The sequence below is a fragment of the Mammaliicoccus fleurettii genome, from assembly GCF_003970575.1.
GTDB lineage: Bacteria > Bacillota > Bacilli > Staphylococcales > Staphylococcaceae > Mammaliicoccus > Mammaliicoccus fleurettii.
In genome coordinates, this window is sequence record NZ_RXWZ01000024.1 from 1 (window position 1) to 41988 (window position 41988).

The following is a 41988-nucleotide window of genomic DNA, read 5'->3' on the forward strand; positions in this document are numbered from 1 at the left end:
TTTATTATTTTTAAAAAAATTCGACAATCTAAACACCTCTTAATCTTCAAATGTCTAAATAACAATGATATTACTATTTTAGCTTACAGTTCACTTTAAATAAAGTGAGAGACAGTCGAAATTAAAAATTAATATGAAGTTTTTGGTAATAATTTTATATCTGAGTTCATTTCACTTAAATCATTAATTAAATCTTGCTCAGTTTGATACACATACATTTTCGATTCACCAAACTTATACAAAATATACTCAGTACCACGTTGACCAGCTACATAATCGTCATCGTAACCCATACGCTCTAATCCCGAAACATCCATAAATTCGCTTTTATTTATCCATTTAAATGCATGCTTTGTTTGACTTAAAGGAACATTTTGTAACAATGGATTGTCTTCTACTTCATATGTAGCATTTGCTCGTTGTGGCGCAATTTCTTCAGTTTCTTGATTATCACTATTTTCAAATGGATTCAAATCGCTAATAGCAGGAACATTTCTGTACACAATTACGACTATAATTACAATTGCCAATAATGCTAATAAATTTCTAATTAACCTAAATAACCATCTCAATATTATAGACACCTCTCATTCATATATATTATACAAAAATATAATATAAATCATCATCGGGCTTTGGACTGAACTCTATAATCATTCTGTAGTCTGATGTATTTTTATCAATTCTCATATATAATCTCATTAAGAGGTGAAAATAATGGAATTAATATATATATTCTTAGCTATCTTGTTTTTAATTATCTTTTTCCGATTTTTTGTTGGGTTACTAAGAGTTCTCATAAAATTAGCTATTATTGCTTTAGTAATTTACTTCATATATCAAGGTGTTCTTTACTTTATGTGACCCTTAATGAATATCACTTGATTTTTATTAAAGAAGAAGCCGAGACAATAATTTGTCTCGGCTTCTTCTTTTTATTTATTTAGTAATTTTTTTAACAAGAATAAAGTAAGTGATACTAAAATACCCCACACTATGCCTGCACCAATTGATCCAAGAATAACACTAAATGAAAGTGATGATTCACTATTTGTTAATGTAAGTAATATTGATGAAAGAAATACACCTATAACACCTAATGCCATTATAATTCCATAGTCTTTTTTTACAATCGCTCTTTTCTTTCGTTGAAAAATAGATATTATGAATAACAATGGTAAAACAACTAAAATAAATGTAATGATTTGCAAATCAAAAACTCCTGACTCATTTTTATTTATATTATACCATTGTATCATTCATAAACATCATTAATTTCTATGTCTTCACGCATAATATAATCATTTTCAAAAATACTTATAAATTCTCCATCCCCAATAATGATATGATCAAGTAAATCTATTCCCATTAATTCACAGCAATATAGAATTCGTTTAGTCGTTTTAATGTCTTCTATAGATGGTGTTGGATCTCCGCTCGGATGATTATGAGCTATTACAATGGATGCCGCCGAATGTTTGATTGCCTCTCTTAATAAATCTCTCGGGTGTACTACTGCCATATTCAAAGAACCTATAAATATAGATTGTTCATGTATAATTTGATTTTTAGTGTTTAATAGCAACGCAACAAAGTGTTCTTGCTTTAAATATCTTAGTTTCTCCATCAAGTAATTTGCTACATCTTGTGGCTCATTTATTTCAAATTTATCCAATACTGTATTACTATGCATTCTTTTCGCTAATTCAATGACAGCTAAAATAGTAATGGCTTTAGATTCTCCTATTCCATTTACTGTTAATAATTCAGGCAAAGTAAGGTGCCTTAATTCTCTAGTGTTCTCTACTAAATTTAACACTTTATTTGCACATTCTAAACTCGAATATTGTTTACTACCAGAATTGATGATTATTGCCAATAACTCTCTATTAGTTAGTTTATCCGGACCATAAGATTTTAATCTTTCTCTCGGTTTATCTTCGTGTTGTAAATCTTTAATTTTAATGACCATGTAAGCCTCCTAAAAAATAATAATTAAGTTGATGATTAAAAATCAAAACAAATAGTGTAGAAACTGTGATAAAAGGAACTAAAGGAACTTTCTTCATAAGATTTTTACAAGCACAAGAATAAAGTAAGACGAAAATTCCTGCAATAATGAACGTGAACATAAACATTAATAAAAATTGAGAATTGGATAGTATAATACTTAATAAAGAAAATAGTTTTATATCACCGTATCCTATACTTTTATTAGAAATAAAATAAACACAATGAAGTAAAAACAGAATAAGAATTGATAATAAAAAACCTTTCAACGACATATCAAAAAGCACTAAAGCTGTTATAAACATTATAATTAATACATGGTTAGGAATAATATAGTGCTTCATATCATAAATAGATAAAGGGATTAAAAATATGACTAAGAAATAATATAATAGAGGATCAAACGGTGTATTGCATATTAGAGGTATTAAAAAAAGTGTTCCTAGTATAAGTTCACATAAAAATAAATCTAGAGATATCCTACTCTTGCAAAATCTACATTTACCTTTTAAACATAAGTAACTGATAATTGGAATAAGATCTCTAAACAAAATATTTTTACAACAATTCTCACACTTAGAACGACTATGAAACATATTATAATTTATGTTTGTTGTACTTGTGAGTTGATACATATAACTAGCTAAAATTGCCCCCAACAAAAAGAGTAAAGCCATTATTTCATTCTCCTTTTTTGATATATATAAATATACCAAAACAACTCGTTAAACGTATAACTACAGTTTTTGAACTTATGAGTATGCCATTATAAACATTAAAATATTATTCATAAAAAAACTTGAAAAACTCTATGTAATAACATGAGTTTTTCAAGTTTTGTAATATTTATAAAAGTTAAAAACCTAATCCTAAAGCAACGAATATTCCAGCCATACATATAACAACCCATAGTACTAATAACTTCCATATAAATTTCACCCATTTAGTATAAGAAATTCCGGCAACAGCCAATCCACCCATTAAAGAGGCGGAAGTTGGGAATATACTATTACTCACTGCGTCTCCATATTGGAAGGCAAGTACTGCCATCTGTCTATTAATACTTAATAAATCTGAAATCGGGACCATAAGTGGCATAGTTGTCATTGCTTGGCCCGATCCTGATGGTATAAAGAAGTTTAAAATCATTTGAATAACGAACATCATACCAACCGTAATACTAGCTGGTAAATCTTGAATGGTGTTTGTTAAATAATACACTATAGTATCTATAATTTTACCATTTTCTAATACGACAACAATTGCTTTAGCAAATCCTACAATTAAAGCACCGAACAAAATAGATTTCATTCCTTCTACTAAAGCATCAAAAGTTCCATTAAACCCTAGACCACCGATAAACCCTGCTAATAAACCTGCTAATAAGAAATTAGCACTCATTTCATTAAAGGACCATCCGAATGTAAAAATACCAAATACGTTAAAACAAATTGCAGCGACTAGCAAAATTAAACAAAATGATTGTCGTTTTGTAAATCTGCCAATCTTAGGTTGGTCAGCAATATTATGTTGTTCTTCTTGTTCTAATTCATATACTAAACTTTTCTTTGGATTTTTCTTAACTTTTCGAGCATATAACATTACATAAATGATGCCAACAATCAATACACATATATAAATGATCGTTCTAAATTGCCAGCCTGAAAACAGAGGAATTTCAGCGATTTTTTGTGCGACTCCAACCGTAAATGGATTGAGCATGCCTCCTAGAAATCCTGCTGCTGCCCCCATTATAATCATTGCTGTACCAGTCATCGCATCATACCCAACTGCTCTTGCGATTGCTATACCTATCGGAACAAATATAATAGTTTCTTCAGCCAATCCAATAGAAAAACCGAGTAATGAGAAAATAAACATCGTTAGAGGAATCATAAATTTGCCGTTTTCCCCTAACTTGTTCATTGCAGCATTTACACCATTTGTAATAGCGCCAGTCTTATGTATAATACCAAAAGCGCCACCTACTAGAAATATGTAAAAAATAATATCCGCGCCACTAATTAAACCTTCAGGAATCGATCTAAAGATTTCTAAAAATCCAGATGGTTGACTGTCTACTAAATGATAAGTACCTGATACAACTTCTTCTCGATCATTTACAGTTTTACGTTCAAATTCACCTGAAGGTATTACATAAGTTAGCAAGCAACTTATCGCAATAATAAATAGTAAAATCGCATATGTATGAGGATTTTTGAATTTTATTTTCTGTTTATTGTTTTCTTTCATATAATCTCCCCTTTAGTAATATATATTACTCATACCCTATTTTTCAGAATATAATGAATTTTTACACAAAAAAAAGATAACGACATTTTTCATTTTGTCGTTATCTTTTAACTCATTTATTATTGAACAAACAATTTTCTTACTTCACTTATAAAATACAAACTACCGGTTATAACAAGTAATTCACCATCATATTCATCGATAAAGCTATTATAATTTTGAATCTTTTCAATGTGATCATGTTCTAAGTAATCATAAACTGCATCTATTGGTAATGCTTTTGGAAAATCAAATGTCGTTACATAGAATCTGTTCGCTACGTCTTCTAAACTGTTTAACATTTTTCCAATAGGTTTTCCTTCAATAGCTGCAAACAATACGTCAATTTTTTTATCAGAATAATACTGATTCAAAGTATTAACTAACGCATCTATACTTTCTTTATTATGAGCACCATCAATTAATATGAGAGGCTGATCTTTAACTTTTTCAATACGGCCTAACCAAGTCGTATTCTCAATGGCATCTATCATTTTATTAAAGTCTAATTGTATAATCCCTCTTTGAAACATTTCAATGAGCGTTGTAATTGCAAGTGCAGCATTTTCATGTTGATGTTGACCAATCATTTTTAGTTGAATATTTTCAAGTTCATAACTTTCATATCTGTAAGTAAATTCAGCATCATCAGAAATAACATGAATATCTCTATCTAATTCTAAACCTTTATTATAATTAGTTTCTACAACTTCACGCACAAAATGTAGCGCATCTTTAGGTTTAATTGAATAAACAAGAGGTACACTTGGTTTAATTACACCAGCTTTTTCCCTAGCAATATCCATATAAGTTTCACCTAATATATTTGTATGGTCTAAACCGATACTTGTTAATACTGTCATAATTGGTTGGAATACATTAGTTGAATCATTTAAAGCTCCTAATCCTGCTTCAACTAAAACAAAATCAACAGGGCGTATAGATCCAAAATATACAAACATAATTAATGTGATAATTTCAAATTCTGTAGCTGGTCCTAAATCAGTTTCAGTTTCAAGTCTTTCTGAAATTGGTTTAACTATTTGAACTAAGTCAACTAATTCATCGTTAGTTATCGGAACACCGTTAATGCTTATTCTTTCATTAAATGTAACGATATATGGTGAAGTAAAAGTACCAACTTCATAATTATTTGCTACAAGTGCATTTCTTAAATAACTGACTGTTGATCCTTTACCATTCGTACCTACTACATGAACTGCTTGAATATTATCTTCAGGATGGTCCAGTTTACTGAGCATCCACTTCATTCTTTTAACACCTGGTTTAATACCAAATTTAGTTCGTTCGTGTATCCAGTGTAAACTATCTAAATAATCCATTAGCTTTCCTAGCCTTTCAATTGTTCAATTCTAGCTAGTACACCATCATATTTTTCTTGATAATTAACTTTTTTATCTTTCTCTTCGTTAATAATCTTTTCAGGTGCATTAGCAACGAACTTCTCATTGCTCAATTTTTTATTAACACGATCTAATTCTTTTTGCCATTTATTAAGTTCTTGCTCAAGTCTTTCTATTTCTTTGTCCATGTCAATTAATCCTTCTAATGGTAACACCACTGTAGCACCAAATACAACTTCAGTCATCGCTTTTTCAGGTATTTCTATAGAAGTATCGATAATTAACTCACTTGGATTACAAAAACGCATTAAGTAATCTTTATTATCTAAAAGTTGCTCTTTAACTTTTTCGTCTTTTGCTTCGATATGAATTGGCACTTCTTTAGACATCGGTGTATTCACTTCACGTCTAGCTTGTCTTACAGATTTAATAATTTCAACTAACAGTTGCATTGAAACTTTACTGTTTTCATTTGATAATTCTGGTTTAACTTCTGGCCATGAAGCGTTTATGATTGTTTCTCCTTCATGAGGTAGAGCTTGCCATATATGTTCTGTTACAAATGGCATTAATGGATGTAACATTCTCATTGTTTGATCCAGTGTGTAAGCTAATACTGAACGCGTCATTTGTTTTTTAGACTCATCTTCACCGTTCATTGGTATTTTACTCATTTCAATATACCAATCACAGAACTCATCCCAAATAAAGTTATAAAGTACGCGACCAACTTCACCAAATTCATATTTATCACTTAAATCTGTAACATTTGCTATAGTTTCGTTTAATCGTGTAAGAATCCATTCATCAGCAACAGATTTTTCACCTGATAAATCTATATCTTCAAACTTAAATGATTCACCAATATTCATAATACTAAAACGAGAAGCATTCCAAATCTTGTTGATAAAGTTCCAAATAGCTTCAACTTTTTCAGTAGAATAACGTAAATCGTGTCCAGGTGATGAACCAGTAGCTAAGAAGTATCTTAAGCTATCCGCACCATATTCTTCTATAACATCCATTGGGTCAACACCATTACCTAATGACTTACTCATCTTACGGCCATCTTCAGCTCTTACTAAACCGTGTAACAAGACATCATTGAATGGTTTTTGTCCAGTAAATTCAAGCCCTTGGAAAATCATTCTCGATACCCAGAAGAAAATAATATCATAACCTGTAACTAATGTGTTAGTTGGATAATAACGTTTAAAGTCTTCATTGTTTTCGTCTGGCCATCCTAATGTAGAAAATGGCCATAATGCAGAACTAAACCATGTATCAAGAACGTCTTCATCTTGAGTCCAATTTTCAATATCTTCTGGCGCTTCTTCTCCTACATATGTTTCACCTGTCTCGTTATGATACCAGGCTGGAATTTGATGACCCCACCATAGTTGTCGAGAAATTGTCCAGTCGCGGATGTTTTCCATCCATCTATTAAATGTACCTTCAAATCTGTCTGGAACAAAATTAATACGATTTTCAGTATCTTGGTTATCTAAAGCTTGTTTAGCTAGAGGTTCCATCTTCACAAACCATTGAGTAGATAAGTAAGGCTCAACTACTGCCCCACTTCTTTCTGAATGGCCAACTGAATGCTCATGTTCTTCAACTTTAATTAACTCTCCAGTTGCTTTTAAATCTTCAATTAATTGCTTACGGCATTCAAAACGATCTAAACCATTATATTTACCAGCAAGCTCATTCATTGTACCGTCTTCATTCATAACGTTAATTTTTTCTAGTTGATGTCTTTCACCAATTTCGAAGTCATTAGGATCATGAGCAGGTGTTACTTTCATTGCTCCACTACCAAAATCAATATCAACATAATCGTCACCAATGATTGGTAATTCACGACCAATAATTGGTAAAACAACAGATTTACCTATTAAGTGTTTATATCGATCATCGTTTGGATTAACAACAATTGCAGTATCTCCAAGCATCGTTTCAGGACGTGTTGTTGCTATTTCAATAGCACCTTCTCCTTCTTTAAACGGATACTTAATATGATAGAAATGCCCTAATATATCTTCATGTATAACTTCTATATCAGAAATTGCTGTTTTAGTTTGTGGATCCCAGTTAATAATTCTTTCTCCACGATATATCAAACCTTTATTATACATATCAACAAACACTTTTTTAACTGCTTGTGATAATCCTTCGTCTAATGTAAAACGTTCACGACTATAGTCTAAACCTAAGCCTAACTTAGACCATTGTGCACGAATAAAGTCTGCATATTCTTCTTTCCATGACCAAGCATGTTCAAGGAATTTTTCTCTACCTAAGTCATGTCTAGTCAATCCTTGTTCTTTTAATTTGCCTTCAACTTTAGCTTGGGTTGCGATACCTGCATGGTCCATACCAGGTAAATACAAAGTATCATACACTTGCATTCTTTTCATTCTAGTTAAAATATCTTGTAAAGTTGTATCCCATGCATGACCTAAATGTAGCTTACCAGTTACATTTGGAGGCGGAATAACAATCGTATACGTTTCTTTGTCTTTATTTTCACTTGGTTTAAAACAATCATTTTCTAACCAATGTTGATAACGGCCTTCTTCAACCTTTTTAGGGTTATATTTAGGTTCCATTTCCATTATTTATCACTCCTTTTTAATATAAAAAAACCCGTCCTAAATGAATAGGACGGGTTAAACCGTGGTACCACCTAAATTCAATATAATTTCTTATATTGCACTTTAACGATTATCGCTCGCACACGCATTAATCTACTTAGTTTCAATTAACGTTCAAATTAAGGCTACCTTCAATCATCATTAATATGTATTCACACCAACCATACACTCTCTTCAAATAATCAATGATTTACTCTTCCTTGTTAAATATTTAATTACTTTAATAATATAAGCACTTTCAATATAAGTCAATATTGAAAGTACTAATTACCGTATTTCTTAGACCTTATGCTTAAGAAAACCTTTATTAATGGTGAAATAATTAGAAGTATAAAAAATATCCTAAAAATATGATAGCTTGAAATCATTGCGACATCTCCACCAGTTTCAAGCGCAACTACTATAATTTGTGCCATTCCCCCTGGAGCAGCACTTAAAAACAAGTCATTAATATTGTCATCAATAAAAAGATCAAAAATAAACACAAGTATAAAAGCACCAAGTATTAACGAGACATTTTGGAATGCTATTGCAAACACAGTCTTTTTAGTCAGATTATTTATTAAATCAGATATTTGAACCCCTATTCTTATTCCGAATAACACTTGAGCAATTATAATCAACTGATAATCTAAAGAGAAAACCTGTTCAGTATATAAATTCCAAGTAAGAAGAACAAAAATTGGTGCAAGTAAATGAGGAACAGGAAACTTAATCTTGTAGAATAATAAAAATAAAATAATTATTCCTACAATCAACGTAATATATCCCGTTAAATCTAAAACTGAAAATATGGAAGGTGCTGCATCAATTTGTCTAGAACTTGAACCATTACTACCATATATTGAAGAAATAATAGGAACTAAGATTACAACAAACATAATTCGTGATGTTTGAGTAAGTGTAACGATGAGTAAGTCTGCTTTTTTATTCTCTTCCGCCATAACAACCATTTGGCTTAGAGCTCCAGGGATTGCACTTAATAATGCTGTTTCAAATGAAACATTGGCTATCTTTTTAAAGACTATAGATATAATTAAAGCGAGTAATATGATAAATACTGACATTAATACAATCTGCAACCATTCATCTTTTATATCATGAAGTACATCAAGTGTAAAAGTAGAACCCATTTGAACTCCTAAAATGAGTAATCCTATATTACCTAACCAATTCGGCCATTTAATCGAGCGTTTCACCAATTTTATAACGATAATGCTAGCAAATATCGGACCAAATAACCAAGGTAAAATCATATGAATGCTTTGGAGTATAAAGCCAAGTATTATAGCTAGCAAACTTACAATTATTATGTTCTGTTTATTTCTATGCATCAATTAACACCTCATGTAAAATTATACCATTATTAAAAATATAAATTGAGGTTATAATTGTTATTTTGTAATTCTAGATAGTGCTGTATCAAATGCTTGAATTGTTTTTTCTATATCTTCTTTAGTATGAGCTGTTGATAAAAAAGTACCTTCGAATTGTGATGGTGGCAAGAATACACCTTCTTGAGCCATTTCTCTATACATATTACTAAACATTTCTAAATCTGATGAATTAGCTTCATCAAAATTAGTAACTGGACCTTTATTCAAGAAATAACCTATCATTGAACCAGCACGATTAACTGTTATTGGTACTTCATGTTTAGAAAACACATCTTTCAGACCTTTTTCAAGTAAATCTCCTAATTCATTAAAATAGCTATAACTATCTTCAGTTAGCTCACTTAAAGTTGCAAAGCCACTCGTCATAGCCAATGGATTTCCTGAAAGTGTTCCTGCTTGATAAACATTACCAACTGGCGCTATTTCTTCCATAATTTCTCTTTTACCACCGAAAGCACCTACCGGTAATCCTCCACCAATAACTTTTCCTAGACAAGTTAAGTCAGGCGTAACACCAAAATACCCTTGTGCACAATTGTATCCTACTCTAAATCCTGTCATAACTTCATCAAAGATTAATACAGAACCATATTCTTTAGTAATATCACGTAAACCTTCTAAGAAACCTTCTACTGGTGGTACTACACCCATATTACCGGCAACAGGTTCTACAATAACACCTGCGATATCATCACCAAATTGTTCAAAAGCCACTTTTACAGCATCAATATCATTATAAGGAACTGTTATTGTATTTTTCGCAGTGCCTTCAGGTACGCCTGGAGAGTCTGGTAATCCTAAAGTTGCTACCCCAGAGCCAGCTTTGATTAGTAATGAATCACTATGTCCATGATAACAACCTTCAAATTTCAATATTTTATTTCTGCCAGTATAACCTCTTGAAAGTCGTAATGCTGCTAATGTTGCTTCTGTTCCTGAAGATACCATTCTTACCATCTCAATAGATGGAACACGTTCAATTACGAGTTGTGCCATTTTATTTTCAAGCTCTGTAGAAGCACCAAATGAAGTTCCTTTATCTACCGCTGCGTGTAAAGCTGTTTTAACTTTTTCGTGAGAATGACCTAAAATTAAAGGCCCCCAACTTAATACGTAATCAATATATTCATTACCATCTACATCATATATTTTTGACCCTTTACCGTGATCCATAAATATCGGCGGTGTATCTACAGATTTAAATGCTCTAACTGGACTATTTACGCCACCAGGCATTAAATCTACTGCTTCTTTATATGCTTCAATTGATTGTTCGTATCTCATATTAATAGTCTCCTCCATCTAGATATTTACAAATATCTTTTGCGAAATAAGTAATAATCATGTCTGCTCCAGCACGTTTCATTGAAGTCATTTGTTCCATAACAATTTTCTCTTCATCTATCCAGCCATTTAGTGATGCTGCTTTTGTCATACTATATTCGCCACTTACGTTATACGCAACAATAGGTAAGTCAGAACGGTTACGCACATCTCTTATAATATCTAAATAACTTAAAGCAGGTTTAACAATCATCATGTCGCAACCTTCTTTAATGTCACTTTCTAATTCTCTAAATGCTTCTAAGCGATTGCTCGGGTCCATTTGATATGTTTTACGATCACCAAATGAAGGCGCACCTTCTGCAGCCTCTCTGAAAGGACCATAAAAACTAGATGCATATTTAATACCATAGCTCATAATCGGCATGTTAATAAATCCTGCTTGATCAAGTCCTGCTCTTATTTCAGCTACAAATCCGTCCATCATGTTACTTGGTGCAATAATGTCTGCTCCAGCTTTCGCTTGTGAAACAGCTGTTTTAACAAGTAATTCTAATGACTTATCGTTATCTACATCGCTTGTAGCTTCATCTATCACACCACAATGACCATGATCTGTGTATTCACAAAGACAAGTATCTGCCACAACTAATAAATCTGGGAACTTACTTTTAGATAAACGAGTCGCTTTTTGAATAATGCCATCATCGATAAATGCACCAGTACCACAAGCATCTTTCTCATTAGGAATTCCAAAGAACATTACACCTCGAATACCTAGGTCATATGCCTCTTTTAATTCTTCTTCTAACAGGTTTAAACTCAATTGATAAATCCCAGGCATTGATGAGATTTCATTTTTAATATTATCTTCTTCAATCACAAATATAGGATATATTAAATCAGATTTATGAACATACGTTTCTTTTACCATATTTCTCATTGATTGTGATGATCTTAATCTTCTATGTCTATCAAATTTCATAATTTTACCTCTTTCAAGATTGTATTTATCATATCTTCTAAAGTAGATTCTAAAGCTATTTTAGAAGTTTGATGATATGTATTTAATTTTTGTTGAGTGATTTCTCCAATTGCATATACTTCTACGCCATGACCAATTTCTTTGTAGGTTTCAAAATAACTTGAAACTGCTGAAGAACTTGAAAATGTTATATGCGTAACTTTATTGTTTGTAATTAGTTCATGCACCTTATGAACATTATCAGTATTTGTTACTGGCTCATATATATTCAGCCTTTGAACTTGATTACTCCATTCAGATAACTGAGTTGTTAATTTATCTCTTGCTTGTTTACTGCATGGTATCAATACTGATTGATTATAAAGTTTGTCTTTAAAATCATTTAACATGCCTTCTTGCGTAAATGTTTCCGGCATTGTATCAACAGGTATATTAAGTTTTTCAGCTATTTTTTTCGTTTTAGAACCAATTACTGCAATATGATTAACTTGTATCTTTGGTAAATATGGTTCAAAAATTTTAATAGCATTTACAGACGTAAAAATAAGCCAATCATAGTGGGGTTTTAAACAAGACTGTTCAAATTGGATAGGGACAATATCTATAAATGGATAATGTCGAATCTCTACGTCTTCACGTTGAACAGTTCTTGTACTCGTAACCACTATAATCGGCTTCATTTTAACTACTCCTTATTATTCTTCATTTAATTTCTTAATAATTTCATATGCACCTTGGGATTTTAATTCTTCAGATACTTGTTTACCGATTTCTACTGGATCGGTACCTACTTTTGTAGATTCATATCTTTCTTTACCATCAGGTGACATAATTAATCCTGTAAATGAAATTTCATTGCCATCTTTTGTTGCATAACCTGCAATTGGAACTTTACAACTTCCATCCATTTCATTTAAAAATGTTCTTTCGCATGTTACACACGTTTCCACTTTTTCATCATGCACAGATTTTAGAATATCTAATAATTCTTTGTCATCACTTCTACATTCTATACCTAATGCACCTTGACCTATTGCTGGAACCATTGTATCCTCTTGTAAATATTCAGTAACGATATCTTCGCTCCAACCCATGCGCTTTAATCCTGCAGCAGCAAGTATTATAGCATCAAAATCCTCAGTTTCTAATTTCTTCAATCGTGTATCGATGTTCCCTCTAATCCATTTGATTTCTAAGTGAGGATATTTAGCTAAAATTTGGGCACCACGTCTTAAAGAACTAGTACCAACAATACTGCCTGGCTTTAATTCTGCAAGTTTAACATGATTATTAGCAATATATGCATCAAAAGGAATTTCTCTCTCAGGAATACATCCAAGCGTTAATGCTTCCGGCAATTCGCTAGGCACATCTTTAAGTGAATGAATAGCAAAGTCTATTTCATGATCAAATAATGCTTGTTGTATTTCTTTTACGAATAAACCTTTACCACCAACTTTAGACAATTGAACATCGACGATTCTATCGCCTTTAGTTACGATTTCTTTAATTTCGATATCTAAATCTGGATGCTTTTCTTTCAATTTATCTATAAATTGCTGACTTTGTGTCATTGCTAATTTACTTTTTCTAGAACCTACAATAATTTTACGCATAACTTCCTCCATTATTGTTTAATTAAACCACTGATGAAATCCCGAAAACTTTGAGACCACCAAATAATTTATCATACACACTAAAAATATCATAATATTCGCTATTACTAACGTTTTAGTATTGATTGATTTTCTTACTCTTAAATATAAATAAACACCATAAAGTAGTAAAACAATTAAAGAACCGATCACTTTCATATCTATCCATATCTCACTACCAATTATAATTAAGCCCCATTGTATACCTAATATTAAACTAATAAGTAACACTAAAAATCCTATTAAAGAAAATCTAAAAACATTTTGCTCTAGTTGTTCAATACTACCCATTCTAAAGAACTTTTGATTGAACTTTTTCTCTTTTAGATTTTTTCTCTGGAGTAAATATAAAATTGCATGTGATGTACTCAATGCAAACAGAACATAGCTTAATATAGCTAAAGAAATATGTATTAATAGTAATTCATTCATAATATTAGATGCCGTATTTTCCGTATCATATTGCTCAGGTCTAAATGTATGAATAACTAAAAATACAAATCCAATTAAATTAATAATAAAGACTGTTAAATCCGTTGATTTAAAATAGTTTAAAACTAATGAAACTGTAATAATCATCCATGTATAAAAATAAAATCCTTCAAATATCGTCAAGATTGGAAATTGTTTTGTTGTAACAATATACATGCACAAAAAGATTGTTTGAAAAATCCAAACAATCCCCAGTGCATAATACCCAAGCTTTCTTACTTTAGAATTTTTTTGTATAAAGTCATAAAAATAGCACCCTAAACAAATCATGTAAATAACTAAGACAATTTCATGCAAACGTACCGCAATTACATCTTGCATAGCATCACCATATATTTTGATTAAGTTTCAACTGTGTTAGGAGACAATTGACTTCTTTTTATTTCTTTCTTTGTATCATTTAATCGATCTACTTCATTCGTAATATTAAAGATTTCTTGGAATAATTCTAATTTTTCTGCTGATTTTTTATCAGTTGATAATTCTTTAGCTTGAGTTATCGGATCTTTTAATAATTGATTTACGATACTTTTCATATGCTTAGATATAACTTTTCTTTCTCTTTCAGTCATATCAGGTAGTTTTCTTTCGACACTTACCATTGTTTCTTCTTGTATATGTGATGCTTTACCTCTAAGTGCTGTAATTATCGGCACAACGCCTAGCATATTCACCCATTCTTCATGCTTATCAATTTCTTTAGCAATAAGCAATTCTATTTCACGAGCTGCTTGCTCACGTTCAGCTAGATTTGCATCTACAAGGCCGTTTAAATCATCCACATCATAATTAAACATTAGTTCTAAGTCATTCACTTCAGGATCTATATCCCTTGGCACAGCAATATCAATTAATACAAGTGGTTTATTTTTTCTAAAGCGCTCAACATCTTTCATCATATCTTTAGTTAATACATAATGTTCCGCACTCGTAGAACTAATGACGATATCAGCTTCCATCAACGAACATTGTAGTTCATTCATGCTTTTAGCTACACCTTTATATTGCATAGCTAATGCTTCAGCTTTTGCAACAGTTCTATTTAAAACAGTAATGTCATTTACACCACTACCATTCAAATTAGCTACTGCTAACTCAGCCATTTCTCCTGCTCCAATGATTAATGCTTTCTTATTATCTAGTTTGCCAAGTACTTTTTTCGATAATTCCACAGCTGCATATGAAACTGATACGGCATTAGAAGCTATGTCTGTTTCGTGATGACCACGTTTAGCCAATGTTATAGCTTGTTTGAATAATCGATTAAACATAGTACCTGTTGTAACCTCAGTTTGTGCAATTTGAAACGCATCTTTCATCTGTCCTAAAATTTGCGTTTCACCTAGAACCATTGAATCTAAACCAGATGTTACTCTGAACAAATGTTCCACTGCTTCATTCTCAGTTAACACATTTGTATAAGATTTAATCGTATCTAACGATTGGTCAAACCAATCAGCTAAGAAAGACTGAATATAATATTTACCAGTGTGTATTTGATCTACAACAGCATATACTTCAGTTCTATTACATGTCGATAAAATGACACATTCTAAAATTGATTTTTTATTACTAAGTGTTACGAGTGCATTCTCAATTTCTTGATCATTAAATGATAGTTTTTCTCGCATCGCAACATCTGCAGTCTTATAGTTTACGCTTACTACAACAACATGCACTTCTAACGCCCCCATTAATTTATGTCCAATGTCTAAATTATAACATTTCTAATTTAGGAATGTGAGGATTTTGTTTAAATAAATTGTGACAATAATGCCCATATATTGTCTGTCTTATCTTTATTTAATGAAGAATAACTTATTAATTTATCCTCAGAATCAACCTCTAATGTTTCTCGTATGATTTTTAAATGTTTTTGAACTTTACCTTTTGGTATCTTATCCTCTTTAGTTGCGATAATAATTGTAGGTATTTCAAAATGTTTTAAATAATTATACATCAATACATCATCTTGAGTCGGTTTGTGTCTTATATCCACTAATTGAATGACACATTTTAACTCATTTCTAGTCGTTAAATATTGTTCTATCATCTTACCAAACTGTTCTCTTTGTTTTTTACTCACTTTTGCATATCCATATCCTGGTACATCAACAAATACAAGTTGTTCATCTATATTAAAGAAGTTTAAAGTCTGTGTCTTCCCAGGTTTAGATGACGTTCTAGCAACTTTTTTTCTTGATATTAATGTATTAATAAACGTTGACTTACCAACATTAGAACGCCCACTTAGAGCAATCTCTGGCAAACCAGTTTCAGGATATTGCTTTGGATCAACTGCACTTATAATTATATCTACGTTATTCGGATTAATTTTCATTGTTTTCTCCTACAAATTTGTTTCTTTTATTATATCTTATATTGGCTACATTTTAAATAAACCACAAAGATTAAAGGCTGAGACAATATATTGTCCCAGCCTCTAATAGATTAATAAAGTTTATGCTGATGTTTTTTCATCATTTATTAAGTTACCTTCACTATCAAATAAGTTAGGTAATTTATTATCTCTAATTGTATCTTCAGTAATCACTACTTTACTAACATCGTTGCTTGAAGGAATATCAAACATAATATCAATAAGAGCTTCTTCAATTATAGAACGTAATCCACGTGCACCAGTTTTACGTTCTATAGCTAGTTCACTAATAGCTGTTAATGCATTTTCATCAAATTGTAATTCAACGTCATCTAATTCAAGCATTTTAGTATATTGTTTTACTAATGCATTCTTAGGTTGAGTTAAGATGTTTTTCAATGCATCAACATCTAATGTTTCAAGATTAGCTACAATAGGAATTCTGCCGATAAATTCTGGAATTAAACCATAAGATTGTAAATCTTCAGGTCTAATTTGTGATAGTAATGACTCTTCATCACTAATTTCTTCACCAGAACTACTAAATCCAATGATTTTTTCACCTAATCTACGTTTAATGACTTCATCGATTCCATCAAATGCACCACCAAGAATAAATAGTATATTTGTTGTATCTATTTGAATGAATTCTTGGTTTGGATGTTTTCTACCACCTTGTGGCGGAACACTAGCTGTTGTACCTTCAAGAATTTTAAGCAATGCTTGTTGAACACCTTCACCAGAAACATCTCTTGTTATAGATGTGTTTTCAGATTTACGTGCGATTTTGTCAATCTCATCAACATATATAATACCCTTTTCAGCACTTTCAACATCAAAGTCAGCTGCTTGGATTAATCTTAAAAGTATATTTTCTACGTCTTCACCTACATAACCAGCTTCCGTTAAACTAGTTGCATCTGCTATTGCAAATGGAACGTTTAATGATTTGGCTAATGTTTGAGCAAGTAATGTTTTACCACTACCAGTTGGCCCAATTAATGCGATATTACTTTTTTGTAAATCAACACCATCTTCACTTTCTGAAGGTTGTTGAACACGTTTATAATGGTTATAGACAGCTAATGCTAATGATTTTTTAGCATTTTCTTGTCCGATAACATAGTCATTTAATTGCTCCATAATTTCTTTAGGTGTAGGAACTTCAGTAAATTGTTCTGGCTCTTGTGACTTCAATTCTTCTTCAACTATTTCAGAACAAAGCTCTATACATTCATTACATATATAGACACCACTACCAGCTACAAGTTTTTTAACTTGATCCTGCTCTTTACCACAGAAAGAACATTTTAAGTTTTCTTCACCATCGTTAAATTTAAACATTTTTACACCCCTATTCTTTTTAGACTATACTAAATGTTTTTTACTTTTTCAAATTAAACGAACTAAAAAAGAATAGTAGCAGAAAAATTCTGCTACTATAATTAATTTATACCGAATAACAATTATTCTCCAACTGATTCAGCAACTAATAAGTCGATAACTTTTTGAATTTTAAGATCGTTAACTAAAATATCGTTATTACCTAATGTTGATTTAATATCTTCAACAGATAATCCAAATTGTTCGCTCATTTTAGTCAATTCTGCTTCAACATCTGAATCAGAAACTTCAATGTTCTCAGCATCAGCGATAGCTCTTAAAGTTAAATTAGTTTTAACACGTTTTTCAGCGTCTTCTTTCATTTGTGCTTTAAGTTCTTCTTCTGATTGGCCTGAGAATTGATAGTATAATTCAAGGTTTAAACCTTGTTGTGAAATACGTTGTTCGAATTCTTGCATCATACGATCTAATTCTGTGTTAATCATAGCTTCAGGAATTTCAACTGTAGCGTTATCAGAAGCTTTAGTAATTGCTTCTTCTTTTTCAGTTGCTTCTGCTTGATTTAATTTAGCATCTGCTAAATCTTTACGTAATTTTTCTTTATATTCATCTACTGTTTTAACTGATTCGTCAAGCTCTTGAGCTAACTCATCATCTAATTCTGGAATTTCTTTAGATTTTACTTCGTTAATATCACATTTGAATGTTGCTTCTTTACCAGCTAATTCTTCAGCATGGTATTCTTCAGGGAATGTAACAACAACTTCTTTGCTATCGCTAGCTTTAAGACCAATAAGTTGTTCTTCAAATCCTGGAATGAATGATCCAGAACCAATTTCAAGATCATAACCTTCAGCTTGTCCACCTTCAAATGCTTCGCCGTCAACATAACCATCAAAGTTAATGTTTACAACGTCACCTTGAGCGATTTCGCCTTCTTTAACTGTTAATTCAGCTTGACGACTAACTGCTTCTTCTAAAGCTTTATCGAATTCTTCGTCAGTTACTTCACGATCTTGTTTTTCTATAGCTAGGCCTTTATAGTCACCTAATTCAACTTCTGGTTCAACTGTTACAGTAGCTTCAAAGATAAGTTCTTTACCTTTTTCCATTTGTGTAACGTCGATTTCCGGACGATCAACTGGGTTGATTTCTGCTTCTTCAACTGCATTACCATATGCTTCAGGTAAAATGAAATCTAATGCATCTTGGTATAATGATTCAACACCAAATCTTTGTTCAAATAATGGTCTTGGCATTTTACCTTTACGGAAACCAGGTACATTAATTTGTTTAACAACTTTTTTGAATGCTTTGTCTAAACCTTTATCTACTTCTTCTTTAGGAACCGTAACAGTTAATAAACCTTGGTTACCTTCCTTCTTTTCCCATGTTGCTGTCATGTATAAAAACCTCCGTGATTAACCTAATTTTATAAATTTTCAACTCTTTAATTATAACATAGCTTTCTGATGTTTCAACTATAGTGTTTACATTCATTATAATTTTTCAATAAAATCTATGAATTTGTCCCAATCTGCTTGATTAACACTATTGTAGCTAGCGTCTATAATAAAACGTTCTGATAAAAGTTTCAAGTAACATGCAATTAAAGTTTCATCTTCTAGCTCGCTAAAATCAATTGGATACATTACGATAGCATGTTGATTCAATAAACTTTTAGCTAATTCAATCGATGAAGGACTATCAATTTCAAGTTGATCTATTACTTTAGGTATTATATTTTTGTTTAAATTTGTTCTTTCAATGCCATCTAATTCTATAGGATTAACAGTTAAAAATTCGTTTAATTTTTCAAATTTTACTTCAGCAGACCATTCACTTAATCTTAAATACTCTAAAATCAAACTTTGTACATTTGGATGCAATGTTTCATTCTCTATAATCTGAGCTAAAGTTAAATTAAACACACCTAAATGATTATCAATTAAGTCGATTAAGAGATTAATTTGTTCTTCAAATTGCGTTTCTTTAAATGCTCTCAAAATTTCTGATGCTTTTAACTGTCTTTGATTAAGTTTGTCTTTTGCCATATCTTGAATAGGAAGTAGTGCCATCCTAGTAGAATGTTCAATATTTTCATCTTTAATTTGATTAATGATTTCAACTACTGTTTGATATTGTTCTAAATAATATAGGCTTTCTACAAAATAAATAACAATCTTATCATAATAGTCATGCCCTTGATTTAGCAATATACTTGCTTCTTCTCTCAATTCTAAATAATGACCACACGCTTTTAAAACTTCACATTTTTTTAATGATAGGTCTTCATCCATTGCAAAATGTTGTTCATATAATTCGAACACTTGATACGCTTCATCAAATTGTTCCTTTTGTATAGCAGTATTAATATTTTGTATGAGTTGGTTTTTCAGTTTTGGAAATGGAATGATTTCACTCAAGGTTACTCACCTCTTCTGTATATACCATCTATAATAAGACTACTCCATGTTTCATAGTTTTCATTATTAGATAACTCCGATTGGTTGACCCAATTAATTTTCAATGTGTCAGTTTCGATAGCTTCGACACTTTCTTTTTGGACTTTTAATTTAAACACTACGCCAATATGAACTTTACCAACTTCATTCTGATCATCATTGATAAATCCGATTAACTCCATATTTTCTACATCTTTTTTACTCAAACCAACTTCTTCTTCAAGTTCTCTTGCAGCATTTTCTCTTATCACTTCTTCAACATTAGTAGCATTAGGAACATCATTCATATGTCCACCTACACCTATTGAACTCAATCCGTGAAGTCTACCTTCTCCACCACCAGTTAACCTTTCATAAACTAACACTTCGTTATTTTCATTTTCTAAAATACAATATGAAATCAACTGTTTATATGATGGATCTTCTTCCATGTCTCCACGTCTTTTAGTTTCGTATTGATTAATTGTTTCGTAAATATATTTTGTTTCTTCATCTTGGATAGATTTAAATCCATCGAATTGATATGTTTCATTATTAAAAATTGTCTTTCTTGGTACCACTGTTATCATTTCATCAAATTTAGACATAATAATCTCCTTATTCTTATTTCTACACTATTTTATCAAAGCGTTTATAAAGCGTAAAGGAGTTGGGTCTGTTCGTTCTTTTTTTAATAACATCTTATGATATTGTTCGTGCAAGTTTTCCTTTTTTTTTATACAATCTTACGATTTTTTTCGTGCATGTTTGCCTGCCTTTTTATACAATCTTACGATTTTGTACGTGCATGCTTGTCTACTTTTTTATACAATCTTACGATTTTGTTCGTACATGCTTGCCTACTGTTTTATACAATCTTACGATTTTGATTGTGCATGCTTGCCTACCTTTTTATACAAACTCACGATTTTGTTTGTGCATGTTTACCTACCTTTTATACAATCTTACGATTTTGTTCGTGCATGCTTGCCTAGGGGTATGGTTCGAGCCTGTAGTCTCTCACGCATACTATTCCCTCAGGCGTCAGCACTTACAAAATCATCGTAATAACTAACCATATTTATATAGAAAAATGATTGCTCTAAGTGCTACTACGGATAGTGGACAAATTGAACTTGAATTTATAAGTTCAGTTTGTTTTTTTGTTTTAATAAGTAGATTTGTTGAACATAGAATCAACTCTAGGATAAATTCCACCTATACTATAAATATTTAATTAATATTTGGTATTTTTTAGAGTTGACTCCTGTGGGGTAAGCACGAGCAAAAAAAATGCCAACAAAGTCTAAGAGTAACCAAAATGATTTTTACAAAAAATAAGAGCAGAAATTCAATGAAGAATTTCTGCTCTTATATAGAATATATTATTTAGCTAATGCGTCTTTAGCTTTAGTAGCTAATTCAGCAAATGCTTTTTCATCTGAAACAGCGATTTCAGAAAGCATTTTACGGTTGATGTCAATACCAGCTAATTTAAGACCATTCATTAAACGGCTATAGCTGATGTCGTTTTGACGAGATGCTGCATTAATACGTGCAATCCATAATTTACGGAATTCACGTTTTTTCTGACGACGGTCACGGTAAGCATAGTTACCTGATTTCATTACTTGTTGTTTAGCAACTTTATATAATGTATGTTTTGATCCAAAGTAACCTTTAGATAATTTTAAAACTTTTTTACGACGAGCTCTCGTCACTGTTCCACCTTTAACACGTGGCATTATAATTCCTCCTTAAAATGGACCATTAGTCCGCTATGTTTATTATTTTACGTACGTTAACATTTGTTTAACTCGTTTAGTATCTGATTTAGAAACTAATGAAGCTTTACGTAATTTACGTTTCGCTTTAGTAGATTTGTTTGCAAATAAGTGTGAAGTAAATGATCTAGAACGTTTTAATTGACCTGAACCAGTTCTTTTAACACGTTTAGCTGCTCCACGATGAGTTTTCATTTTAGGCATTGAGATTTCCTCCTATTATTTCGGTTTATTTGTCGTTTGAAATTGGCGCTAACATTAAGAACATTGAACGCCCTTCCATTTTAGGTCTTTGTTCAACTGTTGCTATATCCTTACAAGATTCTGCAAAGCGTTCTAACACGCGTTGACCAATTTCTTTATGCGTAATCGCACGTCCTCTAAATCTAATAGATACTTTAACTTTATCTTCTTTAGATAAGAATTTTTGTGCATGTTTCAATTTAGTTTCAAAGTCATGTTCTTCGATAGTTGGACTTAATCGAATTTCTTTTACACTAACAATTTTTTGTTTCTTACGCATTTCTTTTTCTTTTTTCTGTTGTTCGAATTTATATTTACCGTAATCCATAATTCTTGCAACAGGTGGTTTAGCATTTGGCGCTACTACTACTACATCTAAATCTACTCTTTCAGCCATTTCAATGGCTTCAAATTTTGATTTAACACCAATTTGTTCCCCATCTTGGCCAATAAGGCGAAGTTCTTTCGCACGAATTTTGTCGTTTATTTGAGTCTGATCTTTAGCTATGGTTGACACCTCCTAGAATTTTACGAAGTCGTCCAAGAAAAAAAGAACGAATGCACAATGCACCCGCTCTCCTCCATAAACATTAAAGGTTTATTGTACCTGCTAACTGCTTTACGCGTCACTACAGGTGAGAAGCGGGTATGCCTCTACTTGGTCCGTTTCGTATTCAACAAAACTAATCTTACCAATTATAAACCTTTATGTCAATCTTTATTTAATATTATTTTCAAATTCTTTCATATCGATATCTTGACTTAAATCAACTTGTTTAAGTGGTATCATTTTTGTTTTATATTTCACTTTATGGAAAATAAAGAATGCTAAAAATACTGGAATACCCATATATGTGATGAAGAATCTTCTTGGTTCAAACTCACCAGTTTGTATGAAGTCAACATCTTGACCGACAATTACAATTGCACAAAGTGCAAACGCAAATAACGGACCAAATGGGAATAGCTTTGCAGTATATTTCAATTTTGATTTATCATAATTTTGTAGATCAAATGCTCTTCTAAATCTAAAGTGACTGATTGCTATACCTAGCCAAGCAATAAATCCTGTCATACCTGATGCTGCGATAATATACTCATACGCCCCACCACTTAAATGCTCTATAGCAAATATTAGAACGACAACTACTGCAGTAGCCATAAGTGCTGTATAAGGCACCCCAAATTTATTTGTTTTAGAAAATACTGGCGAAGCAAGTTTATCTTTACTCATAGAGAATAACATTCTCACAGATGCATACATACCAGAATTACCTGCTGATAATACTGAAGTTAATATTACTGCATTCATAAATGAAGCAGCAAATGCTAAACCAGCATTTTCAAATACCAATGTGAATGGTGATTTTGCTATTTCATCGCCACCCATTAAGTTTGGATTAGTATAAGGAATAATCATACCAATTACAAATATTGCTAAAACATAGAATAATATTATTCTCCAAAATACTTGTTTAATTGCTTTAGGTACTGCACGTTCTGGATTTTCAGACTCACCTGCAGTAATACCTATTAACTCTGTACCTTGGAAAGAGAATCCTGCTACTAAGAACACACCTAGAACTAGCAAGAATGTATTAACATTGGAATCTCCGAGGAACGGTGCATCTCCAGCTACAAAGTTTTCGAATCCTAAATACTCTCCACCTAGTAATCCGAATATCGTTAATAACCCAATCCCGATAAAGATTATAACTGTAGCTACTTTAATGAAAGCAAACCAATATTCACTTTCTCCATATACACGTACAGATAATGAATTCAGACCAAATATAATGGCCATAAATATGACACTCCATAACCATGATGGAATAATTTCTAACGGTTCCCAATAGCTGACAACTTGTGAAGCAATTGTAATGTCAGCAGCAACAGTAATAACCCAGTTGAACCAATAATTCCATCCTAATGCAAATCCTAATGAAGGATCTACAAATCGTGTTGCATACGTACTAAAAGATCCTGAAACTGGCAAATATGTTGCCATTTCTCCTAAAGAAGTCATAAGGAAGAACACCATTAATCCTACGACAGCATATGCTAATAATGCTCCACCTGGTCCAGCATCTCTAATCGCACCACCAGAAGTCATAAATAAACCAGTACCTATACAACCTCCAATGGCAATCATAGAAATATGTCTATCTTTAAGCTTTCTTTGAACATTGTTCGTTGATTTTTCTTGAGCCATTGTTTTTTCCCTTTCTTTATTCCACAATCGAGCCACTAAAAAAAGTCGCATATCATTAAGATATGCGACCTATATATGATCATTCCATACAAATTGGTAGCACATCACTTAGTGTGACAGTCCAGTATTTATTCAACACTGGCCCAATAAATAGTATTATGGATACTATTTATTTCGGCAACGTCCCCTTTCATCATTTCAACATACGCGCCATTACGCTTCTGAATAATTACTTTTGAACATCGCAACCTCTAACTCATTACTGAGGAATATTTAATTAAATTTCACTATTAAAACTATACCCGATGAAACGAGTAATTTCAATAGATTATTACTTTTTCAATCTAATTTCATCAACTAAGCTCCAAATAAATTCATCTTTTTCAACTGTATTAGAATCTTTAGAACCGTACTGGCGAACATTCACTTCTTGATTTTCCATTTCTTTGTCACCAACAACGAGCTGATAAGGTATTTTTTTCATTTGAGCTTCACGAATTTTATATCCCATTTTCTCATTTCGATCGTCAATATGAACACGTACACCATGAGATTTCAAATCTTCTTGAATTGTTCTAGCGTAATCATAATGTAAATCAATATTTACAGGAATGATTTCCACTTGTTTCGGTGCTAACCAAATTGGGAATACACCTTTTGTTTCTTCTATTAAGAATGCAGTAAATCTTTCCATAGTAGAAATAACGCCTCTGTGAATTACGACTGGTCGATGTTCTTCACCATCATTACCGATATAAGTTAAATCAAATTTTTGAGGTAATAAGAAATCAAGTTGAGCTGTTGATAAAGTTTCTTCTTTACCCATTGCTGTTTTTACTTGTACGTCTAATTTCGGACCATAAAAGGCCGCTTCCCCTATAGCTTCTTCATAAGGTAATTCCATTTCATCAATTACTTCTTTAAGAACAGTTTGTGCTCTATTCCACATTTCATCATCGTCAAAATACTTTTCTTTATCTTCTGGGTCACGATAACTTAATCTAAATGTATAATCTTCGAATCCAAAGTCATCGTATACATCAAGAATCATATTTACAACACGTTTAAATTCTTCTTTAATTTGATCAGGTCTTACAAAGATATGTGCATCATTTAAAGTCATACCTCTAACACGTTGTAAACCAGATACTGCACCACTTGCTTCATATCTATGCATCATTCCTAATTCTGCAATACGTATTGGTAATTCTCTGTATGAATGACGGCTATTTTTATAAATCATCATATGATGTGGACAGTTCATAGGTCTAAGAACTAATTCTTCATTTCCTAGATCCATTGTAGGGAACATGTCTTCGTGATAATGATCCCAGTGACCAGATTTTTTATAGAAATCAACGTTTGCCATAATTGGAGTATAAACATGGTCATAGCCCATTGCTACTTCTTTATCTACAATATAACGTTCTAATTCACGTCTAATAACTGCACCATTAGGCAACCATAATGGTAGTCCTGCTCCAACATCTTGGTTAGTAGTAAATAATTCTAACTCTTTACCAATTTTTCTATGGTCACGTTCTTTTCTTTCTTCTAAAACTTTCAAATACGCTTTCAATTCTTTCTTATCGAAAAATGCAGTGCCATAAATACGTTGAAGCATCTTATTATTTGAATCGCCTCTCCAATAAGCACCAGCTGTTGATAATAGTTTGAACTCTTTAATTTTTGAAGTTGATGGTACGTGAACGCCACGGCATAAATCAGTGAATTCACCTTGAGTGTATAAAGTTACATTTTCATCTTCAGGTATAGCATCTATTAATTCCAATTTATATTCATCATTTTTAAAGAAATCTTTTGCTTCGTCGCGTGTTACAACTTTACGTTCAATCTTAAAGTTTTCATTTACGATTTGCTTCATTTCTTTTTCTATAGTTTCGAAGTCGTCACTAGAAATTTTGTGTTCAGTATCTACATCATAATAGAAACCACCTTCAATAACAGGACCAACACCAAACTTTACATCACCGTATAATCTTTGTAATGCTTGAGCCATCAAATGTGCTGTAGAATGTCTTAATACTTCTAAAGCATCATCACTACCTGGTGTAACGATTTCTAGCTCCCCATCATTTTCCAAAGGTCTTGTTAAATCTACTAGTTGATTATTAAATTTACCGGCAACTGCTTTTTTTCTTAATCCTGGACTAATAGATTGAGCAATTTCTTCAGTTGTAGTGCCTTGTTCATACCCTTTCACATTACCATCTGGAAATTTAATGTTTATTTCACTCATAACGACTTCCTCCTCATTTTTTCTATTAAAGAACATAAAAAAGAGACCTCATCCAAAGGGACGAAATCTCTCGCGGTACCACCCTCATTAACGCACTCAAAAACTGAGCACGATAACTCTACATAAGATAACGGTCTTGAGCCGTATGTGGATTAACACATCATGTATGAGGGAGTAACAATTTATATTGCATTATCTCAATTCCAGCGATATGAGACTCTCTGTAAATGCTTTATAGACGTCATGTCCTCTAAATTTTTATATTCATTTAAGATAATTCAATTATACAACTCTATTATAAAATATCAAGTTAAATTTAAGCTCTATAATTTTTACCATCTAGCTCGTAATCTTCAGTTATTGTTTTGATTCTTTCCATAATACGACTCGCTTTTGTAATTTCTGCACCTTGTCTCGTCTTACTTAAATGAAACTCTAATTCATCAAAGTTAAAATTAGAACTGAAAAATGTCGGCAATTTGTGAACCATTCTATAATGTAGCAATGGTCCTAATATTTCATCTCTTACCCATGGTGTTAATTCTTCCGCACCAATATCATCCAACATCAATACTTTTGCTTCACGAGCTGATTCAAATCTATCACTAAAGGATCCATCGTTAAATCCATTTTTCAACACTCTAATAAATTCTGGTAAATAAATTATTGTAGATGGCTGTTTTTTAAATTTAAGTTGGTTAGATATCGCACCTAGAATATATGATTTACCTGTACCAAAAGGACCATGAATATAAAGACCTTTTGTATCTTCTCCAGCAACAATTTTATTGCATATTTCCATGGCTTTTTTAATAATAGTCATCCTCGACTCATTATCAACATATATATCTTTAATTGTTGCCTTTAAAGTTTCTTCTGGCATTTGGAATGACGTGACAAGATTTGATTCAAATTTACGTTCGTCATATTCAATTTTATTTGGACAAGGTAAATACCTTGTTTTTATGTGATCATTTTCAATATATAATTCTGGTACATGCCCTTTTACAAAATTTATACATTTACTATAACTCGCACATTTTTCACAGCATTTAGATTGGTCTTTATAAGCTTGTAACTGGTCTAGATCAGTCTCAATTATTTCATTTGTTAACTCTGACTGGTGTTCATCTAAAAATGCTTTAACTTCTTTATGAGTGAGTGTATCTTTTTTTATCTTTTCCAATCTCTTTTGAAAATCTTTATTTTGTTTTAAATGTTGACCTAATGGTTCCATTAATGATCACCTTCTTTCCAAAAAGCTTCCATTTCTTTTTGAAGCTCTTGCTTTCTTTTTTCAAATGCAGCATTCGATTCGTTATTTTTCTGTTGTTCATCTTTTGGTTTTTCAGATGACTTTTGTTTCAACAACCATTCAGGTGTTTTTTCAATTGATTTTAACTTAAATGAGTTATTCGATGTATTAATGCGCTCTTTTTTCTTTTCTTCAGTTTGTTTATCAAGTTTTTTAATATGATGATACGCTTCTTCAGCAGAAGTTAATTTTAGTTTTTTCCAATTTGAAGCAATTTCTTCAATATATGCTTTCGGTAACTGCATGTTTTTTGTAAACATTACATATTGTAACAATATATTCAATACGCCAAACGGTAATTTCTCTCTTGTTATAATATCTTCAACAACCCTTTTTTGGGCAGTCGTAGGTTCTGATTTTGTAAATGATGACAACATCTCAATCGGACTAGTTGTATCAAGTAATTCAAACCATGACAACAGAGAATCTACTTCCTGCTGTGAATCATTTAGTTCAGATTTGGGTTTTTCTCGTTTTAGTTCTAACGCAGGAAGTTCACCTTCGTGCTCAATTTGATATATGGAACGTGCATGTTTTCTTAAATCTTGTAGAGAAATCGTTTGATTTTCTGTTATTGATTTTAAAATAATTGATTTCATTTCAACTGGCGTAATGCCATATAAAGTTGCTATTTGAATAATGACTTCTTTAGTTTGTTTGTTCAATATTTCTTTAGAAATCAAATGATTATTCAATAATAACTCCAACATTTCAAAATCAAATTGCACATCCGATAAATCAAGCCCTTTACTTTTAGTGTCTAATTTAATTTGAATATCATCTTGATGTTCTAATTCTGATAACTTAGGAATTTTAAACACATCAGTGAAACTTTTCGTCACTTCATTATATTCTGTTGTTGATATACTTTTATCTTTGTATCTATTTTTTAATGAAATATATCTCGCTTTACCGATTTGTTGGTATAAAAATACCGATAACAATGGGTCATTGAAAAACTGTTCTGTTGTTGCTGGTTGTTCTAGCATATATACAAATGTTTGTTCTTGTTGATTAGTCTTAAAGAAAGTTTTTAATAAACCAATACCTTCTAACAAATCGAGTGAATCTCTAAAACTAGATAAATTAATTTTCAAATCATTCATTATCGTGTAATGGTTATATGCTTCTATTTCATTATGATAGTTAAATTGTGATAAATATAAATAAACACCAATTGCATCTGTTCCAATTAATGGCGTGTATAAGCTGATTAATATATCTTGATGAACATGTGTATAATTATAATTTGATTTAACATAAAAACCATCACTTGGTTTTACGCCATTAAAATATTCCGCCATTAATACTCACCTTACTTTCGGTCTTTCAATATACCTTGCATTGATTTTAATAATTGATCGACATCTTTAAATTCTCTATATACTGAAGCGAATCTTACATATGAAACTTGATCCACGTCCATTAAATGTTCCATAACTTTTTCCCCAATATCATTGGAAGATACTTCTGTAATACCTTCAGATCTTAATTCTTTTTCTACTTGATTCGTAATATCTTCCAACTTTTGATAAGCAACCGGTCTTTTCTCACATGATCGAACCAATCCATTTAATATTTTATCTCTATTGAAAGTTTGTCTAGCTCCATCTTTTTTAACGACTATTAGTGGCGTAAGTTCTACCCTCTCGAAAGTTGTGAAACGAAAGCCACATGATTCACATTCTCTTCTTCGTCTAATTGCAACTAAATCATCAACATGTCTAGAGTCTACTACTTTAGAATTTTCGTATTTACAGTTTGGACATCTCATTCGTTTCACCTCTTATATACATTTAATTTCATACATAAATTATACAGTAGTTTCGTATATTTTTAAACGCTCACTATTTTACATAGGGTATACAATAATACATTTATCACTTAAAAGAAATTATTTTAATAAAAAGAACGTAATGTGGAATTAGTTTTACCACATTACGTTCTTCTCGTAAATTATATTAATTATGAAATTTTTTGTTCTCTAACTTCTGATAAAATATTTGCAACTTGTTCAGCTAATTCTACAACTCTCATTGAATAGCCCCACTCATTGTCGTACCAAGCTAATACTTTAACTTTATTTGAATCGATTACCATTGTAGATTGCTCGTCAACAATTGCCGAATGAGGATCTGTATTAAAGTCTATAGATACAAGCGGTTCATCATTTACATCCATAATACCTTTCAATGGACCATTACTTGCTTGACGTAATGCATCGTTAACCTGTTCAACTGTCACATCTGTCTTTAAATCTACTACTAAATCAACAAGAGATACATTGGAAGTTGGAACTCTCAAAGCCATACCGTGCATCTTACCTTCAAGTTCAGGAAGTACGAGTGCTAAAGCTTTAGCAGCGCCTGTTGAAGTTGGGATAATACTATCAGTACAAGAACGAGCTCTTCTTAAATCTTTATGCGGATTATCTAGATTTTTTTGATCATTAGTAAAAGCATGAACAGTTGTCATTAATCCATTTTCAATGCCAAAAGTATCATTAAGTACTTTAGCAACAGGACTTAAACAATTTGTTGTACAAGATGCGTTAGATAATATGTCATACTTATTCAAATCAATCTCATTATCATTCACACCTCTTACGATAGTTTGAACTTGACCACCTTTAGAAGGTCCAGTTAATATAACTTTTTTAGCACCAGCATCAATATGAGAAATTGCTTTATCTCCATGATTGAATTTACCAGTTGCTTCGATAACGATATCGATATCTAAAGTTCCCCATGGCAATAATTTAGGATCTCTTTCAGAAACTAGTAGTATTTTATGACCATCTATAACAATACCATCTTCAACCGCTTCAATTTCTCCATCTAATTTACCGTGCGTTGAATCATATTTAATTAAATGTGCAATTGTTTCTGGTGGATAAGAAGCATTGATAGCTACAATGTTTAAAAGATCAGATTTAAGTGAACCTCTCAATACCATTCTTCCAATTCTTCCTAAACCATTAATTGCAATATTTTTCGTCATAGTCGAGAACCCCTTTTAATGTGATATACTATTTATTGCAATTAGTATATCACATTAAAAGTTTATTGAAAACGTTTTCTAATATGTTTTTTAAAAATTTATCATTAGTTTAATGTAAATAAAAATAAGCAATAAAAATGCTAATGTATCAAAAAAACACTCTCAGTCCATTAATTCCAAACAGGCTGAGAGTGTTATATATATTTTATAAGAATTATTACTTTAACGACCTATATATTAAAGTTGTTTGTGAGTAATGTTTCTATATTTTGAGTTAAATCTACTAATGATCCATTATTGTCTATAATAACATCTGCCATTTCTTTTTTTTCTTCAATAGGCATTTGTGATTTGATTCTTGATAATGCTTCTTCATCAGTTAATTGATTACGCTGTTTCAAACGAACTATTTGTGTTTCCTTTGTAGTATAAACCAACCATGTTTCATCTACTGTATCTTGAAGATTGTTCTCAAATAATAATGGTATATCCATAATGACATTTTTATCTTTTTTTAACCCTAACTGTTTTTCTTCTTCCATAATTTCTCTAACAATAGGGTGAACAATGTTATTAAGTTTTTTCCTCATGTCTTCGTCTTTAAAAACGATTGATCCTACATACAGTCTATTCATTTCACCATTTAATATTGCTTTTTTACCAAATACTTCTTCTACTTGTCGAAGCCCTTTACTACCTGTTTCAACAGCTTTTCGACTTGCAACATCAGCATCAACAATATAAAATCCACGTTCTTTTAACATCTTTGAAACGGTTGATTTACCCGTTGCAATGCCTCCTGTTAAGCCTATGACTTTCGGCATTTTTTCACCTACTTTTGACAATTTGGACAATAATGTGTATTTCTTGTCGCTATAACTTTCTGGAGTACTGGTCCACCACATTGACCACATACTTTTTTACCATATATTAAATGTTTCTCTTGCATCGTTCCTTTTTCACCGTCTGCATTATAATAGTCTGATATACTCGATCCACCATTATCTATTCCTTCTTGCAGGACGTTAACCACTTCTTTAAACACTTTCTCTCTCTCATTTACTGTTAAATCTTTTATAATTCTCGTAGGTAAAACGCCTGCTCTTAATAAAGCTTCACAAGCGTATATATTCCCACAACCTGATATAACAGTATGATCCAATATAGCAACTTTTATTGGTTTATTAATAAATTTCTTTGACATAATTTTTTCCAGATAATGTTCATAAGCTTCTTTTACAAATGGTTCAGGTGCTATTTTCAGTACAGAGGGATACTCATTCAACTCATCTAACGCTCTCAATTCACCAAATCTACGAATGTCTGTATAAATAAGTTTCAATCCATTATCTAATGCAAAAATCACATGCCAATGCTTTCTATGATTTTCTATTTCTATATTAGATAGCTCAGGAACAGTAAAAAATGCGCCAGTCATTCCAAAATGACACATAATGATTTTACTTTCTGATTCTTTTTCAATTTCCATAAAAATATATTTACTTCTTCTATATACATTTACGATTTTAAATTGTTCTGTTCGTTCCTTAAACAATTCTAAAGTTGTTCCTTTTATAATTGTTTCTTTCCCAACTTCTTTTCCAATTTTCACTTTATCTGAAAAAGATACATTTTGAATAGTTGCACCTAGTATTCTAGGTGTAATCACTCTTTTAACACTTTCAACTTCTGGTAATTCTGGCATATTCAATCTTCTTTCTATTACTTATTTTGCATCGTACCATGTTTCTCCATAACTTGATTCTACACTTAATGGCACTGATAACTCGAGTGCATTATCCATGATATCTTCAACGAATGGTTTAAATGTTTCTAATTCGTCTTTCGGAACTTCAAAAATCAATTCATCGTGTACTTGTAATAACAATTTAGCTTTAAATTCTTTTTCTTTCATTTTATTAGAAAATTGAACCATTGCTAATTTTATAATGTCAGCTGCGCTACCTTGAATTGGTGTGTTCATTGCAGTTCTTTCTGCAAAACTTCTTAAATTAAAGTTTCTATTCGTAATATCAGGTGTGTATCTACGTCTATGAAGCAATGTTTCCACGTAACCTTTTTGCTTAGCATCTTGAACGATAGTATCCATATATTCTTTTACTTTAGGGAAACTATCTAAATAATCATCTATGAATTTTTTAGCAGCTTTTCTTGTTATACCTAAACTTTGGCTAAGTCCATAATCACTTATACCATATACAATTCCAAAGTTTACTGCTTTTGCTTGTCTTCTCATATTTGAGGTTACTTCCTCTTTTTCTACGTTAAACACTCTCATCGCAGTAGTTGTATGGATATCTTCATTAGCAGTAAAAGCTTCTTTCATATGTTCGTCACCTGTTATATCAGCCAACACTCGCAACTCGATTTGTGAATAGTCAGCAGCAAAAATAACGTGATTTTCTTTACTTGGACGAAATGCTTTTCTGATTTTTCTACCTTCTTCTAACCGTATCGGTATATTTTGTAAGTTAGGTTCTATTGAGCTTAATCTACCAGTTTGAGCCAAGGTTTGATTAAATCTAGTATGAATCTTACCTTCTGAAGTTATCATTTTTTGTAAGCCTTCAATGTAAGTCGATTGTAATTTAGCAAGTTGTCTATAAACTAAAATATCTTCAATAATTGGATGTTCATTTCTCAATTGTTCTAATACATCAACTGCTGTAGAATAGCCTGTTTTTGTTTTTTTAATAATAGGTAATTTTAAATCTTCAAATAAAACTACACCTAGCTGTTTAGGTGAATTTATATTAAATTCACTTCCAGCATGATTGTGAATCTGTTCAATCAATTTATCGATACGAACTTTTAAATCTTCTTGCATTTCAACTAATGTATCTTTATCTACAGTTATACCGATATATTCCATTTCAGCTAATACTCTTGCTAATGGTAACTCTAAATCATCATGTAGACTAAGTTGCGCTCTTTCTTTCAGTAGCTCGACCATTTTTTCTTTTGTCTCAAATATTGCAGTTACTTTTTTAGCAATACATTCAAAAAGTACTTCACGTTCAGGAACATGTAGCTTTTTACCTTTACCATATATACTTTCATCATTTGGTACATAATAAATGCCAAACTCAGAAACAACTGAGTACACATCATCGATTGTTCTAGATGGATCCAATATATAACTAGCGAGCATTGTATCAAATTGAATATTTTCAACTTTAATACCTAATCTTTCACATAAAATAATTGTCTTTTTAGAATCATATGCTGAGAATTTCACATTCCCATTTTCTAACCAAGCGTGTAAGTCTTTATTTTGTTCGAGTTCTTCAAGTGAAATGACATACGTTTTATCATTGGCATGAATTGCAAATCCAAGAATATCAGCCTTTAAATAATTGTTTTCGTTTGTTTCAAAATGTATAGCTGCTTCTTTAATATTTGCAAAATCAAAATCTTTTAAATGATCTTGATATTCTATGATGCGATCGTCTGATACTTCAGTACTCGCATCCATTTGATCAAGTAACTGTTTGAATTCTAAAGTTTTGAATAATTTAATTTTTTCCTCATCACCATTATCCGTTAACTTCAAATCATCTATCGTTACTTCAATTGGACTATCTCTATTGATTGTTGCAAGTTCTTTACTAAGCTTTGCATTATCTTCATTATCTATAAGTTTTTCTTTCATTTTAGATTGTTTTAATTCATCTATATTATTATAAACGCCATCAACAGTATCATATTGTTTCAACAATTTAATCGCAGTTTTCTCGCCAATTCCCGGCACACCAGGAATGTTATCAGACTTATCACCCATAAGTCCTTTCATTTCTATAATCTGCTTTGGTTCTAGTCCATCATATTTTTCTGAAATAAATTCAGGAGTATAATGATCAATATCAGTTACACCTTTTTTTGTATAATAAATCGTTACGTTTTCACTAGCTAATTGTGTTAAGTCACGATCACCCGTAATAATGATTGTCTTTAAATTTTTTTCATCAGCTTGTTTTGATAGTGTACCGATAATGTCATCTGCTTCATAATTTTCTAATTCATAATGTTTAATATGATAGCTTTCTACTAACTGGCGTATATATTGTAATTGGCTTCTTAGTTCATCTGGCGTCTTCTCTCGTCCACCCTTGTATTCACTGTACATTTTATTTCTAAACGTAGTCTTCCCTGCATCAAATGCAACCATAAAGTGTGTAGGTTCTTCTTCTTTTATAATTTTATCTAAAATCATTGTAAAACCATATATTGCATTAGTATAAACACCAGCTTTATTAGTTAATAAAGGCAATGCAAAAAACGCTCTAAATGATAAACTATTACCATCAATCAGTACCAATTTTTCCAATGTAGGATACCTCCATTATTATATTGATTTTATTTTATCATACCTCACACTATAATCAGATTGTTTCGCATAAAATAAAAAAAAGCGAAATACATATGTATTTCGCTCAATCATCAAAATGAAGGGGTCTATATTTATTCTATCTATCAATAATTAATTCAGCATGAATAAATTGTAAAGATTCTATAAAGATTATTTATTAAATAGCTTCACAATAAAATCAGAACCTTTACCGACTTCTGATTCTACTTTAATTTGTCCATTATGTGCTTCAATGATATGTTTTGTAATTGATAATCCTAATCCTGTTCCACCTGAATCTCTACTTCTTGCTTTATCCACTCTATAAAATCTTTCAAATATTCGTCTTTGTTCATCTACTGATATACCAATACCATTGTCTTTAACTGAAATGACTTGGCCATCTCCATCATTTTTGATTGTAAGAACAATATGACTAGATTTTGGTGAATAACTAATTGCATTTGTTATTAAATTAATCAAAACTTGAGTGATTTTATCTTTATCTCCAAATGAAATAACATTTTCGTCTATTTTGTTTATTATTTCTATGTCTTTCTTCATAGCAACATTGGCAACTGTATTTATTGTATGTTCTCCTATTTCAGTGAGAGATATTTGCTCTTTAGGAATTTCATCATTTTGTTCAATTTTTGATAAATCAAGTAAATCTTGAACTAACGACTGAATTCTATTAGACTCCTCAAGAATAATATTTAAGAACATATCTAATGATTCTGGATCATTTTTAGCACCATCTAACAATGTTTCTGCAAAACCTTTTATAGATGTTATTGGTGTACGTAACTCATGAGATACATTGGCAACAAAATCTTTTCGCATATGTTCTAATTTTTTTAATTTTGTTATATCATGCATAACGACAACCAAACCTAATAAGTTACGCTTTCTTCTAGATAACACAGGTATAACTGATACTTCAAAAAATTTATTATGAACATTATTAATAGTTATTTCAACTTGTTCAAACACCGGTTCTTCTAACTTTAATGATTCAATCATCATTTGAGAGATTTCAGCGTTTGGCATTACATCTTTAAATAATTGACCTTCTGCATTACCAACACGGTCAAATAAATCATGATATGTTTTATTCGCAATAACGATAACACCATCTCTATCTACCATCAATGTTGCACTAGGTATATTTTCTAATGTAGTCTCTAATCTATTTCTTTGTAATTTTTGCTCATTATTTAAATCATCTAAAGTTCTAGCAAGCTCATTTGTATTAATAAATAACTCTTTCGTTTCTTTAACATTACTTTCTGGAACTCTAACACGATATTTTCCTGAAGCTAATAATTTTGTAGCATAAGTTACTTCTTTTATTGGATGTATATAAGAAGTATTAATATATCTAACTACAAAATATATAAGCGGTAACATAAAGCATAGAACGAGTAATAAATACTTCCATATATCTTTTTGAATAATAGATATAGTATCCGTTTGCTTAGCTATAGCTATAGTATAGTCATTGTATTTTTTAGCATATAAAATTTCAGAATCAATTTTGTCAACTGAGAAATATTCATCAAAAGATTTTGCATCTGAAATTGCTTTCTTCTTTTCTTTTTTAAATAGTTTTGTATTATTTTCTGTTGAGTTATAGATTACTTTACCATTTTTTTCTAGATAAATATCTTGCTCAAACACATCAAGTATTTCGTTAATTTTTTGTGGTTCTTTTTTAGCGATGTTATATATTTTTTGAGATTCTGTTTTTAATAATTTTTGCTGTTGTTTAGAAATTAAATCATAACTAGAATTATGAAGGAAAAACCCTAATATAAGAAAACTTACAACAGTGACCGTTGTAAGTATAATTAATAACTTATTATAAAATTTAATCATTGTTCTTTGGTCTTTCTAACTTATAGCCTAAACCCCTAACTGTTTTAATAAATTGAGGTTGCTTAGGATTCTCTTCAAGTTTATCCCTCAAATGGCTAATATGTACATCAACTATTCTAGAGTCGCCAGCAAATTCATAATTCCATACTGAATTTAACATATGTTCACGTGTTATAACTCGTCCTTGTCTTTCAATTAAATAAAGTAATAGTTCAAATTCTTTAGGTGTTAATTCTAATAATTCGTCATTTCTATAAACTTCGAAAAAGTCAGGTCTGATTCTAATAGAACCTAAAATAATATCTTCATCGTCATCTGAGTTTTGAGTTTCAACTTGACCGACACGTCGTAAAATTGCTTTAACACGAGCTACCACTTCACGGGGTGAAAATGGCTTCGTCATATAATCATCTGCACCTAATTCTAGACCTAATACTCTATCAAATTCGTCATCCTTGGCAGTAAGCATTAAAATTGGAACTTGATTTTTGTCAGAACGAATCGTTTTACATACTTCAATTCCATCTTTTTCAGGTAACATTACATCTAATACTAATAAATCAGGCTTTTCTTCGTTAACCATTTCTAATGCTTGAACACCATCGTAAGCTACGATTACTTGGTATCCAGCTTGTTCTATATTATATTTCAGCAATGTAACGATAGATTGTTCATCGTCTACAACCAATACTTTTTGTGACATGCAAGGTCCTCCTTAAGCGATTTAATATAATTATAACTTAAATTATTAAAAAAATAATGCATATTTAGAGAACTTTACAAAAAGTTAACACTTTCTAAACATTAAGGCTGATTCTTTACCGAATCAGCCTTATTCCTATTATTTTATTGTAAAATATCTCTAACAACTTTAACTGATTCAGCAGATTCATCTAATAGTTCTTTTTCTTCATCAGTTAAGTCTAATTCAAGGACGCTTTCTATTCCATTTTTACCTAATACAGTAGGCACACCTAAATATATATCATTATATCCATATTCGCCTTCTAAATATGCAATTGAAGGCAATACTCTTTTTTGATCTTTCAAGATTGCTTCAGTCATTTCTATTAAAGCTGCACCAGGTGCATAATAAGCAGAACCATTCCCTAATAGGTTAACGATTTCAGCTCCACCTTTTCTAGTTCTATCTACAATCTCATTAATTTTATCTTGTGATAATAAATTTTCTAATGGTACACCACCAGCTGTAGAATATCTAATTAAAGGTACCATTGTATCACCATGACCACCTAATACGAATCCTGTAACGTCTTTTACAGATAAATCTAAAGCATCTGCGATAAATGTTCTAAATCTTGCAGTATCAAGGACACCAGACTGACCGATTACTCTTTCTTTTGGTAAACCTGATTCTTTATAAACTGTATAAGTCATTGCATCAACAGGATTTGTTAACACTATAATAACTGTATTAGGTGAATATTTAACGATTTGTTCTGTTACTGATTTCATTACATTTTGATTTGTTTGAACTAAATCGTCACGTGACATACCTGGCTTTCTCGCAATACCAGCCGTAATAATAACAACATCTGAGTCTTTAGTATCTTCATAGTTTGAAGTACCTATTACTTTTGAATCAAAAGATAATACTGGAGCACTTTCTGCTATATCGAGTGCTTTTCCTTTAGTAGGATTTTCTGACTGTGGCATATCCACCAAAACAATGTCACCTAATTCCTTTTGAGCTGCAATGAAAGCAGCAGTTGCACCAGTAAATCCTGCACCAATTATTGATATCTTCTTCCTTGCCATAATATTCATCTCCTTATAAATAAAAGGAAGGTTATAAATAACCTTCCTCAATTAATACTTTATTTATGGTAAATTTTTAATTAATTCATCAGCAAATTCTGAAGATTTAACTTCAGTCGCGCCATCCATTAAACGAGCAAAGTCATATGTTACTACTTTAGAAGCAATTGTTGCTTCTACAGATTGAGTTACTTTATCTGCAGCTTCTTGCCATCCTAAATGTTCTAACATTAATACACCACTAAGTAAAACTGATGAAGGGTTTACTTTGTCTAAACCAGCGTATTTTGGAGCTGTACCGTGAGTAGCTTCAAATATTGCATGTCCAGTTTCATAGTTAATATTCGCTCCTGGAGCAATTCCAATACCACCAACTTGAGCTGCTAATGCATCTGAAATGTAGTCACCATTTAAGTTCATAGTCGCTACAACATCAAATTCAGCTGGGCGAGTTAAGATTTGTTGCAAGAAGATATCAGCAATTGAATCTTTAACAATTAACTTACCTTCTGCTTCAGCATTTGATTGTGCTTTGTTTGCTGCATCTTTACCTTGTTCTTCAACAATTTTATCATATTGTTGCCAAGTAAATACTCTATCACCGAATTCACGTTCTGCTAGATCGTAACCCCATTTTTTGAATGCACCTTCAGTGAATTTCATAATGTTACCTTTATGTACTAAAGTAACATTTCTACGATTGTTATCGAATGCATAGTTAATAGCTGCTCTTACTAGTCTTTCAGTTCCTTCTTTTGAAACTGGTTTGATACCTATACCTGAAGTTTCTGGGAATCTAATGTTTTTAGCACCCATTTCATTTTGTAAGAAGTCTACTACTTTTTTAACATCATCTGTGCCTTCTTGGAATTCAATACCAGCATAAATATCTTCTGTATTTTCACGGAAGATAACCATATCTGTATCTTCTGGACGTTTAACTGGTGAAGGAACACCTTTAAACCAACGTACAGGACGTAGACAAGTGAATAAATCTAACTCTTGACGTAAAGCAACGTTTAGTGAACGAATACCTCCACCAATTGGAGTTGTTAATGGTCCTTTAATTGCGATTAAATATTCTCTAATTGTATCTAAAGTCGCTTCAGGTAACCATTCGCCAGTTTCATCGAATGCTTTTTGACCAGCTAAAACTTCTTTCCATTCGATTTTCTTCTCACCATTATATGCTTTTTCTACTGCAGCATCTAATACTCTACTTGCTGCATTCCAAATATCTGGACCAATTCCGTCTCCGATAATAAATGGTACGACCGGGTTATTTGGAACATTTAATACGCCTTGATTTGTTGTGATTTTTTCTGCTGTCATTATATTATTCCTCCATCTAATTTGTGTTATTTATATTATATTAACTATATTATCGTTTTTCAATCGCTTCGTATTTACGATCACGCGCGCCAGTGTATTCAGCTCTTGGTCTCATTATTCTATTTGTTCTATATTGTTCAAGAATATGAGCTGTCCAACCTGACATACGACTAACTGCGAAAATTGGTGTAAATAAGTCATGATCAATACCCATACTATGATATACAGTAGCACTATAGAAATCTACATTAGGTAATAATCCTTTTTCTTCTTTCATTATTTCAGCAATGCGTAATGAAATTTCAAATAATTCTTTTTGACCTGATTCATCTGTTATACGACGACTCATTTCTTTTAAATATTTAGCTCTTGGATCACCATTTTTGTATACTCTATGTCCAAAGCCCATGATTTTTTCTTTATTTGCTATTTTTTCTTTAATATAATCGTCTGTTTTATCGACTGTACCAATTTCAGTTAACATTTTCATAACTTGCTCGTTAGCGCCACCATGTAATGGTCCTTTAAGAGCTCCAGCTGCTGCAGTTACACCTGAATACATATCAGATAAAGTTGAAACTGCAACTCTCGCTGTAAATGTAGATGCATTAAATTCATGGTCTGCATGTAAAATTAAAGCTTTATTGAAACCTTCAACTTCAACATCAGTTGGAATTTCTCCTCTTAACATATATAAGAAGTTTGCTGCATATGTTAATTCTTTTTTAGGTTTAACAACTTGCTTACCTTGTCTCACACGTGAAAATGAAGCTACTAATGAAGCTATTTTCGCTTGGATTCTAATTGCACGTTCATAATTAGATTCTTCGTCGAATACTTCTGCTTTAGGATCAAAATGAGCAAGATAAGATAACGATGTACGTAACCCTGTCATTGGGTGTATTTTATCCGTTGCATAATCTTCAAAGTGACTATACATTCTTGGATTTAAAGTCATATAATCAAATAACTTCCCATTTAATTCTTCTAATTCTGCTTTATTAGGTAATCTTAAATTCCAAAGTAAAAACATTACCTCTTCAAATAATGCATTTTCAGTTAGATCATCTATTTCATAACCTGCGTAAGTTAATTGATTATCTATAATTGAACTAATTTCAGTTTCAGAAGCAATGATACCTTCTAAACCTTTTGCTACTTGTGCCATAATAATATCCCCCTTACTAAATAATTGCCCATATATGTAATGGCTTTCATATTACATTATATATAATTTCTGTTGATTTGTGAATGCGAAGACCTTTGAAACTTAAAAAAAGTTAGTAATTGAAATTAAATTAAATTATACAAATGTAAATTTATCGTTTTTATAATATTCATATAATAAATTAAATATACCTCCAAAACGTGAACAACAAAGGATTTTTAAGATAATTATATCTTATCACATTTATCAGATTTAGTCCTTTTTACACTTTAACCATTCATTTTTATTATTATATATGATAAAAATTATAAATCATGATTTAAGTAAAATTTAACCATTAATAT

At 31.3% G+C, this 41988-nt stretch carries 36 protein-coding genes, 1 riboswitch and 2 other annotated features; all 36 genes read right to left on the reverse strand.

Features of this window, described 5'->3' with window-relative positions:
* Positions 1 to 128 precede the first annotated feature (128 nt).
* On the reverse strand, positions 129 to 572 hold the full coding sequence (locus CD129_RS01350) for a DUF4930 family protein (protein WP_107509057.1): 444 nt from the start codon (positions 570 to 572) through the stop codon (positions 129 to 131).
* Between the two features lie 363 nt (positions 573 to 935).
* Entirely contained in the window at positions 936 to 1259 is a 324-nt protein-coding gene (locus CD129_RS01355; protein WP_239733477.1) for a hypothetical protein, read from the reverse strand.
* On the reverse strand, positions 1256 to 1972 hold the full coding sequence (radC, locus tag CD129_RS01360) for a RadC family protein (RefSeq protein WP_078356445.1): 717 nt from the start codon (positions 1970 to 1972) through the stop codon (positions 1256 to 1258). Before radC ends, CD129_RS01355 begins: the two co-directional genes overlap by 4 nt.
* Positions 1962 to 2687 (reverse strand): prepilin peptidase, encoded by a 726-nt coding sequence (locus CD129_RS01365; RefSeq protein WP_078356444.1) that lies wholly within the window; start codon positions 2685 to 2687, stop codon positions 1962 to 1964. Before CD129_RS01365 ends, radC begins: the two co-directional genes overlap by 11 nt.
* Positions 2688 to 2865: 178 nt before the next feature.
* The gene (locus tag CD129_RS01370) at positions 2866 to 4263 is read right to left on the reverse strand and encodes a YfcC family protein (RefSeq protein ID WP_107509053.1); all 1398 of its coding nucleotides are present in this window, start codon (positions 4261 to 4263) and stop codon (positions 2866 to 2868) included.
* Positions 4264 to 4382: 119 nt separating this feature from the next.
* A complete protein-coding gene (locus CD129_RS01375; RefSeq protein WP_115337361.1) occupies positions 4383 to 5645 on the reverse strand; it encodes a bifunctional folylpolyglutamate synthase/dihydrofolate synthase in 1263 nt (420 codons plus the stop codon).
* Positions 5646 to 5653: 8 nt separating this feature from the next.
* Positions 5654 to 8284: a valine--tRNA ligase gene (locus CD129_RS01380; RefSeq protein WP_126577726.1), complete on the reverse strand. Its 2631-nt coding sequence runs from the start codon at positions 8282 to 8284 to the stop codon at positions 5654 to 5656.
* A gap of 42 nt (positions 8285 to 8326) precedes the next feature.
* Positions 8327 to 8539 (reverse strand) — a binding site (T-box leader).
* A gap of 47 nt (positions 8540 to 8586) precedes the next feature.
* On the reverse strand, positions 8587 to 9657 hold the full coding sequence (locus CD129_RS01385) for an AbrB family transcriptional regulator (RefSeq protein ID WP_115337359.1): 1071 nt from the start codon (positions 9655 to 9657) through the stop codon (positions 8587 to 8589).
* Between the two features lie 60 nt (positions 9658 to 9717).
* The gene (hemL, locus tag CD129_RS01390) at positions 9718 to 11004 is read right to left on the reverse strand and encodes a glutamate-1-semialdehyde 2,1-aminomutase (protein WP_078356439.1); all 1287 of its coding nucleotides are present in this window, start codon (positions 11002 to 11004) and stop codon (positions 9718 to 9720) included.
* A 1-nt stretch (position 11005) separates the two neighbouring features.
* Positions 11006 to 11989 carry a porphobilinogen synthase gene (hemB, locus tag CD129_RS01395; protein ID WP_078356438.1) on the reverse strand — a complete coding sequence of 328 codons (984 nt, stop codon included), beginning with the start codon at positions 11987 to 11989 and terminating at the stop codon, positions 11006 to 11008.
* Entirely contained in the window at positions 11986 to 12669 is a 684-nt protein-coding gene (locus CD129_RS01400) for a uroporphyrinogen-III synthase (RefSeq protein ID WP_107509050.1), read from the reverse strand. Before CD129_RS01400 ends, hemB begins: the two co-directional genes overlap by 4 nt.
* 15 nt (positions 12670 to 12684) lie before the next feature.
* Positions 12685 to 13605: a hydroxymethylbilane synthase gene (gene hemC, locus CD129_RS01405; RefSeq protein WP_115337358.1), complete on the reverse strand. Its 921-nt coding sequence runs from the start codon at positions 13603 to 13605 to the stop codon at positions 12685 to 12687.
* Positions 13606 to 13623: 18 nt separating this feature from the next.
* Positions 13624 to 14457: a cytochrome C assembly family protein gene (locus CD129_RS01410; RefSeq protein ID WP_107509049.1), complete on the reverse strand. Its 834-nt coding sequence runs from the start codon at positions 14455 to 14457 to the stop codon at positions 13624 to 13626.
* A 20-nt stretch (positions 14458 to 14477) separates the two neighbouring features.
* Positions 14478 to 15815: a glutamyl-tRNA reductase gene (gene hemA, locus CD129_RS01415; RefSeq protein WP_115337357.1), complete on the reverse strand. Its 1338-nt coding sequence runs from the start codon at positions 15813 to 15815 to the stop codon at positions 14478 to 14480.
* 74 nt (positions 15816 to 15889) lie between these two features.
* Positions 15890 to 16477: a ribosome biogenesis GTP-binding protein YihA/YsxC gene (yihA, locus tag CD129_RS01420; protein WP_078356433.1), complete on the reverse strand. Its 588-nt coding sequence runs from the start codon at positions 16475 to 16477 to the stop codon at positions 15890 to 15892.
* Between the two features lie 120 nt (positions 16478 to 16597).
* Positions 16598 to 17860 carry an ATP-dependent Clp protease ATP-binding subunit ClpX gene (clpX, locus tag CD129_RS01425; protein ID WP_126577727.1) on the reverse strand — a complete coding sequence of 421 codons (1263 nt, stop codon included), beginning with the start codon at positions 17858 to 17860 and terminating at the stop codon, positions 16598 to 16600.
* A gap of 122 nt (positions 17861 to 17982) precedes the next feature.
* Positions 17983 to 19263, reverse strand: a complete 1281-nt coding sequence (tig, locus tag CD129_RS01430) for a trigger factor (protein WP_107509047.1) — start codon at positions 19261 to 19263, stop codon at positions 17983 to 17985.
* Between the two features lie 96 nt (positions 19264 to 19359).
* A complete protein-coding gene (locus tag CD129_RS01435; protein WP_078356430.1) occupies positions 19360 to 20286 on the reverse strand; it encodes a hypothetical protein in 927 nt (308 codons plus the stop codon).
* 2 nt (positions 20287 to 20288) lie between these two features.
* Complete coding sequence (locus CD129_RS01440) at positions 20289 to 20912, reverse strand: NUDIX domain-containing protein (RefSeq protein WP_078356429.1); 624 nt, start codon at positions 20910 to 20912, stop codon at positions 20289 to 20291.
* A gap of 777 nt (positions 20913 to 21689) precedes the next feature.
* A complete protein-coding gene (rplT, locus tag CD129_RS01445) occupies positions 21690 to 22049 on the reverse strand; it encodes a 50S ribosomal protein L20 (RefSeq protein ID WP_016910906.1) in 360 nt (119 codons plus the stop codon).
* A 42-nt stretch (positions 22050 to 22091) separates the two neighbouring features.
* Positions 22092 to 22292 carry a 50S ribosomal protein L35 gene (rpmI, locus tag CD129_RS01450; protein WP_078356428.1) on the reverse strand — a complete coding sequence of 67 codons (201 nt, stop codon included), beginning with the start codon at positions 22290 to 22292 and terminating at the stop codon, positions 22092 to 22094.
* A gap of 25 nt (positions 22293 to 22317) precedes the next feature.
* Complete coding sequence (gene infC / locus CD129_RS01455) at positions 22318 to 22848, reverse strand: translation initiation factor IF-3 (protein WP_078356427.1); 531 nt, start codon at positions 22846 to 22848, stop codon at positions 22318 to 22320.
* 23 nt (positions 22849 to 22871) lie between these two features.
* Positions 22872 to 22997: a sequence feature (ribosomal protein L20 leader region), on the reverse strand.
* 52 nt (positions 22998 to 23049) lie between these two features.
* The gene (locus tag CD129_RS01460) at positions 23050 to 24543 is read right to left on the reverse strand and encodes an amino acid permease (RefSeq protein ID WP_078356426.1); all 1494 of its coding nucleotides are present in this window, start codon (positions 24541 to 24543) and stop codon (positions 23050 to 23052) included.
* A gap of 89 nt (positions 24544 to 24632) precedes the next feature.
* A riboswitch (Lysine riboswitch) is annotated at positions 24633 to 24805 on the reverse strand.
* Between the two features lie 69 nt (positions 24806 to 24874).
* Positions 24875 to 26803: a threonine--tRNA ligase gene (gene thrS / locus CD129_RS01465; protein ID WP_115337356.1), complete on the reverse strand. Its 1929-nt coding sequence runs from the start codon at positions 26801 to 26803 to the stop codon at positions 24875 to 24877.
* A 316-nt stretch (positions 26804 to 27119) separates the two neighbouring features.
* Complete coding sequence (gene dnaI / locus CD129_RS01470) at positions 27120 to 28040, reverse strand: primosomal protein DnaI (RefSeq protein ID WP_115337355.1); 921 nt, start codon at positions 28038 to 28040, stop codon at positions 27120 to 27122.
* Entirely contained in the window at positions 28040 to 29422 is a 1383-nt protein-coding gene (locus tag CD129_RS01475; protein ID WP_078356423.1) for a replication initiation and membrane attachment family protein, read from the reverse strand. Before CD129_RS01475 ends, dnaI begins: the two co-directional genes overlap by 1 nt.
* An 11-nt stretch (positions 29423 to 29433) precedes the next feature.
* On the reverse strand, positions 29434 to 29892 hold the full coding sequence (nrdR, locus tag CD129_RS01480; RefSeq protein WP_115337354.1) for a transcriptional regulator NrdR: 459 nt from the start codon (positions 29890 to 29892) through the stop codon (positions 29434 to 29436).
* A gap of 191 nt (positions 29893 to 30083) precedes the next feature.
* Entirely contained in the window at positions 30084 to 31118 is a 1035-nt protein-coding gene (locus CD129_RS01485) for a glyceraldehyde-3-phosphate dehydrogenase (protein ID WP_115337353.1), read from the reverse strand.
* Positions 31119 to 31348: 230 nt separating this feature from the next.
* Positions 31349 to 31942 carry a dephospho-CoA kinase gene (gene coaE / locus CD129_RS01490; RefSeq protein WP_115337352.1) on the reverse strand — a complete coding sequence of 198 codons (594 nt, stop codon included), beginning with the start codon at positions 31940 to 31942 and terminating at the stop codon, positions 31349 to 31351.
* Positions 31943 to 31950: 8 nt separating this feature from the next.
* Positions 31951 to 32823, reverse strand: a complete 873-nt coding sequence (gene mutM / locus CD129_RS01495; protein WP_115337351.1) for a DNA-formamidopyrimidine glycosylase — start codon at positions 32821 to 32823, stop codon at positions 31951 to 31953.
* A gap of 21 nt (positions 32824 to 32844) precedes the next feature.
* A complete protein-coding gene (polA, locus tag CD129_RS01500) occupies positions 32845 to 35466 on the reverse strand; it encodes a DNA polymerase I (protein WP_115337350.1) in 2622 nt (873 codons plus the stop codon).
* A 192-nt stretch (positions 35467 to 35658) separates the two neighbouring features.
* On the reverse strand, positions 35659 to 37365 hold the full coding sequence (gene pnpS / locus CD129_RS01505) for a two-component system histidine kinase PnpS (protein ID WP_115337349.1): 1707 nt from the start codon (positions 37363 to 37365) through the stop codon (positions 35659 to 35661).
* Positions 37358 to 38068 carry a response regulator transcription factor gene (locus tag CD129_RS01510; RefSeq protein ID WP_078356416.1) on the reverse strand — a complete coding sequence of 237 codons (711 nt, stop codon included), beginning with the start codon at positions 38066 to 38068 and terminating at the stop codon, positions 37358 to 37360. Before CD129_RS01510 ends, pnpS begins: the two co-directional genes overlap by 8 nt.
* A gap of 143 nt (positions 38069 to 38211) precedes the next feature.
* A complete protein-coding gene (mdh, locus tag CD129_RS01515; RefSeq protein WP_078356415.1) occupies positions 38212 to 39144 on the reverse strand; it encodes a malate dehydrogenase in 933 nt (310 codons plus the stop codon).
* Positions 39145 to 39207: 63 nt separating this feature from the next.
* Positions 39208 to 40476, reverse strand: coding sequence for an NADP-dependent isocitrate dehydrogenase (gene icd, locus CD129_RS01520; protein WP_078356414.1), 1269 nt, complete (start codon positions 40474 to 40476; stop codon positions 39208 to 39210).
* 49 nt (positions 40477 to 40525) lie between these two features.
* A complete protein-coding gene (locus CD129_RS01525) occupies positions 40526 to 41644 on the reverse strand; it encodes a citrate synthase (RefSeq protein WP_078356413.1) in 1119 nt (372 codons plus the stop codon).
* Between the last annotated feature and the right edge of the window lie 344 nt (positions 41645 to 41988).

Coding starts and splice junctions, on each gene's coding strand:
- CD129_RS01370 (WP_107509053.1), bottom strand. CDS start 4,263: ATGAAAGAAAACAATAAACAGAAAATAAAATTCAAAAATCCTCATACA.
- CD129_RS01410 (WP_107509049.1), bottom strand. CDS start 14,457: ATGCAAGATGTAATTGCGGTACGTTTGCATGAAATTGTCTTAGTTATT.
- dnaI (WP_115337355.1), bottom strand. CDS start 28,040: ATGGAACCATTAGGTCAACATTTAAAACAAAATAAAGATTTTCAAAAG.
- rpmI (WP_078356428.1), bottom strand. CDS start 22,292: ATGCCTAAAATGAAAACTCATCGTGGAGCAGCTAAACGTGTTAAAAGA.
- radC (WP_078356445.1), bottom strand. CDS start 1,972: ATGGTCATTAAAATTAAAGATTTACAACACGAAGATAAACCGAGAGAA.
- CD129_RS01475 (WP_078356423.1), bottom strand. CDS start 29,422: ATGGCGGAATATTTTAATGGCGTAAAACCAAGTGATGGTTTTTATGTT.
- hemL (WP_078356439.1), bottom strand. CDS start 11,004: ATGAGATACGAACAATCAATTGAAGCATATAAAGAAGCAGTAGATTTA.
- CD129_RS01355 (WP_239733477.1), bottom strand. CDS start 1,259: ATGATACAATGGTATAATATAAATAAAAATGAGTCAGGAGTTTTTGAT.
- pnpS (WP_115337349.1), bottom strand. CDS start 37,365: ATGATTAAATTTTATAATAAGTTATTAATTATACTTACAACGGTCACT.
- mutM (WP_115337351.1), bottom strand. CDS start 32,823: ATGCCAGAATTACCAGAAGTTGAAAGTGTTAAAAGAGTGATTACACCT.
- CD129_RS01510 (WP_078356416.1), bottom strand. CDS start 38,068: ATGTCACAAAAAGTATTGGTTGTAGACGATGAACAATCTATCGTTACA.
- CD129_RS01385 (WP_115337359.1), bottom strand. CDS start 9,657: ATGCATAGAAATAAACAGAACATAATAATTGTAAGTTTGCTAGCTATA.
- clpX (WP_126577727.1), bottom strand. CDS start 17,860: ATGTTTAAATTTAACGATGGTGAAGAAAACTTAAAATGTTCTTTCTGT.
- yihA (WP_078356433.1), bottom strand. CDS start 16,477: ATGAAAATTAATCCGAATAACGTAGATATAATTATAAGTGCAGTTGAT.
- hemB (WP_078356438.1), bottom strand. CDS start 11,989: ATGAAATTTGATAGACATAGAAGATTAAGATCATCACAATCAATGAGA.
- CD129_RS01460 (WP_078356426.1), bottom strand. CDS start 24,543: ATGGCTCAAGAAAAATCAACGAACAATGTTCAAAGAAAGCTTAAAGAT.
- thrS (WP_115337356.1), bottom strand. CDS start 26,803: ATGAGTGAAATAAACATTAAATTTCCAGATGGTAATGTGAAAGGGTAT.
- CD129_RS01440 (WP_078356429.1), bottom strand. CDS start 20,912: ATGTCTAAATTTGATGAAATGATAACAGTGGTACCAAGAAAGACAATT.
- tig (WP_107509047.1), bottom strand. CDS start 19,263: ATGACAGCAACATGGGAAAAGAAGGAAGGTAACCAAGGTTTATTAACT.
- CD129_RS01485 (WP_115337353.1), bottom strand. CDS start 31,118: ATGACGAAAAATATTGCAATTAATGGTTTAGGAAGAATTGGAAGAATG.
- rplT (WP_016910906.1), bottom strand. CDS start 22,049: ATGCCACGTGTTAAAGGTGGAACAGTGACGAGAGCTCGTCGTAAAAAA.
- CD129_RS01380 (WP_126577726.1), bottom strand. CDS start 8,284: ATGGAAATGGAACCTAAATATAACCCTAAAAAGGTTGAAGAAGGCCGT.
- CD129_RS01365 (WP_078356444.1), bottom strand. CDS start 2,687: ATGGCTTTACTCTTTTTGTTGGGGGCAATTTTAGCTAGTTATATGTAT.
- coaE (WP_115337352.1), bottom strand. CDS start 31,942: ATGCCGAAAGTCATAGGCTTAACAGGAGGCATTGCAACGGGTAAATCA.
- CD129_RS01400 (WP_107509050.1), bottom strand. CDS start 12,669: ATGAAGCCGATTATAGTGGTTACGAGTACAAGAACTGTTCAACGTGAA.
- CD129_RS01375 (WP_115337361.1), bottom strand. CDS start 5,645: ATGGATTATTTAGATAGTTTACACTGGATACACGAACGAACTAAATTT.
- nrdR (WP_115337354.1), bottom strand. CDS start 29,892: ATGAGATGTCCAAACTGTAAATACGAAAATTCTAAAGTAGTAGACTCT.
- CD129_RS01525 (WP_078356413.1), bottom strand. CDS start 41,644: ATGGCACAAGTAGCAAAAGGTTTAGAAGGTATCATTGCTTCTGAAACT.
- icd (WP_078356414.1), bottom strand. CDS start 40,476: ATGACAGCAGAAAAAATCACAACAAATCAAGGCGTATTAAATGTTCCA.
- hemC (WP_115337358.1), bottom strand. CDS start 13,605: ATGCGTAAAATTATTGTAGGTTCTAGAAAAAGTAAATTAGCAATGACA.
- mdh (WP_078356415.1), bottom strand. CDS start 39,144: ATGGCAAGGAAGAAGATATCAATAATTGGTGCAGGATTTACTGGTGCA.